The sequence below is a fragment of the Caballeronia eucalypticola genome (genome assembly GCF_047608185.1).
Lineage (GTDB): Bacteria > Pseudomonadota > Gammaproteobacteria > Burkholderiales > Burkholderiaceae > Caballeronia.
In genome coordinates, this window is sequence record NZ_JBLKRU010000009.1 from 115,344 (window position 1) to 173,014 (window position 57,671).

42 protein-coding genes are annotated in these 57,671 nt (G+C 59.8%); 22 read left to right on the plus strand and 20 right to left on the minus strand.

Annotation, left to right across the window (positions count from 1 at the left end; genetic code table 11):
• Nucleotides 1-205: 205 nt before the first annotated feature.
• Nucleotides 206-715 (plus strand): DUF1993 domain-containing protein, encoded by a 510-nt coding sequence (locus ACMX25_RS13240; protein WP_414950395.1) that lies wholly within the window; start codon nucleotides 206-208, stop codon nucleotides 713-715.
• Between the two features lie 99 nt (nucleotides 716-814).
• Here the strand turns inward: ACMX25_RS13240 and ACMX25_RS13245 are convergent, their stop codons facing one another.
• The 3 genes from ACMX25_RS13245 to ACMX25_RS13255 form a co-directional block, all read right to left on the minus strand.
• Nucleotides 815-2,539, minus strand: a complete 1,725-nt coding sequence (locus tag ACMX25_RS13245; RefSeq protein WP_414950396.1) for a methyl-accepting chemotaxis protein — start codon at nucleotides 2,537-2,539, stop codon at nucleotides 815-817.
• 411 nt (nucleotides 2,540-2,950) lie between these two features.
• Entirely contained in the window at nucleotides 2,951-3,262 is a 312-nt protein-coding gene (locus tag ACMX25_RS13250; protein WP_414950397.1) for an ArsR family transcriptional regulator, read from the minus strand.
• Between the two features lie 18 nt (nucleotides 3,263-3,280).
• The gene (locus ACMX25_RS13255; RefSeq protein WP_414950398.1) at nucleotides 3,281-4,720 is read right to left on the minus strand and encodes an aminotransferase-like domain-containing protein; all 1,440 of its coding nucleotides are present in this window, start codon (nucleotides 4,718-4,720) and stop codon (nucleotides 3,281-3,283) included.
• A 161-nt stretch (nucleotides 4,721-4,881) separates the two neighbouring features.
• Here ACMX25_RS13255 and ACMX25_RS13260 point away from each other — a divergent pair, with 161 nt between their 5' ends.
• From ACMX25_RS13260 to ACMX25_RS13280, 5 genes are all read left to right on the plus strand, one after another.
• Nucleotides 4,882-7,200, plus strand: a complete 2,319-nt coding sequence (locus ACMX25_RS13260) for an FdhF/YdeP family oxidoreductase (RefSeq protein ID WP_414950399.1) — start codon at nucleotides 4,882-4,884, stop codon at nucleotides 7,198-7,200.
• 748 nt (nucleotides 7,201-7,948) lie between these two features.
• Entirely contained in the window at nucleotides 7,949-8,143 is a 195-nt protein-coding gene (locus ACMX25_RS13265; protein WP_414950400.1) for a hypothetical protein, read from the plus strand.
• Nucleotides 8,144-8,280: 137 nt separating this feature from the next.
• Nucleotides 8,281-8,730 carry a hypothetical protein gene (locus ACMX25_RS13270; protein ID WP_414950401.1) on the plus strand — a complete coding sequence of 150 codons (450 nt, stop codon included), beginning with the start codon at nucleotides 8,281-8,283 and terminating at the stop codon, nucleotides 8,728-8,730.
• A gap of 76 nt (nucleotides 8,731-8,806) precedes the next feature.
• Nucleotides 8,807-9,841, plus strand: a complete 1,035-nt coding sequence (locus ACMX25_RS13275; protein ID WP_414950402.1) for a M14 family zinc carboxypeptidase — start codon at nucleotides 8,807-8,809, stop codon at nucleotides 9,839-9,841.
• Nucleotides 9,838-10,653, plus strand: a complete 816-nt coding sequence (locus ACMX25_RS13280) for an alpha/beta fold hydrolase (protein WP_414950403.1) — start codon at nucleotides 9,838-9,840, stop codon at nucleotides 10,651-10,653. The genes ACMX25_RS13275 and ACMX25_RS13280 overlap by 4 nt, the downstream gene beginning before the upstream one ends.
• Before the next feature lie 111 nt (nucleotides 10,654-10,764).
• Here ACMX25_RS13280 and ACMX25_RS13285 read toward each other — a convergent pair whose 3' ends face one another.
• The 3 genes from ACMX25_RS13285 to ACMX25_RS13295 all read right to left on the minus strand — a co-directional run bounded on the left by ACMX25_RS13285 (nucleotide 10,765) and on the right by ACMX25_RS13295 (nucleotide 15,187).
• The gene (locus tag ACMX25_RS13285; protein ID WP_414950404.1) at nucleotides 10,765-12,282 is read right to left on the minus strand and encodes an amino acid permease; all 1,518 of its coding nucleotides are present in this window, start codon (nucleotides 12,280-12,282) and stop codon (nucleotides 10,765-10,767) included.
• Nucleotides 12,283-12,451: 169 nt separating this feature from the next.
• A complete protein-coding gene (locus ACMX25_RS13290) occupies nucleotides 12,452-13,891 on the minus strand; it encodes a gamma-aminobutyraldehyde dehydrogenase (RefSeq protein WP_414950405.1) in 1,440 nt (479 codons plus the stop codon).
• A 378-nt stretch (nucleotides 13,892-14,269) separates the two neighbouring features.
• Entirely contained in the window at nucleotides 14,270-15,187 is a 918-nt protein-coding gene (locus tag ACMX25_RS13295) for a LysR substrate-binding domain-containing protein (protein ID WP_414950406.1), read from the minus strand.
• A 335-nt stretch (nucleotides 15,188-15,522) separates the two neighbouring features.
• On the opposite strand from ACMX25_RS13295, the gene ACMX25_RS13300 reads away from it, so the two are divergent.
• The 3 genes from ACMX25_RS13300 to ACMX25_RS13310 all read left to right on the plus strand — a co-directional run bounded on the left by ACMX25_RS13300 (nucleotide 15,523) and on the right by ACMX25_RS13310 (nucleotide 17,261).
• Nucleotides 15,523-15,816 carry a hypothetical protein gene (locus ACMX25_RS13300; protein ID WP_414950407.1) on the plus strand — a complete coding sequence of 98 codons (294 nt, stop codon included), beginning with the start codon at nucleotides 15,523-15,525 and terminating at the stop codon, nucleotides 15,814-15,816.
• A 264-nt stretch (nucleotides 15,817-16,080) separates the two neighbouring features.
• Nucleotides 16,081-16,263 (plus strand): hypothetical protein, encoded by a 183-nt coding sequence (locus ACMX25_RS13305; RefSeq protein WP_414950408.1) that lies wholly within the window; start codon nucleotides 16,081-16,083, stop codon nucleotides 16,261-16,263.
• Nucleotides 16,260-17,261: a ketopantoate reductase family protein gene (locus tag ACMX25_RS13310; RefSeq protein ID WP_414950409.1), complete on the plus strand. Its 1,002-nt coding sequence runs from the start codon at nucleotides 16,260-16,262 to the stop codon at nucleotides 17,259-17,261. The genes ACMX25_RS13305 and ACMX25_RS13310 overlap by 4 nt, the downstream gene beginning before the upstream one ends.
• A gap of 94 nt (nucleotides 17,262-17,355) precedes the next feature.
• On the opposite strand, the gene ACMX25_RS13315 is transcribed toward ACMX25_RS13310, so the two are convergent.
• The 5 genes from ACMX25_RS13315 to ACMX25_RS13335 all read right to left on the minus strand — a co-directional run bounded on the left by ACMX25_RS13315 (nucleotide 17,356) and on the right by ACMX25_RS13335 (nucleotide 22,948).
• Complete coding sequence (locus ACMX25_RS13315; protein WP_414950410.1) at nucleotides 17,356-18,768, minus strand: FAD-binding oxidoreductase; 1,413 nt, start codon at nucleotides 18,766-18,768, stop codon at nucleotides 17,356-17,358.
• Nucleotides 18,769-19,512, minus strand: coding sequence for a FadR/GntR family transcriptional regulator (locus ACMX25_RS13320; protein WP_414950411.1), 744 nt, complete (start codon nucleotides 19,510-19,512; stop codon nucleotides 18,769-18,771).
• A gap of 154 nt (nucleotides 19,513-19,666) precedes the next feature.
• A complete protein-coding gene (locus ACMX25_RS13325; protein ID WP_414950412.1) occupies nucleotides 19,667-20,275 on the minus strand; it encodes a septal ring lytic transglycosylase RlpA family protein in 609 nt (202 codons plus the stop codon).
• Nucleotides 20,276-20,449: 174 nt separating this feature from the next.
• A complete protein-coding gene (locus ACMX25_RS13330; RefSeq protein ID WP_414950483.1) occupies nucleotides 20,450-21,445 on the minus strand; it encodes a LacI family DNA-binding transcriptional regulator in 996 nt (331 codons plus the stop codon).
• Between the two features lie 105 nt (nucleotides 21,446-21,550).
• Nucleotides 21,551-22,948, minus strand: coding sequence for an MFS transporter (locus ACMX25_RS13335; RefSeq protein WP_414950413.1), 1,398 nt, complete (start codon nucleotides 22,946-22,948; stop codon nucleotides 21,551-21,553).
• A 425-nt stretch (nucleotides 22,949-23,373) separates the two neighbouring features.
• Here ACMX25_RS13335 and ACMX25_RS13340 point away from each other — a divergent pair, with 425 nt between their 5' ends.
• Together ACMX25_RS13340 and ACMX25_RS13345 are read left to right on the plus strand one after the other, a co-directional pair.
• Nucleotides 23,374-25,200 carry an IlvD/Edd family dehydratase gene (locus ACMX25_RS13340; RefSeq protein ID WP_414950414.1) on the plus strand — a complete coding sequence of 609 codons (1,827 nt, stop codon included), beginning with the start codon at nucleotides 23,374-23,376 and terminating at the stop codon, nucleotides 25,198-25,200.
• A gap of 45 nt (nucleotides 25,201-25,245) precedes the next feature.
• The gene (locus ACMX25_RS13345; protein ID WP_414950415.1) at nucleotides 25,246-26,424 is read left to right on the plus strand and encodes a fumarylacetoacetate hydrolase family protein; all 1,179 of its coding nucleotides are present in this window, start codon (nucleotides 25,246-25,248) and stop codon (nucleotides 26,422-26,424) included.
• 124 nt (nucleotides 26,425-26,548) lie between these two features.
• Here ACMX25_RS13345 and ACMX25_RS13350 read toward each other — a convergent pair whose 3' ends face one another.
• Nucleotides 26,549-26,872 carry an HU family DNA-binding protein gene (locus tag ACMX25_RS13350; protein WP_414950416.1) on the minus strand — a complete coding sequence of 108 codons (324 nt, stop codon included), beginning with the start codon at nucleotides 26,870-26,872 and terminating at the stop codon, nucleotides 26,549-26,551.
• Between the two features lie 297 nt (nucleotides 26,873-27,169).
• On the opposite strand from ACMX25_RS13350, the gene ACMX25_RS13355 reads away from it, so the two are divergent.
• Together ACMX25_RS13355 and ACMX25_RS13360 are read left to right on the plus strand one after the other, a co-directional pair.
• Nucleotides 27,170-28,549 carry an LLM class flavin-dependent oxidoreductase gene (locus ACMX25_RS13355; RefSeq protein ID WP_414950417.1) on the plus strand — a complete coding sequence of 460 codons (1,380 nt, stop codon included), beginning with the start codon at nucleotides 27,170-27,172 and terminating at the stop codon, nucleotides 28,547-28,549.
• A 240-nt stretch (nucleotides 28,550-28,789) separates the two neighbouring features.
• Complete coding sequence (locus tag ACMX25_RS13360; protein WP_414950418.1) at nucleotides 28,790-30,211, plus strand: FAD/NAD(P)-binding protein; 1,422 nt, start codon at nucleotides 28,790-28,792, stop codon at nucleotides 30,209-30,211.
• A gap of 38 nt (nucleotides 30,212-30,249) precedes the next feature.
• Here the strand turns inward: ACMX25_RS13360 and ACMX25_RS13365 are convergent, their stop codons facing one another.
• Nucleotides 30,250-31,038: a protein-L-isoaspartate O-methyltransferase family protein gene (locus tag ACMX25_RS13365; protein WP_414950419.1), complete on the minus strand. Its 789-nt coding sequence runs from the start codon at nucleotides 31,036-31,038 to the stop codon at nucleotides 30,250-30,252.
• 759 nt (nucleotides 31,039-31,797) lie between these two features.
• On the opposite strand from ACMX25_RS13365, the gene ACMX25_RS13370 reads away from it, so the two are divergent.
• Complete coding sequence (locus ACMX25_RS13370) at nucleotides 31,798-32,001, plus strand: cold-shock protein (protein WP_031356584.1); 204 nt, start codon at nucleotides 31,798-31,800, stop codon at nucleotides 31,999-32,001.
• 163 nt (nucleotides 32,002-32,164) lie between these two features.
• On the opposite strand, the gene ACMX25_RS13375 is transcribed toward ACMX25_RS13370, so the two are convergent.
• Nucleotides 32,165-33,463, minus strand: coding sequence for an acyl-CoA dehydrogenase family protein (locus ACMX25_RS13375; RefSeq protein WP_414950420.1), 1,299 nt, complete (start codon nucleotides 33,461-33,463; stop codon nucleotides 32,165-32,167).
• A gap of 233 nt (nucleotides 33,464-33,696) precedes the next feature.
• Between ACMX25_RS13375 and ACMX25_RS13380 the strand changes: the two genes are divergently transcribed.
• The 3 genes from ACMX25_RS13380 to ACMX25_RS13390 all read left to right on the plus strand — a co-directional run bounded on the left by ACMX25_RS13380 (nucleotide 33,697) and on the right by ACMX25_RS13390 (nucleotide 38,918).
• Complete coding sequence (locus ACMX25_RS13380; RefSeq protein WP_414950421.1) at nucleotides 33,697-35,049, plus strand: LLM class flavin-dependent oxidoreductase; 1,353 nt, start codon at nucleotides 33,697-33,699, stop codon at nucleotides 35,047-35,049.
• 39 nt (nucleotides 35,050-35,088) lie between these two features.
• Nucleotides 35,089-36,453 (plus strand): LLM class flavin-dependent oxidoreductase, encoded by a 1,365-nt coding sequence (locus ACMX25_RS13385; RefSeq protein WP_414950422.1) that lies wholly within the window; start codon nucleotides 35,089-35,091, stop codon nucleotides 36,451-36,453.
• Between the two features lie 98 nt (nucleotides 36,454-36,551).
• Complete coding sequence (locus ACMX25_RS13390) at nucleotides 36,552-38,918, plus strand: DNA polymerase II (protein WP_414950484.1); 2,367 nt, start codon at nucleotides 36,552-36,554, stop codon at nucleotides 38,916-38,918.
• A gap of 137 nt (nucleotides 38,919-39,055) precedes the next feature.
• Here the strand turns inward: ACMX25_RS13390 and ACMX25_RS13395 are convergent, their stop codons facing one another.
• Nucleotides 39,056-40,846: a ShlB/FhaC/HecB family hemolysin secretion/activation protein gene (locus tag ACMX25_RS13395; RefSeq protein ID WP_414950423.1), complete on the minus strand. Its 1,791-nt coding sequence runs from the start codon at nucleotides 40,844-40,846 to the stop codon at nucleotides 39,056-39,058.
• A complete protein-coding gene (locus ACMX25_RS13400) occupies nucleotides 40,843-41,112 on the minus strand; it encodes a hypothetical protein (RefSeq protein ID WP_414950424.1) in 270 nt (89 codons plus the stop codon). Before ACMX25_RS13400 ends, ACMX25_RS13395 begins: the two co-directional genes overlap by 4 nt.
• Nucleotides 41,113-41,388: 276 nt before the next feature.
• Here ACMX25_RS13400 and ACMX25_RS13405 point away from each other — a divergent pair, with 276 nt between their 5' ends.
• Nucleotides 41,389-41,682, plus strand: a complete 294-nt coding sequence (locus tag ACMX25_RS13405) for a hypothetical protein (RefSeq protein WP_414950425.1) — start codon at nucleotides 41,389-41,391, stop codon at nucleotides 41,680-41,682.
• 164 nt (nucleotides 41,683-41,846) lie between these two features.
• A complete protein-coding gene (locus tag ACMX25_RS13410; protein ID WP_414950485.1) occupies nucleotides 41,847-42,008 on the plus strand; it encodes a SymE family type I addiction module toxin in 162 nt (53 codons plus the stop codon).
• Between the two features lie 46 nt (nucleotides 42,009-42,054).
• On the opposite strand, the gene ACMX25_RS13415 is transcribed toward ACMX25_RS13410, so the two are convergent.
• Complete coding sequence (locus ACMX25_RS13415) at nucleotides 42,055-42,555, minus strand: hypothetical protein (RefSeq protein ID WP_414950426.1); 501 nt, start codon at nucleotides 42,553-42,555, stop codon at nucleotides 42,055-42,057.
• A 28-nt stretch (nucleotides 42,556-42,583) separates the two neighbouring features.
• Between ACMX25_RS13415 and ACMX25_RS13420 the strand changes: the two genes are divergently transcribed.
• Both ACMX25_RS13420 and ACMX25_RS13425 read left to right on the plus strand, forming a co-directional pair.
• Nucleotides 42,584-42,757, plus strand: a complete 174-nt coding sequence (locus ACMX25_RS13420; RefSeq protein WP_414950490.1) for a hypothetical protein — start codon at nucleotides 42,584-42,586, stop codon at nucleotides 42,755-42,757.
• A 148-nt stretch (nucleotides 42,758-42,905) separates the two neighbouring features.
• Nucleotides 42,906-43,085, plus strand: coding sequence for a SymE family type I addiction module toxin (locus ACMX25_RS13425; protein WP_414950486.1), 180 nt, complete (start codon nucleotides 42,906-42,908; stop codon nucleotides 43,083-43,085).
• Nucleotides 43,086-43,129: 44 nt separating this feature from the next.
• On the opposite strand, the gene ACMX25_RS13430 is transcribed toward ACMX25_RS13425, so the two are convergent.
• The 3 genes from ACMX25_RS13430 to ACMX25_RS13440 form a co-directional block, all read right to left on the minus strand.
• Nucleotides 43,130-43,396: a hypothetical protein gene (locus ACMX25_RS13430; RefSeq protein WP_414950427.1), complete on the minus strand. Its 267-nt coding sequence runs from the start codon at nucleotides 43,394-43,396 to the stop codon at nucleotides 43,130-43,132.
• On the minus strand, nucleotides 43,393-54,306 hold the full coding sequence (locus ACMX25_RS13435; protein ID WP_414950428.1) for a hemagglutinin repeat-containing protein: 10,914 nt from the start codon (nucleotides 54,304-54,306) through the stop codon (nucleotides 43,393-43,395). Before ACMX25_RS13435 ends, ACMX25_RS13430 begins: the two co-directional genes overlap by 4 nt.
• Before the next feature lie 321 nt (nucleotides 54,307-54,627).
• Nucleotides 54,628-55,980 carry an amidase gene (locus ACMX25_RS13440; RefSeq protein WP_414950429.1) on the minus strand — a complete coding sequence of 451 codons (1,353 nt, stop codon included), beginning with the start codon at nucleotides 55,978-55,980 and terminating at the stop codon, nucleotides 54,628-54,630.
• A 798-nt stretch (nucleotides 55,981-56,778) separates the two neighbouring features.
• Between ACMX25_RS13440 and ACMX25_RS13445 the strand changes: the two genes are divergently transcribed.
• Nucleotides 56,779-57,342 carry a lipid-binding SYLF domain-containing protein gene (locus ACMX25_RS13445; protein WP_414950430.1) on the plus strand — a complete coding sequence of 188 codons (564 nt, stop codon included), beginning with the start codon at nucleotides 56,779-56,781 and terminating at the stop codon, nucleotides 57,340-57,342.
• Nucleotides 57,343-57,671 lie beyond the last annotated feature (329 nt).

The following is a 57,671-nucleotide window of genomic DNA, read 5'->3' on the forward strand; positions in this document are numbered from 1 at the left end:
GTAAGGCCATGGTTCGCTTGCTCTACAGCGACCGCAAACCGCTTAGTGCGTGCGATGTTGGCAAACACCTGACTTTCTGGCTCAACTTGCTGGCTCAATCACCTGCCCAAGCCTGTCAAAGCTCAAGCCGCGACTCAGCACAGATAAAAACTAACCGGCGCGGCATGGTTCGCGCAGGCAACCCCCATCGACTGAAAGAGTAATCATGACCATCTCCATGTACAGCACGTCCGTCCCGGTTTTCAAGCAGATGCTGACCGCCCTGTCCGACGTGCTCAAGAAAGCGGAAACGCACGCGACAGAGAAGAACATTGACCCAAATGCGCTCCTCCAGGCACGTTTGTTCCCGGACATGTTCCCGCTGGTTCGCCAGGTCCAGATCGCCGCTGACTTCACCAAAGGCGTGACCTCGCGTCTGGCCGGCGTGGACGTGCCGTCGTGGGCCGATACCGAAGCGACGTTTGCCGATCTGCAGGCATTGGTGGCCAAGGCGCTGGCTTACATCGGCACGTTCGAGGCCGCGCAATTCGAAGGCAGTGAAAACAAGGAAATCGTGCTGCGTCCGGGTACGCCGAAAGAGAAGAAGCTGGCCGGCAGCGCCTATCTGCAACACTACGGCCTGCCCCAGTTCTTCTTTCACGTGACGACCGCGTATGCAATCCTGCGCCACAACGGTGTGGATATCGGCAAGCGCGACTACATGGGCGCTTATTAATCCAGCCCATTCGAATCGGGCCGCAGAACGGATTTAATACAGTCCGTTGCGGTCCGCCTGACCGCCAGTCGGCGGGTCAAAGATCGTAAGCTCAACCGCTCAGAAGGTCTGCCATTCCGGATCTTTGGCCACCACCGGCGCGACTCTCGCAGCAGCGGCCGGCCGTGTCGCGGCCTTGATTGTGGCCTTGATCGCGGGCTTGATCTTGCTTGCCGGACGACTCGTTGCCGGCGTTGCTCGGAAGGTCGTGACCGCTTGTGCAACCGGATCGGAAGCACTGATCCGGAACACCGAGACGAGCTCGCGCAAGGTGCTTGACTGTGCCGCCATCGACTGCGCGGCCGCGGACGCTTCTTCAACCAGCGCCGCGTTCTGCTGCGTCACCTCATCCATCTGCCCGACCGCCTGATTGACCTGCTCGATGCCGGTGTGCTGTTCACCCGACGCCGCGCTGATCTCACCCATCAGGTCCGTCACGCGCTTGACCGACTGAACCACTTCGCCCATCGTGCGCCCGGCTTCGTCAACCAGTTGCGAGCCGACATTCACCCGCTGCACCGACGCGCTGATCAGGTCCTTGATCTCCTTGGCCGCCGACGCGCTGCGCTGAGCCAGCGTCCGCACTTCGCCTGCCACCACGGCAAACCCGCGGCCCTGCTCACCGGCGCGCGCCGCCTCAACTGCCGCGTTCAGCGCAAGGATGTTCGTCTGGAATGCAATGCCTTCGATCACCGTGATGATCTGGGCCACCTGTTCCGAGCTGCTGGAAATTTCGCTCATCGTCTGGACCACGCGATTGACGACCTCGCCTCCGCGCACAGCCGTCTCCGACGCGTTGGCAGCCAGCGAATTACCTTGCAACGCATTTTCCGCATTCTGCTTAACCGTCGCGGTAAGTTGCTCCATGCTCGCAGCGGTTTCTTCGAGCGAAGCCGCCTGCTCTTCCGTGCGCTGGCTGAGATCCGTGTTGCCTGCCGCAATTTGCGCGGAACCGGTGGCGATGCTGTCGCTGCTGTTGCGCACGCGGCCCACTACATCGACTAGCCGCTCGTTCATGTGACGCATCGCGGCCAGCAAGAGACTGGTTTCGTCCTTCCCCGATACCTCGATATCCGCGGTCAGGTCACCCTTGGCGACGGTCTCGGCGATCACGACAGCGCGTCCGATCGGCGTGGTAATGGAGCGCGTGATCAGCCAGCCAATCGCGATACCCGCGAACACCGCGACAGCGATCAGCAAGCCCGTGCTCACAATGGCGCCGTCATAAGTCGATGCAGCGCGCGCAACCTCACCTTCCGCGCCGGTGCGGTTGAGTTCGATGTCGGTTTCGATCAGCTTGAGCATGTCCGTGAACGCGGCGCCCGCTTCGCCGCTCGAGAGCGCACGAGCGTCGCTGAATCCGGCGTCGCCTTTGTCGGCCAGGTCGAGCAACTTCGCGTCGATAGCCGCATAACGCGCCCACGCGGTTTTGATGTTATCGAAGAGTTGGCGTTCTTCAGGCGACGACACCAGCTTCTCGTATTTCGTGAACACTGCCTGAAGCTGGGCGACGGAGGCGTCGTGCGACACGCGCTGTTCCTGCTTTTCCTTTGGGTCGGCCGCGAGGATAGAACGCAATGTCGTGCGACGCACGTTGTTCGCATACGCCTGCATCTTGCCGGCAGCCTGGACGCTGGGTAGCCAGTCATTACCCAGCTCGAGCGTGCCGGAATAGATGTGCGACGCCTGCCAAAGGGTCAATCCGCCAACTGCGCATAACAACAGCAGAATGGCCGCGAAACCCGCGCCCAGCCGGGTGCCTATCTTGAAGTTACTCAAATTCATCTAATGCTCCATGTGATCAACGATGAACACGATTACGGAGCATTCGAGACTTCCTGAAACAACCTTTCAGTTTTTCATTTATGAAGTTAAAACGTATGAAGAATAACGCGCTTCTGTAAGCCGTTGAATCTAATCGGTAATGTCAGGCGTGAATCGGGGCGGCAGGCTCCCGGGATACTTGAGATTTCGGAAGAAATAACTTCTTCGGTTTCCACGAGCGGACAATATCGACGATTTCTACCCAAAAGCACCATTTCCGAGTGCTTCCTCCTTAATCGTCCGGCTCGGGAAATAATTCTATATTTCTTACAATAACTTGCCATTTACACTACATGAGTTGCGATAACTCGCGTGAAATTGCAACGGGTCGACAATTACCAACCAATAGCACCCATGAAGATGCACGATCGTTCAGGTTTCGTCGATCTCCGGTGGCGGTTGCGCAAATAATTGCGCGCAAAGTTCGCGGCCCGCTTCGCTTAATACGGCCGTGGGCGGATTCGCGGTGTTTGCGGCAATTTCACCATCCGCGCCGGCGTTTTCGGGCGGGGCCAGCAACGCTGCGTCGGACAGTGCAGTCAGGTGACGAATGAGGCTGCTCATCGGCACACCCGATTGCTTCGATAACTTCGCGAGCGACCATGCCCGCCCTGGCGTCTCCTGCGCCGCCCGCCACAATTGCGCGAGGATCGCGATTAGCGCCGGATCGATCTCGTCGTTCATATCTTTGTCCCCTACGATTTAATTTTTGATGCCTCTGATTTTTTCGCGCGCCATGCCCGCGACCAGTTCGCCCAGCGTCTTCACCGCCGCTTCCGTCTGCGCGTTCCAGGGATAACTGTAGTTGAGCCGGATGAAATGACGGAAGGCATCGCGCGATGAAAACATCGTGCCCGGCCCGATAGTGATCCCGAGTGCGAGCGCTGTTTCGTAGAGCTGCATCGAGTCGACATCATCAGGCAACTGGACCCACAGCACATACCCTCCCATGGGCGTGGACGTGTGCGTGCCGGCGGGAAAGAAACGCTTGACCATCGCGATCATGAGGCGCGCCTGCTGCCGGTACACCTTGCGCACATGCCGCAGATGACGGTCGTAACCGCCCTGCCGCAGATAGTCCGCCACCGCGACCTGCGGCACCGACGGCGTGGTCAGCGTGTTCAGGAACTTGAGCTTTTCCACCTCGCGGCGATAGCGGCCGGGCATCGCCCAGCCGATCCGGTACGACGCCGTAAGGCTCTTCGAAAACGACGCGCAGTGCAAGACCAAACCCTTTTTATCGAAGTTCTTGAGCGCGGACGGCCGTGCTTCGCCGTAGTACAACTCCTGGTACACATCGTTTTCGATCACCGGGATTTCGTGCGCGGCGAGCAGGTCGACGAGCCGCTCCTTGTTGGCATCGGACATCACGAAACCCAGCGGATTCTGGAAATTCGGCATCACCATGCAAGCGGCAATCTTATGTTCGCGGATGATGACCGCGAGGGCGTCGATGTCGATGCCTTCGGCCGGATGCGTCGGCACTTCGATTGCCCGCATGCCGAGGCGCTCGATGGCGTGGAGCATCGCGTAATACGTTGGCGATTCGACCGCGACGGTATCGCCCGGTTTTGCGACGGCTTGCAGGCTCAGGTTGATCGCCTCGGTGGCGCCGACGGTGATGATGATCTCGTCGGGATCCACGGGCACGCCGTTCTCCGCATAACGACGCGCAATCTGGCGGATCAGTTCGGGGTTGCCGGGCGGCAGGTCGTCCATCAGGTTCCAGCTTGAATGCCGCCGTGCAATGGCGTTCGCCAGCTGGTTGATGCGACGCCAGGGAAACAGCGACGGGTCCGGATAAGGCGACCCGAGCGGCGTGGCGTCCTGCGAACGGATGGAGCGGAGCGTGGACAGCACGAGGCGGCTGACATCGACTTTCGATGCAACCGGCGGTGGCTGCGACGCCGCCTGACTAACGGCTTGCGGAGCAGGCAGTTCGCGCACGAAATAGCCCGACTGCGGCCGGGTTTCCAGCACGCCCCGGCTTTCCAGCAACGCGTAGGCGTGCAGGACCGTCTTGATGCTGAGCCCATGTTGTGCACTCGCCTGACGCACCGACGGCACGCGTTCGCCCACCGCGAACACTCCGCGGCGCACGGCTTCCTCGATCTCGGCAGCCAGTTTTTCGTAAAGCGTCAAGGTTGATATATGAGCAAAGGAGTTGACCGGGCAGGCTTATAAGTCCGGCAGATACCCAACTGTACTCCTCGCCTATCTATTTTTCTGTATACCGCATTATTTTCGGAACACAGTAGCCTTGCCTCATTGGTGAAAACCCTCATGAATCTGCGGCAGGCATTGTGAAAAAAACCGAACCTCGCATTGAACCGTACACGCACCCCGCAGCCGGCTGGGGCGCGCTCAAGTATGTGGCCCTCAATCTCCTGAAGGAGAAGGTCTCGGGCGGAAATTACCGCACGCTGTTTGGCCAGAACCAGCCGGACGGCTTCGATTGCCCCGGCTGCGCGTGGCCGGATCGCGAGCACGCGTCCACATTCGAGTTCTGCGAAAACGGCGTGAAAGCCGTGGCTGCCGAGTCCACCAGCAAGCGCGTCACGCCGGCGTTCTTTGAAGAACATACCGTCGAACAGTTGATGGCGCAGTCGGACTACGAGCTGGAACAGCATGGCCGCCTGACCGATCCGCTGGTCTACGACGCCGCGCGCGACCGCTACGTGCCCATCGCGTGGGACGACGCGTTTGCGCTGATCGCGGACCATCTGAATCGCCTCGATAACCCCGATCGCGCCGCCTTCTATACCTCGGGCCGCGCGAGCAACGAAGCCGCGTTCCTGTACCAGTTGTTCGTGCGGATGTACGGCACCAACAACTTCCCCGACTGCTCGAACATGTGCCACGAAGCCACGAGCCGGGGTCTGCCGGGAACAGTGGGCGTGGGTAAGGGAACCGTCACGCTTGAGGATTTCGAACACGCCGATACCCTGCTGCTCTTCGGCCAGAATCCGGCGACGAACCATCCGCGGATGCTCGGAGAGCTGCGTGAGTGCGCGAAGCGCGGCGCCACGATTGTCTCGATCAATCCGCTGCGTGAACGCGGTCTCGAACGTTTCGCAAGCCCGCAGCATCCGGTGGAGATGCTTACCGGCGGCAGCACGAAGATCAGTTCGGTTTTCATCCGGCCGAAGATCGGCGGGGATTTTGCGTTGATCAAAGGCGTGGCGAAACGCGTGATCGAACTCGACGATGCCGCGCTTGAGCAAGGCTTGCCACGCGTGCTCGATCTTGAGTTCATCGCCGAGCACACGGTGGGTTTCGATGCCTTCGCCGAGGACCTGCGCGCCGAAAGCTGGGATGCGATCGTCGCGGAATCGGGCGTGCCGAAAGACGAAGTCCTGCAACTCGCCGATATCTACGCACGCGGCCGCGCGGTGATATCGACATGGGGCATGGGTCTGACGCAGCACAAGAACTCGGTGCCGACGGTGCAACTCCTGTCGAACCTGATGATGATGCGCGGGAACATCGGGCGGCTGGGTGCGGGACTGTGTCCGGTTCGCGGGCATTCGAATGTGCAGGGCGACCGCACGGTTGGCATCGAAGAGCAGCCGACGCAAGCGTTCCTCGACCGGCTTGGCGCCGCGTACGACTTCGAGCCGCCGCGCGAACATGGGTACGACGTGGTCGGTTCCATTGAAGCGATGCTTGCCGGCAAGCTGAAAGTATTCATCGGGCTGGGCGGCAATTTTTCGATTGCGACGCCCGATACGCCGCGTGTATGGGAAGCCATGCGTTCGTGCGATTTAACTGTGCATATCACGACCAAGCTGAATCGCAGCCACTTGATTCATGGCCGCGATGCGCTGATCCTGCCGACGATGGGCCGTACGGAAATCGATATGCAGAACGGCGTGGCGCAAGGCGTGAGCGTGGAGGATTCCATGAGCATGGTGCACATTTCGTATGGCATGAACCGCCCTGCTTCGCCGAACTTGTTGTCGGAGATTGCGATTGTCGCGCGCATGGCGCTGGCCACGCTCGGCAGCGCGAAGGTGGACTGGCTCGCGCACGCGAACGACTATGCTTTGATTCGCGATGGCATCGAAAAAGTCATCCCGGGGTTCGAGAATTACAACGAGCGGCTCAAGCATCCGGGCGGGTTTCATCTGGGCGTGGCATCGCGTGACCGCGTGTGGATTACGCCGAGCGGCAAGGCGCAATTTTTGGTGCACGGCATTGAATTCGATACCCCGATTCATCGGGCGCGCACTGTTCATGGCGAACGGTTGATGACGCTTATGACCACCCGTTCACACGATCAGTACAACACGACAATCTATGGTCTCGATGACCGTTATCGTGGGGTATATGGGCAGCGGCGCGTGTTGTTCGCGAATCAGCTGGACATCGAGATGCTGGGTTTTGAAGCAGGTCAACGGGTCGATATCACTAGCGTTTGGGACGATGGTATTACGCGGCGAGCGGATAGCTTTTTGCTGGTCGCTTATGACATTCCGCGGGGATGTCTCGGCGCTTATTATCCGGAGACGAATCCGCTTGTGCCACTGGCAAGTGTTGCCGATGGCGCGGGCACGCCTACGTCAAAGTCTATTCCGGTTTTGTTGTGTGCAGCGGCAGAGGAGCAGCTTGTGGCTGCTTGATTGGCCTGGGGTTGGCGGTCAGGGGTGGTGCCGGGTTGCACGGGTTATGCGTTAGCGGTCGGAGTCAATGCCGGGTTGCTGCTTTCCAGGTCTTTGCGCGTTCGGTGTTAGCTGATTTCTTTATCACTATTAGCCACTGCGCGTGGCGGCGCGTCATTTCTTTTTCCAAAGCGAAAAAGAAACGAAGCAAAGAAAACGCTTTCACCGCTCTACCCTAAGTGTCCACAGCGTGCAGTTTTGATTCATGGGTACCCCAAAAGCACGGTGCTCGCCAGAGCTTAGGATGTTTGAACCCCTCCTTCTCGCGAATCCTGACAGTAACACGCTTCGCCCCGTACACTCTCGGGCAAGCACCCATGTTCCACGGACCAGCACGGCCTCACGTGCTTTTGAGATTTCATTTCTTTATAGCCTGATTGAGTAGTCCTCGCCGCCAGGCGAGGTGTGGCCGGCTTTGCGGATCAGGGCTTGAAGTGTATTTACTGCTTCAGTTTTTTGCGAACGGGCTGGTGGCTTGCAGTCATTTTTTCGGGCACGGCCTCACGTATTTTGGAGGCCTTGTTCCCTGAGCGGTTTCGCAGCATGTTTCGGCATGCGACCAATTCGGTGGTTGGTTCTAGGCGGATAGCGCGGGGTGTCCCTTGGGCAGGTTCAATCACTGGTGGCGAAGCGTGTGGGTATCCGTGTTCGGAGAAGGAGGGTTTCACACATCCGTGGCTCTTGCGAGCACCGTTCTTTTGGGGCACCCATGAATCAAAACTGCACGCTGTGGACACTTAGGGTAGTGCTGTTAAAAGCGCTTTCTTTGCTTCGTTTCTTTGTCGCTTTGGACAAAGAAATGACGCGCCGCCACGCGCAGTGGCTAATAGTGATAAAGAGAAAATCCAACATAAAACGCGCGAATGCTGGAAAGCAGCAACCCGGCATTGACCCTGACCGCTAACGCAGAAACCCGTTCAACTCGGCAATAAATCCGACCACTAACCTCCAAAACCCCAAGACCAAGCCCCCGTCCACCGGCGCGAGCAATCAACTCAAAAGAGTATATACTGTTTATACTTTTACCCAATTGGAGACTCCATGCCCGGACCCGCTACGAAGGCCCCTAGCAAGAAGGCTTTTCATTTCCCCAAGACCGCGGAAACGGCGTCTGCCGAGCCGACGGTAAGCAAACGCAAATCAATCGCCAAAGCAGTGGTCGAGGCAGCAAAGGAAAGTGAAGGTAAAGCGGTGCAAGCGCCCGCTAAATCGAAGGCTAAAGCAGCGCCCGTTGTGTCCGCCGCAGCCGAAGAGAAAGTGAAGCGGGCGAAAAAAGAAAAGGTCATTCGTGACAGCTTTACAATGCCCAAGTCCGATTACGACAAAATCGGCCTGCTGAAGCAAAAATGCCTCGCTAATGGCGTCCACGTCAAAAAAGGCGAGCTCTTGCGGGCGGGATTGCTCATACTTGAGCGCGCTAATATCGAACAACTCACTGCGGCTGTCGCCGCTGTCGAGACAGTCAAAACAGGAAGGCCAGGCAAGTCCTGAGCGTACCAGCCATCCTGAAGCGGCCATTTTTGTATTTCCGGCCGCGTCAGGATGCATCCAAAAACAGGTCGTGGGCATGAGACCATTAAGCGTAGCCTCTGCAAGCTTTGCAGAGTTCGATGACCTCAATGCCATCCTCGCGGCCGGCCACGCGCGCTTCGAAACGCGCACGGTGGGCGAAGTTCGCGCCGGCGCACAGTCCTTCCCAATCCTTACCGCCGCGATCGGATCGAACGATCCCGAAGCGCCCGCCATCGGCTTTTTTGGCGGCGTGCACGGCCTTGAGCGCATCGGTACGCAATTGATCCTCGACTACATGCGTGCGCTGCTACGGCGTCTCGAATGGGACGAGCTGCTGCACGAACAATTGCGTTCGGTACGGCTTGTTTTCATGCCGATCGTGAATCCAGGCGGCATGTGGGCACAAACGCGCTCGAATCCCAATGGCGTCGACCTGATGCGCAATGCCCCCCAAAGCGCTGAAGGACGCGTCCCCTTCCTTGCCGGCGGCCAGCGGATAGGTTCATGGTTGCCGTGGTATCGCGGTCCGGCCCAAGGTTCTCTGGAACTCGAGAGCGCCGCCTTGCTCAATGTCGTGAAGCAGGAGTTGATGACACGCCCGCTCAGCCTTGCACTCGACTGTCACTCAGGTTACGGCTGGGGCGACAGCATCTGGTTCCCTTACGCGCGAACCCGGCAGCAAATGCCCCATCTCCCCGAGATGTACCAGCTCAAGACCATGTTCGAGCAGGCGTATCCGCATCACGGTTACGCGTTTGAACCGCAGAGTCACCAATATTTGCTTCACGGCGACCTCTGGGACTGCGCCTACGACCAGACGCCGGCGCCAAACGTGTTCCTGCCAATGACCCTCGAACTGGGCTCATGGCGCTGGATCCGGAAAAATCCCAGCCAGATCTTTTCCCGCCTCGGCATGTTCAATCCGGTCAAGGCGCATCGCGTCGAACGGGTCTTGCGTCGTCACGCCAACTTCCTGGATTTCCTGACACGCGCGGCGTTTGCATCGAATAGATGGTTGCCCAAGGGCGACGTGCGAAAACAGATCCTCGAACGCGCCGTGGAACACTGGCAGCGCAAATCCCCACAATGAGCACGTGGATCCTGTTGCGCGGACTGACACGCGAAGGCCGTCACTGGGGCTCGTTTCCGGAGCAACTGCGCCTTGAAACAGGTTTCAATGGCGATGCCGACAACATCGTGCTGCTCGACCTGCCCGGAAACGGCCGTGAGAACGCGCTGAGCGCCCCGCTCGATGTAGAAGACATGGTGAAGTTCGTCCGGGCGCGGGCGGCCGATGCGGGGTTGCTGCCGCCGTATCGGCTGGTTGCCATGTCGCTGGGCGGCATGGTCGCGACCGGCTGGGCGCAGCGTCATCCGGAAGAGATCGAACGGCTGGTGCTGATCAACACCAGCATGCGGCCGTTCAGCGCCATGACCGAACGGCTTCGGCCCGAGGTTTGGCCCGCGCTCGTGCGCGCCGCTGCTTCATGGGCTGATCCTACGAAGTGCGAAACGATCATCCACGACCTGACGTGCAACCGGATGGACACTCAGGCTGATGACATCGCCGAGTGGATTGCGATCAGGCAAAGCGCCCCCGTGAGCGCTGCGAACGGTATGCGTCAACTGTGGGCCGCGGCACATTTTCGCGCCGATAGTCACGCGCCCGCTTGCCCTGCGCTGCTGCTCTCATCGAGGGCGGATCGGCTGGTCAATCCGGTTTGCTCCAAGCGCATAGCAACTCGTTGGGGTGTTGCCCACGCGGTGCACGCTTGGGCTGGCCACGATTTGCCTCACGACGATCCGGTCTGGACGAGCAAGGCGATTGCCGACTGGTTGCGCCACTTGCAAAGTCACGAAGATGAACCGCCGCTTGTGTCCGGTGGACAAGCAATTCTCTAGTCGACCTCAACCGCTTGAACATGGACTGATGTCTTCCCATGCTCACGCGGCTGATCGGTCCAGTGCGAACGATCTCTTATGATCGACCGCACCTATTAGTACGCATACCTATCAAGTATTCACGACTTCCACTTCCGCCGTCATCTCGCTCTTGACAGCCGGCGGCCCGGCAAACCGCGTTCTCACACCAAATCCATACCAGAACACGGCCATGACCGCGATGAGCAGCAAGCTGATGTAAAGCACCTTTTCATTAGGCGGCTGAATCCCGACATAAACAAGCACGGCCCCGCCGAGCACGGCCAGCGTCGCGATAGGCTTCGACCACATGCCCAGGTTGAACGGACCCTTGCGCACCCAGGTCTTGCCTTCGGCGTTCAACCCGGCCGCGACCGGCATGACATACGACACGTACAAGAACACCGCGCTGCCCGTCGAGAGCACGGCGAACGCGTCGCCGTACAAGGTCGCTGCAATCGCAAGAAGTGCCGATACCCAGATCGCGGCGCCCGGTGTGCGATGCGTATTGTTGACCTTCTTAAGCCAGTTCGACGCAGGCAGCCCACCGTCGCGCGCGAATGCATACATCATCCGTGAACATGACGTGAGGCAAGCCAGACCGCACAAATAGTTCGACAAGAAAATGCCGATACCAAGCGATATCCGCAACCACGCCGGCAAGGTACTGAGCAGCGCATTGAAGAACCCGCCGCCTTGCTTCACGCCTTCCTTGATGTCCGGCATCACGAGCAGGAACGCACAAACCATGATGTAGCCGAACAACGCCGACCAGAGCACGGCGCGCAGCATGCCCTTCGGTACATTGCGCGCCGCATCCTGGGTTTCCTCCGAGGTGTGCGCGGAAGCATCGAAACCGGTGATGGTGTAGATGGTCAGCAAAAGGCCCGACAAGAACGCCGCCAGCATGCCTTGCTTGGGCCACGCGCCGCCATCGAAACCGGTGAAGTTGCTGAAGTCGATAAGCCGCCCGAAGTCGAACGGCGTCTTCGAAAACCCGAGCAACGCCAGTGTCAGGAGCAGCGCGATAGCGAAGATCAGGTAGCCCGAAAGATCGGTCAGGATCGTCGTGATCCGGATACCGCTATGGTTGAGCCACGCCTGAGTCAACGTCACCGCCGCGATGAACGCAGTCTGGTGCCAGAACGTGAGCGAGTCGGGATTGATGCCGAACAGCGGCGCGATCAGCGTCTTGAAGAACGGATCGTAGACGCCGAAATTCACCGATGCCACCACGAAGATCAACCCAAGCAGGTTGAACCACGCAGTCGCCCATCCCCAGCCCTTGTTGCCGAGAATCGAACTCCAGTGATACAGGCCGCCAGCCGTCGGATAAGACGATGCAATCTGCGCCATTGAAGCGGCAACGACCATCGCAAAGAGCGCGCCGACCGGCCAGCCAATGCCGATGGACGCACCGCCCGTCGCGCTCAATGCCTGCGGAAACGCGGTAATGCCCCCTGCCAGGATGCAGATGATCGAGAACGATATGGCGAAGTTCGAGAAGCCGCTCATGCGGCGCGCCAGTTCCTGGGTATAACCCATGCTCTTGAGTTGCCGCGCGTCGTGGTCCAGCGCGGCGGAGGCGTCGGGCAGATTGACTGGTTCCATGTTTTTCCTCTTGCTCAGTTTGACTTCAAAGGGTTGAAGAACGTCGAAGGGACTGCTAAGGGACAAGACGCCCGACTAAAAACGGGAACGGCTGGAACGCAAGAAAAACATCTTCTACAAAGGGCTTGCTGCAAATTTCCGGATCGCTGCGACGCTTTATGCAGGCGTGCTACTCAAACTTCGCCATCACGTGGCGCGCGCAGGTGTAGTCCTCAAGCGCGTAGACCGACATGTCTTTGCCATACCCTGAGCGCTTCATGCCGCCATGGGGCATTTCGCTCACAAGCATGAAATGAGTGTTGATCCAGGTGCAGCCGTAGTGCAGTTCGGCGGCCACCTTGAACGCACGGCTTACATCGCCTGTCCACACGGAACTCGCAAGCCCGAAGTCGGAGTCGTTGGCCCACGCAATGGCCTGGGCGGTATCGTCGAAACGGGTCACCGACACCACCGGCCCGAACACCTCGCGCCGCACGATCTCATCGGTCTGCAGCGCGCCCGCAATCACTGTCGGTTCGTAGAAAAATCCGCGCGACGCACCCGCCTTGCCGCCTGCGGTGACTTCGATATGACGTTGACTCGCGGCCCGCTCCACGAAGCTCGCCACGCGGCTTCGCTGGCGCTCGGAGATCAGCGGACCCATCTCCACGCCATCCATATGCTGCTCACCCACGCGGATCGTGCTCACCGCGCTGGAGAGATCGGCCACCAGCTTCTCGTAGATCTTCGGCCCCGCATACACCCGGCACGCGGCAGTGCAGTCCTGCCCCGCGTTGTAGTAGCCAAAGGTGCGCAGGCCCGCGACGACCTGCTCCAGATCGGCGTCGTCGAATACGATCACCGGCGCCTTGCCGCCCAGTTCCAGATGCGTGCGCTTGACCGTGCGCGACGCCGCTTCGAGAATCTTCTGCCCCGTCGATACATCGCCGGTAATCGAAATCATGCGCACGTCCGGCTGCGCAATCAGCGGTGCGCCCACCGTGTCGCCACGCCCGGTCACCACGTTGATCACCCCCGGCGGAAAGATCGCGGCCATGAGTTCAGCGAGCTTGAGCGTAGTGAGCGGCGTCTGCTCGGACGGCTTGAGGACAACCGTGTTACCCGCTGCCACCGCCGGCGCGATCTTCCACGCGGCCATCATCAACGGGTAGTTCCAAGGCGCAATCGATGCCACCACGCCGAGCGGATCGCGCCGCACCATGCTGGTAAAGCCCGGCAAATATTCGCCCGCAAGCTGCCCATGCTGCGTGCGGCAAGCGCCCGCAAAAAAACGAAACACGTCCGCCACCGCGGGGATCTCGTCATTGAGCGCGCCGAGATACGGCTTGCCGCAATTGAGCGACTCGAGCCGCGCGAACTCGGTTGCCCGCGCCTCGATCGCATCGGCGAGTTTGAGCAGCAGGTTCGCGCGATCCTTCGGCACGGTCTTCGCCCACGCGGGAAACGCGCGGCTCGCAGCCGCAACGGCCGCCTGAACCTGATCCAGCGATGCCTCGGCAATCCGTGCGATGACGTCGCCCGTCGCGGGGTTCAGGACATCCTCTACATTCCCGGCCCCGGGTACAAATTCGCCACCGATCAGAAGGCTGGTTTGCAGGGTCTGTTCCATAGGTCTGGCTCTCTCTTGTTGGAAGAAGAATGCGAGGCATCCGGCGCTGCGTTCCTGATTACGCTTGGCGCCAAGCGTCGAGGCATGCAGCGATTTTAGGGTTGCGATTTTTTTGGCCGCCAGCCAGCATCACAGATAGGAGCTATCGATAAATCCGAACGGGAGACGTATTTACGCGGATTTACGCTGTACTGACACAGCTAAGGCGGAAACCAAATAAGCAGGCTGCAAAGGTCATAACGTGAATCCGGGCTTCCATCTCACCGCGAAAGCCGCACGTACGCTCTGTGACGCCCATATGACCGCGCAAGGGTGCCTCTTTTGGAAATCCCCTCAGCTTTCTGCAAAACAGAACGTGACAAGTGCGATATCGGAAATTTAGATAGAAATTTTCGCGTGTCCACGCGTATGTTCACGCGCGACGACCAGGAAATTCTGGGCCGTCTCCGACTGCGTGAGTCCGCGACGCCATGCAACGCCAATATCGATCTTCGGCATTTCTTCCATGATGTTGCGCACCTCGAGCCGGTCACCATCGAGCGACCACGGGCGGTAAAGCACATCGGGCAGAATCGCGAGACCCGCGCCGGTTGCAACAAGACTACGCACCGCCTCCACCGAGGCCGTGCGCATCACCACGTTCGGCTTGAACCCGGATGCACGCCAGTAAGTATTGGTGTTGTCCTCGAGTTCATCGACCTTGAGCATGATCATTGCCTCGTCGGCAATCTCACGCAGGGAGATGCTGCCAAGCCCGCGCAACGCATGGTTTGCCGGCAGCCACAAACGCCAAGCGGCCGTGATCAGCGACTCGGTTTCAATCGCCTGCGTGTTCTCTATGTTCGATACGATCAGCACGGCCACGTCGAGTTCACCATTCACCAGCAGATGTTCGATGTAGTCGCGCTGATCCTCGATCACGTTGACCTCCACCTTCGGAAACACGCGGCGAAAATGATCGAGCAGATACGGCAGGAAGTAGCCCGTCATCATGGTCGTGACGCCAATGTTCAACCGCCCGGTCATGGTGTCGGGCCGCGACGACATCGCCTGCTGAGCATTGCGCACCGCAGCGAGGATCTGATGCGCGTGACGCAGGAACTGGTGCCCCGCATGCGTGAGGACCATGCCGCGGGCGTGGCGTACGAAGAGCTGCGCGCCGACTTCGGTTTCAAGACCCTTGATGGCGTCGGTGATGACCGATTGCGAGATGTTGAGCGACTGGGTCGCGCCCGTCACCGATTCGGCTTCAGCGACAGCGATGAAATAGCGAACGCTTCTGAGTGACAGACTCATGGAACTCCGGCGTCGGGTCGATAGGTTGACGGGTAGTCAAGCCGCGACTATAGCTGAGCCGATAAAACCATGGTCTTTCGATGCCTGGCGTCTGCGTGTTACCGATTCGGGAACAAGAGATGCGTCTGGTTTAGCCGCCTGATGAGCCGCCTGAAACCAACGGGACAAACAATCGCCATGGCCGCTCGGAAGGCTTAGTCTGCGTAATGACGCTAAAGTCTCCCGCCCGCATGCCGATAGCATAGAGAAGACTTTCGGGGAGTACATCCGAACCGCGTTCGGCGTGCTGCAAACCGGACATTTACGCCCCTATAGCATCATCATTTCACTTTCATATGCTGCGAAAAAACAGAACGCTAACACTCGCGGCAATCGTGCTGGGCGTGTTTGCATCGGACGTCTCGCCTACTGAGCTGGCCACACTGTCGGTCAGTCTGGTCGTGCAGGAAAGCTGCATGATCCAGTCGGCGCCCGACCTCGCTGACGTTTCGAAGCCCAGCGTATCGTGCTTGCATGGTCAGCCCTACGACATCGCGCTCACGACGCTCGATCCCTCTCTTCCCGCCTCCGCACTGCACTACACCGTTCGCAACGGCAAGCAGTCCGCAGTGTGGATGGTGGGCTTCTAAGCGCCCGTTCGAGCGACCTTCCAATCCCTAAAACGGGCTTCCGTCACGCGGTTTTAAAAGCTTGGGAATGCCACAGAAAACCGGCTTTTCCGCAATAGCGTACGCCCCGCCATCTGTTCGCCAGGTTTAGTAGTGCGCAGCCCGAAACGGTGCGTTTAAATGACAAGCGCAATGCATGGCTAAACCAATCCCGGCGCGTAAATCACGCTGCTCATTCAAGATGCGCCGGCAAATCATCAATCGGTGGAAGACGCACATTGCGTCATGCATACTCATGCAAACGCCGGGCTTCCGGTAGCTTGCATGCAGGGCGGTTTGCCGTACACCAGCGTCTACCCTGCCCAAATTGCACAACATGGTTGCGTATCATCCGTTCGAGGGTATGACGGTCCACGCACTTATTCGAAGTGTCGATCGCATCGACGCTTCGTCAGGGGAAAAATTTGAATCAACGAGCCATCAAAATTACCGTGGTCGGCGGAGGCGCCATTGGCGGTATCGTGGCCGCACGGCTGGCGCGCACCGGCGTTGCAGTGAACCTCCTGGTGCGCGGACCGCATCTTGACGCCATACAGCGCAATGGCTTGACTGTCATCGAGGGCGACGACCAGTATGTGGTCACTGTCAACGCGACTGACCAGCCTGGCACGCTCGGCGCGCAGGACCTGTTGTTCATCTGCCTGAAGGGACCGGCGCTGATACAGGCCGCACAATCACTGGCGCCACTGGTGAACGACGGCACGCATATTGTCTCGGTCATGAACGGGGTGCCTTGGTGGTTCCTCAACGCGTTTGGCGGTCCGCTTGAAGGGCAACGGCTCGAATCGGTGGATCCGGCGGGCGTCGTGTCGGCTGCGTTGCCGCCATCGCAAGTTTCCGGTTGCGTCGTGCATCTTTCGTCTTCAATAGCCGCGCCTGGCGTGGTTAAAAAGGGCAATGGCAACCAGTTGATTGTCGGACCCGCCTCGACGGGCGTCACGGATCAAGCAGCGCACGCCATTGAACTACTGCGGCTTGCTCAATTCGACGTATCCACATCTAGCGAGATTCGCAGCGATATCTGGGCGAAGCTGTGGGGCAATATGACGATGAACCCGATCAGCGCCCTCACCCGTTCGACCGCCGACGTGATTCTCGACGACCCGTTGACGGCGCAGCTTGTCGTCTCGATCATGGAAGAGGCGCGGCGGATTGGGGAAGAGATCGGGATCGAGCTGAACATAACGACCCAGGCACGCAACGCCCAAACGCGCAAGCTGGGTGCGTTCAAGACGTCGATGCTTCAGGACGTGGAAGCGGGCCGTCAGCTGGAGATTGAAGCTATTTTGGGCGCGCCTCATGAACTGGCGGAGAAGGCTGGAATTGCAGTGCCGTTTCTTAGCGTGCTGTATGGGCTCGCCGGACAGTTGAATGCCAACCTGGCCGGCAACGGGCCGGCGCGCTAAGGGTACGCAGGCGTTGTAGGAGCGCTCAGGTCAGCGCCAGGCAAGTAATGCTTTTCGGCGGGCGCTCGCGTGGATACCGGGCGCCCGTGCCTTATCAGAAGATCTTGCCCGGATTCATGATGCCGTGCGGATCGAAGACCTTGCGAATCTCGCGCATAAGCCGGATTTCCAGCGGATCTTTATAGCGGCTGAAATACTCGCGCTTGAGTTGGCCAATACCATGTTCGGCGCTGATGCTGCCTCCGTAGCGTGCCACTTCGTCCAACACTTCCGCCGTCAATCCGTCTCCGTGAAGCTTGAAGAAATCGCGCGGCTCACCCACCGGACGTGAGAGATTGTAGTGAAGATTGCCGTCGCCGAAATGGCCGAACACGATCAGGCGTACACCCGCGTGATGTTTATCGATGCGCTCGCCCGCCGAGGCAAGAAACGCGGGTATGGATGCTATCGGTAGCGAGACGTCATGCTTCACATGCGGACCATCGGCACGCTGCGCCTCGGAGATTTCCTCACGCAGCCGCCACATGCTGTTCACTTGCGCAATTGATTCGGATACCGCAGCATCCACGCATAACTCACGTTCAAGCGCCTCGCCAATCACCGTCTCCACGAGCTCGCGCAACGCGGCTTCATCAACGGTATCGGCGAGTTCAATCAGCACGTAAGCCGGATGACGTTCGGTGAAGGGCGCACGCATGCCATCGACTTGTTCAAGCACCATGTCCAGGCATTCGGCCGTAAAAAATTCGAACGCCTGCATGCGTGGGCCACCGCGTTCGAACAGGAGTTCGAAAAGATCGAGTGCCTGTTGCGACGAGTACACGGCCGCCAGCACGACCACCCGCACGTCGTTGCGCGGATAAAGCCGCAATGCCGCCGCCGTGATAATGCCCAATGTCCCTTCCGCGCCGATCAGCAATTGCTTCAGGTCGTAACCGGTGTTGTCCTTGCGCAGGGTGCGCAGGCCGTGAAAAATCTCGCCGTTCGGCAAGACCGCTTCCACCCCGAGCACCAGTTCCCGCGTCATGCCATAGCGCACGACATTCACGCCGCCCGCATTCGTCGACAAATTGCCGCCCAACTGGCACGAATCTTCAGCGGCAAGGCTGAGCGGCAGCAGGCGGTGTTCATCGGCCGCGACTCGCCGCAGGTTGCCAAGGATGCAACCGGCTTCGGCGACCATCGTGTTGCCGATCGTATCGATACTGCGAACGGCGTGCATCCGGTCAAGGCTCAGGATCACGTTCGCGGGGCTGGCGTCGGGCGTGGCGCCGCCGCACAAGCCCGTGTTGCCCCCGCGCGGTACAACCGGCACGCGCGCCTCCGAGCAGAGCGTGAGAGCTGCTGCAACGTCTTCGGTGCTCGACGGGCGCACGACCGCTTGAGCGTGGCCGGCGTACATGCCGCGCCAGTCCGACAGCCACGGCGCGATGTCGTCGGGAGCCGTGATGACAGCGTCGGGTCCAAGCTTGTCGATCAGTCGTTGAGGGAAAGAGGTGTCGGTCATTTATTCGTTCGTCAATATGCTTAGGGATGCGACGCTATTGAGCGCGTCGCGGCCGGGAATCGCGAGGTTCAGGCGGACGGCGGCGTTCTGCAGATGCGCGGTCGCGGCACTACGCGCAGCTACCGGATCGCCGGCACAAATCGCTTCGAATACGCGGACGTGTTCACGATGCACTTCGTCAGGCAGGCGCTGACGCGCCAGCGAATGGGTGCGTGCCGTCTGCACCGCCTGGCGGATCTGCAGATTGAGGTACTGGAGCAGATCGACGTAGTAGCGGTTGTGCGTGGCATCGGCGATCGCTACATGGAAAGCAATGTCCAGCTCAACCGCGTGGTCCGGCGTGTAGAGGTTATCGGCGAGCGATTTGAGAATGGCCGCCAGTGCATCGATGTCGGCTTCAGTCCGGCGCACAGCCGCCAGCGCTGCTGCAGCGCTCTCCAGATCGAGCCGCAACTCGTAGACATCCGCAAGGTCCGCCCGATCCGCGCCGACCGCGTGGGGGACGCGAAAACCGCCGGTTTCCGTGCGCGCCTTCACCGTACAACCCGCGCCCTGACGGCTGTCGATCAGGCCATTCGAGCGCAGGCGCTCCGTGACCTCACGGATCACCGACTGGCTGACGCCGAAGCGCGCGGCCAAATCCTTGCCGGACGGAAGCTTGGTGCCGACCGGGTAAACCCCATTTCGAATATCCCCAGTCATTTGCTGAGCGACTTGCTGGGTAAGGGTTAGCGCTTTTGTCACGAGGGGTCCGGGCTTCAGCTGAGCATTTTCAAGTTATCGGGTTTGCATGTTATATGAAAACTTTGGACGCGTGAATAGCGTGGCCTACCGGATACCGCCACGCCAATGCCCCAATACCGGGGTGACCATCCTCCTATGAAGCAGGTTCACCAACTCAGTGAGACTGGCTATCCGCTGCGCCCGTGCCGGGCTTCACGCTACCGTCGGGCTGCGGAACTTCGATCGGTTTGACTTCGACGGGGGCGGTGCCATTTTCTTTCAGACCGAGTTTATCGGCGGTCTTGGGCGATACGTCGACAATGCGGTTCTTCACGTAGGGGCCCCTATCCCTGATTTCAACCGTATCGGTTTTGCCGTTTTCCAGATTCGTGACCTGGGCTTTGGTGCCAAGCGGCAGAGTCTTGCTCGCGGCGACATTGGACTGCGGATTCATGGGCGTACCGTCAGCCATCTTTTTTGAATAGAACTTCTGGCCGTAGTACGAGGCCTTGCCCTTGCGTGTTCTGCCGGAACGGTCAAGTCCGGTACGGTGGGTTGCCTTCGCACTCGCCTGCGAGGCCTGGGCGGACTCAGGCTCTTGCGCCGGGAAAGCGATGCTCAGCCAGCACGATAAAAGCACAGACAGAAGTGTTCGAAGCTTGCGTATTCGATCGCGGCCTAAACGGGTGTAAACCGGCACCCGGTGCGTTTCCAAACACGCCCACTCCGCTTCTCGAAGAAGGCCCAATCGCTTGTTCTGTGTGGTATGAAGATTACTTTTCATTTACCACTCCTCTTCAACTGGTCAAAGCAGTGAGCCTTTGATTCAGCGAGAGTAACACTCGAATCAGGATGTCTCCAGGGTATCAGGAGCTCGTAACGCTACCTTGAAAGAGTCTGCAGTATGGAGGGATGAAAACACCGGGCGTGCCGTACTTCCATCTGAACAAATCCGTGCTCAGGTGCTCTCCCTCACAACCAATTGAAATGCTACGCGCCGCTTCTCCGAGAGCCCTCCCAATCCGTTCTTGCGCGCAGCGGCCGCGGCCAATAACATCTCGCCGGCCATCCGCCCGATCGCATGCGGATCGACTGCCACCGTCGAAATGCTCGGATAGCAATACCGCGACACTTCGAAATCCCCGAACCCGGCGACCGCCATTTTCTTGGGCACAGGAATCCCGCGCCGATGACATTCCATCAGCGCGCCGAACGCCGACATATCGCTCACGCACATCACGGCGTCGGTATCGGGCCATGCCTCGATCAAGCGCGAAAACGCCTCGCCGCCATGACTCAAGGTCACGGGTGAAGCACCATGCTGAATCACTCGCGGCTCGCCCAGTCCGAACAACTTCAAGCCCTTTCGATAACCCGTCTGCCGATCCAGGCCGCGACGGTCGAGCCGGGTCGCGCCGCCAATAAATCCGATCCGCCGATACCCGCGTTCATGAAGATGCCGCATCATTTCGCATGCGGCATCGATATTCGAAAATCCCACCGCCTGCTGGATCGGCGTGCGTGGTACGTCCCACGTTTCGACGACCGGAACCTTCGAACGCTTGAGCATCGCTCGCGTAGCGACGGTGTGAAACGACCCGGTCAGCATCACGCCTTCCGGCCGATGCGCGAGCATCACGCGCAGAAGCTGCTCTTCCTGTTTCGGGTCGTAGTCGGTATCGCCGAGCAGGAGTTGCAGACCTTGCGCCGTCACTGCCGCGTTCAGGCTATGGACGGTGTCCGCGAAATTCGAACTTGACATGGACGGCACCAGCGCCACGATGAACGGCGAACGCCCGGACGACAGCGTCCCCGCCGATGCATCCGGCACATACCCCAGTTGCTCGATCACCGCGAGCACGCGCTCGCGCATGGCGACGGATACATCGCGGTCGGCGAGCACGCGTGACACGGTCATTTTCGACACGCCGGCCTCGCGCGCGACGTCCGCCATCGTCGGCATAAACTCTGACATTGACTCGCCTGGTCTCGTTGAATAACGCTCGCATGATACAGCGCGAGCCGGCGCGGACTGCACCGCGAGAGTGGCTCGAATGCTCTAGCTGCCCTTGCCCACGGCGTCGTTGAGCAAGGTCAGATCACGCTCACGTGTCTCGGTAGAGAGGAACGTGCCAACCAGCGTCAATACACAGAGAACCGCCATGTAGACGCCCATCACCCAGAACGCGCCGCCCGACAAACCGATCAGATAGACACCAAGCAAAGGCGCAATGCCACCCGATAAAACCGCGCCCAGTTCGCGCGCAAGCGCCACGCCTGAATAGCGATAACGATTGCCGAAGAGCTCGGTGAAGTGCGCACACTGCGCGCCGAGCATGCTGTTCGCCCCGAACGCCAGACCACCTACCATCGAGACGGTGACCCAGACCGGATCGCCCGTACTGATCATCCACCACGAAGGCACCGACCAGAGCAGCAGGAAAATCGCACCGCCGCGATAAACCGTGAGGCGTCCGATGCGGTCTGACAGCGCACCAAACATCGGCGTGGTGACAATACTCACGATGCTCGCAATCAACGCCCCGGTCGTACCGATCGCGGCCAACTGACCGCGCGGCACGCCGATTTTCGTGGCGACAAAACCGCCGAGGAACGCAATCACGATCGTGTTGTAGATGGTCGAACCGCCCTGCTCGGCAAAGCGCATCAGCGTGGCGGCAAGCAAAGGCCGGCGCGCGGTGGCAATGACGGTTTTCATCGGAGAACGAATCACTTCCCGCGAAGCTTCCAGCTTCGCGAACACCGGGCTTTCACGCAAGCGCAGACGAATCCAGATTGCAACGCCGATCAATACGACGCTACCGAGAAACGGCACACGCCATCCCCACGAAAGCATCGCTTCTTCGCCAAGCAGTTTTTGCATGGTGCTGAACGTGAACGTCGCAAGCGCCAACCCGGCGAACACGCCGACGAACGGCAACGCCGCGAAGAAGCCTCGCCGCTTGATCGGCGAAACTTCAGCCATCAGCGTGGATGCACCGGCTTGCTCGGCACCGGCGCCAAAACCTTGTGCAAGCCGCAACACGACGAGCAGCACCGCGCCCCATGACCCGGCCGGCAAGCAGCCGATCAGCGTCGTCGATGCACCCATGATCGCAATAGTCACGAGCAGCACGAACTTGCGCCCTTTCCGGTCACCGATTGATCCGAAAAACAAGCCCCCGAAAGGGCGCGCGAGAAACCCCGCGCCATAAGTAGCGAAGCTCGCCATCAAACCCGCAGTCGCGCCAAGCGATGGGAAAAAGATATGACCGAAGACGAGCGCGGACGCGAGACCGTAGATTGCAAAGTCGTAGTATTCGAGCGCACTGCCCACCGCACCGGTGAGCGTTGCGCGTTGCAACTGGCGTGCTGAGACGGGTGGCGTTGCGGTATCGGCGTGTTCGTTGCCCGACGGTACCGGATCGCCTGCGAGCGTTGACGGATGAGAATTCACTTCTGTCTCCTGATTATTGGGCTTGCGCCTTTTTATGCATCTGCGTCCAATCTGACGTCGGCGGTACTCGCTCTTCGCGTCTCTTTTATTCTGGACATACCGGTATGCGTTTGATACTGTTACCGGTAACAACTGAGAATCAATTTAGCATGAGGAGTGACCATGCGCAAGCGAACACCGCCTCAGCAATGCGACACTCGATGTATTCTCAAATGATCCAGCGCCATGCTGCAAACGCACATATTCAAGGCGGTGGTAGAAACCCGTACGGCAATAGCCGACGTCGTTCGAGACAATCGAAAAGCTGCTTATCCAACTGCTTATCCAACTGCTTACCCAATACACGCAATTCGCGCAATACCAGACACTGACACGCGCTAAGCCGCCCAGCCGTCCCCAAAAAATAACCTGAGACATTGACGCTTATGACCTCATCGAATCCCACCCACACTCAAACCACCCACACCACCGACGACACCGCAACACCGCGTCTGCGCAGCCGCCGCTGGTTCGACGATCCCTCCAATCCCGGCATGACCGCGCTCTATCTCGAGCGCTACATGAATTACGGCATCACGCGCGAAGAGCTGCAGTCAGGCAAGCCGATCATCGGCATCGCGCAAACGGGTTCGGATCTCGCGCCCTGCAACCGGCATCATCTTGAGCTTGCGACCCGCGTACGCGACGGCATCCGCGACGCCGGAGGCATTCCGCTTGAATTCCCCGTTCACCCGATCCAGGAAACCGGCAAGCGCCCTACCGCTGCGCTCGATCGCAACCTCGCGTATCTCGGTCTCGTTGAAATCCTGCACGGCTATCCGATCGACGGCGTCGTCCTCACCACCGGCTGCGACAAGACCACGCCCGCGTGCCTGATGGCAGCCGCGACGGTCAACATTCCCGCCATCGTGCTGTCGGGCGGACCCATGCTCGACGGCTGGTATCACGGCAAGCTTGCGGGCTCCGGCACGGTCATCTGGGACGCGCGCAAACGCCTCTCTGCCGGCGAGATCGACTACCCCGGTTTCATGGACATGGTGGCTTCTTCAGCGCCCTCGGTCGGGCATTGCAACACCATGGGCACAGCGCTCTCCATGAACTCGCTTGCTGAAGCGCTCGGCATGTCGCTACCCGGTTGCGCAGCGATTCCCGGGCCGCATCGCGAACGTGGGTGGATGGCGTATGCGACCGGCAAGCGTATCGTCGGCATGGTGGCGGAGAATCTGCGTCCGTCGGACATCATGACCCAAGGCGCATTCGAGAACGCCGTGGTCGCCGCGGCCGCGCTCGGTGCCTCATCGAATTGCCCGATTCACATGATCGCGATCGCGCGTCACATGGGTGTCGATCACACGCTAGAAGACTGGCAGCGTCTTGGTCCCGAAGTCCCGTTGCTGGTTGACTGCCAGCCCGCCGGACGTTTCCTTGGCGAGGCATTTCACCGGGCAGGCGGCGTGCCGGCTGTGATGAAGGAACTGCTCGGTGCGGGCCGCCTGAACGCAGACGTACGCACGGTCACGGGCCGTACGCTGGGCGAGGACTTGGCCACTGTTCCCACGCCCGATCGCGAAGTGATTCGCGCGTATGGGAATCCGTTGAAAGAGTCGGCCGGATATGTCGTGCTGTCGGGCAACCTCTTCGATAGCGCCGTCATGAAGGTCAGCGTAATCGACGAGGCGTTCCGCAAGCGCTTCCTCGCCGACCCGGACCATCCCGACGTGTTCGAGGGCAAGGTCGTCGTGTTCGAAGGCCCGGAGGACTATCACGCGCGCATTGAAGACCCGGAAACCGGCGTCGATGAGCGCTCGATTCTCGTAATCCGCAACTGTGGTCCGGTCGGGTTCCCAGGTGGCGCGGAAGTGGTGAACATGCAGCCGCCGGCTGCGTTGCTCAAACGGGGTATCGATACCCTGCCGACGCTTGGCGATGGCCGTCAGAGCGGAACGTCGGCGAGTCCGTCCATTCTCAACGTGTCACCGGAAGCGGCCGTTGGCGGCGGCCTTGCATTGCTGGTATCGGGCGACAAGATCCGTATCGACCTGAAGACGCGCAAGGTCGACCTGATGATCCCCGACGCTGAACTTGCCCAACGCCGCGCCGCATGGAAGCCGCCCGTGCTGAAGAACATGACGCCATGGGAAGAGATCTACCGGAGCATGGTCGGACAGCAAGGCAGCGGCGCATGCCTCGAACCGGCCACGCTTTACCTGAACATTGTCGAGACGCGCGGCGAATCGCGGCACAACCACTAGGGCACGCGTACGCCTGCCGTTCAGACATCTCTGGAGACACACAACATGCCTTACGCTTACCTCCCCTCCGACCTTGACGACGCGCTGCTGGTCGGCCGCGTCTGGCGGCCTGCGCCTGTCAACGGACCCTCGGTGATCGTCGTGCGGCGCGGCGAAGTCGTCGACATCACTTCGACAGTCGCCACCACCGCCGATCTTTTCGATCGCGACGATGCCGTGGAGATCGCGCGCCACGCTCCAGGGGAGTCACTTGGCTCAGTCGATGCGCTGATAAACGCGTCGCTCGATTCGTCCCCCGGCGCAGTGCATTTGCTGGCGCCGTGCGATGTGCAGGCGATCAAGGCGTGCGGCGTGACGTTCGCGGTAAGCCTGCTCGAACGTGTGATCGAGGAACACGCGGGCGGCGACGCAAGCAAGGCGCAGGAAACCCGCGCGATGATCAACGAGTTGATCGGTGCGGATCTGTCGAAGATAAAACCCGGTTCCGAAGCGGCGGCAAAATTGAAGGCTGAACTCGAGCGCCGCGGTGCGTGGTCGCAATACATGGAAGTTGGAATTGGTCCGGATGCCGAAGTATTTTCGAAATCACAACCTATGTCCTCGGTTGGATTCGGTGCGGACGTGGGTTTGTATCCGACATCGAAGTGGAACAACCCCGAGCCGGAAATCGTGCTGGCGGTAAACAGCGCGGGCGAAATAGTGGGCGCAACGCTCGGCAACGACGTGAACCTGCGCGACATCGAAGGCCGCTCCGCTTTGCTGCTCGGCAAGGCGAAGGACAACAACGGTTCATGCTCGATCGGGCCGTTCGTGCGGCTGTTCGACGGCACGTTCACGCTCGACGCCGTGCGCGAGGCGAGCGTGTCGCTGCGCATTGAAGGCGCGGACGATGGTTTTGTGCTGGACGGCGTCAGCCACATGCGCGAGATCAGCCGCGATCCGGCGGACCTGGTTGCGCAGACGCATGGCGCGCACCATCAGTATCCGGACGGTTTCATGTTGTTTCTCGGCACCATGTTTTCGCCGATCAAGGATCGCGACACACCGGGTGGCGGCTTCACGCATCATCTGGGCGACGTGGTGACTATCTCGACGCCATCGCTGGGCGCGATCGTCAACACCGTGCGGTTATCGACGGAAATTACGCCATGGACGTTCGGGGTACGTGCGCTCTATCGCAACCTGGCGGCGCGCGGCGTGCTTGGCAGCATGCGCGTTTCCTGAGCGGGTTCGACGCGGCGCATTCTTCTGATAACGACTGGAAAAAGATCAGAAGAAAATAAGCGCCGCTCGATTGCGTCCTTGTCCGCAAACCCACGCAAACCCGGCAAGGACGCGTTCGTCAATCTTACTGATTGACGAGGTCTTTGAACGCTTTGCCAGCGGTAAACTTGACCGTCTTTGCGGCTGCGATCTGGATGGTGTCGCCAGTCTTGGGATTGCGGCCCGTGCGCGCAGCGCGTGCGCCGGTGCTGAACGTGCCGAAACCGACGAACTGAACGCTGTCGCCGCTAACAACGGCTTGCGTGACGGTCGAGATGAATGCATCGATAGCTTCAGCAGCTGCTGCCTTGCTCGTACCAGTGGCGGACGCCACGGCGTCAACGAGTTCTTGCTTGTTCATTTCTGTTTTCTCAAAGATGGGTACAACGCACTGCCCATGCGAGTGCATGGTGGAAGCGTCACCTTACCGGACGCGCCCGTTAGAGGCAAATCCGTTTTCTTGCGAATAGACCGCGGGTTTGTTTCGGGTTTGCTCCCGGTTTATCCTCTTCAACGCCAGAGATACCGCTCTTCGAGACTCCATATGGAATGCAAATGCCGATTCAATAGTTTGCAAGGCACCCAAGCCATGCAACCATTCCCGCTGCCTTTATCGGCGAAACGCTGCTAAAACCGCTTCATATAAGCGGTTTTGTGGTCTTCGTTCGCTTTCCTTCTCTCGCCCCACCCTTCGCGTGCCACTCCCATGAGCAAGAAAAAGATCCTCCTGAACGCGTTCAACATGAACTGTGTTGGCCATATCAACCATGGTTTGTGGACGCATCCGCGCGACCAGTCGCAAGATTACCGAAAGCTTTCATACTGGACGGATCTCGCAAAATTGCTTGAACGCGGACTGTTCGACGGACTTTTTATTGCGGATATCGTGGGGGCGTATGACGTTTATCAGGCGTCGGTCGACCTGACGCTGAAGGAATCCATACAGTTACCCGTCAACGATCCCCTGATGCTGGTTTCCGCCATGGCAGCCGTCACACAGCATCTTGGTTTCGGCGTCACGGTGAACCTCACTTACGAAGCCCCCTATCTTCTGGCACGACGCTTTTCCACGCTCGATCACCTGACAGAGGGACGGATCGGCTGGAACATCGTGACCGGTTATCTCGACAGCGCCGCGCGCGCGATGGGTCTCACCGAGCAGATTGCCCACGACGAACGCTACGACCGCGCCGATGAATATCTCGATGTCACGTACAAGCTTTGGGAAGGCAGTTGGGAAGACGACGCCGTCGTGCGCGATCGCAGCACGCGCGTGTTCGCCAATCCGGAAAAGATCCATAAGGTCCAGCATCACGGCCGCTACTACGACGTAGAGGGTTATCACTTGTCCGAGCCTTCGCCGCAACGCACGCCCGTGCTGTTCCAGGCGGGTTCATCGGGACGCGGGCAGGCGTTTGCGATTCGTCATGCCGAGTGCGTGTTCGTATCGAGTCAGAGCAAGGAAAGTACGCGCAAACTCGTCGATGCATTACGCAAGCAAGCGGCCGAGGCCGGCCGCGACCCGGCAAGTCTCAAGGTCTTCATGGGCGTCACGGTGGTGGTGGGGCGCACCACGGCTGAAGCCGAGGAAAAGTTCGCCGAGTACGCAAGCTATGCAAGCGCCGAAGCGGGATTGGCGCATTTTGCGGCGGGCAGCGGTATCGATTATTCGAAGTTCGATCTGGATGACGAACTCGCGCCGCCGGGCGGTCACAAGAGCCGCGGCATAGAGTCGTCGGTGCAACGCGTGACGGACGGACAGTCCGGCTGGACCGTGCGGCGCCTGCTCGATCAATTGAAACTCGGCGGGCGGTTCACGACTATCGTCGGCGATCCGGTTCAGGTGGCTGATGCGCTGGAATCGTGGATGGACGAAGCCGGCGTCGACGGTTTTAATCTGACGCGTACCGTGACGCCTGAAAGTTACGAGGACTTTATCGACCTCGTGATTCCCGAGCTGCAGGCACGCGGTGTGTACAAGACCGCTTACGCCGATGGCACCCTGCGCGAGAAGTTGTTCAATCGCGGCGCGAAGCTGCCGGATGAACATACGGGCGCATCGTTCCGACGGACTGGCGTGGAGTAAAACTGACCATACGGTGTTGTCGGTCATTCATGCTGCCAGTGAACCGGGCTGTGTGCTCCCTGCCAATGATTAGCCATCCGATACAAGCCGGCAACGTCTTTTTGGGCCGTCACGAGCCTTGTAGCGGATCGCTTAGCCCTCGGTTTCAATCGCACCAATCCTCACATGCTTAGAGAATTTCCAGCTTTACGCGCCATCCACCGCGCTTACTGACTGAGGTATCCTCGACGCTCCAGCATCATGAGCACGCTCTTGAACACATCCGGACATACCCCGTTGAACATCGTCGTGATCGGTGGCGGCTTCACCGGCATCGCATTCATCATTCACGCCATTCGTGCCTGCCCCGCTGACGTCGATCTCGACTTCACTATTGTGGAACCGTCGGCGGAACTCGGCCGGGGCATCGCCTATGGAACGTCTGAGCCGCTGCATCGGATCAACGTACCAACAGACCGGATGAGCCTGTTCGCGGGCGACTCCACGCATGCCACGCGCTGGCTCCAGGCGCACGACGCAATCGACGCCGGCAGCAGCGACGGCCAAGGCAGCTACTACGTATCGCGCGCACGATACGGCGAGTACGTCGCCGCGACCCTGGCCGATGTCGTGGCCGAGGCCGCCTCGCATGTGCGCGTGACGCATCGGCGAGCAACCGCCACGGGCGTGCGCAAGTCGGAATCAGGTTATACGGTCACGCTGGACGATGGCTCGCGTCTGGACGCGCATCGCGTTGCGCTGTGTTTTGGCCATACGCCCTCAAAACCGCCGGGGGTCATCGACGAGCAGGCTTCGCACGATCCCAGGCTGGTCTCCAATCCGTGGGCGCCCGACGCGTTGCGAGCGATCCCGCAGGACGCGTCCGTGCTGCTGGTCGGCACCGGCCTGACGATGGCGGACGTGGCCGTCACGCTGATCGAGCGCGGGCATTCCGGACGCATCAGCGCAATTTCCCGCCGGGGTTTACGCGCCCAGCCGCATGGTCTTTTCTCCGATGCCGCCGATTTCCTCGATAACGCCGCTCCACCCGCCAGCGCCCGTGAACTCGTGCGCAAGCTCAGGCAGAGGATCGCGCGCGACGAGGCCCGCATCGGCTGGCAACCCGCCGCCGACGCCCTGCGTTTCGATCTTCCGCGGATCTGGAACGCGCTGCCCGCTCGCGAACAACGCCGCGTCGTGAAACGGCTGCTGGCGTTCTGGGACGTCCATCGCTTTCGCATCGCGCCGCAAATTCATACGGCGATTGAGCGGGCGATTGAACGCGGTCAGATGAGCGTTATTACGGCGGGTATCGTGGGAATCAGTCGTACGGCAGAGCGGTTCAGCGCCAAGCTGCGATATCCAGGCGGCACGCATCAAGAGCATTCATTCGACGCGGTTGTTTTCTGTACGGGACCCGCACGCGATATCGACCGGAATCCGCTCGTGAAGTCGCTCCTGGAGAACGGGCTCGCTCGGCTGGACGCGGTGCGGATCGGACTCGATACCGATCTTCGCAGCCAGCTCAGGAATGCAGAGGGCGACGTGTCGCCAGGCTTGCTGGCTTTCGGCCCGATGACACGCGGAAGCTTCGGCGAAATGACCGGCGCTCCTGACATCGCCCGGCATCTCGAACGGGTGCTCAAGGATGGCAGCTTGCTGGCGTATACATCGGCGCGTTGACCCGCGCTCATGCCTACATGCCTACATGCCTACATGGATCAGCCTAACGCCGCCGAAGAAAACCAGACATGCTGGTAAGCCGCCACTGCGGTCTCATCCGGTAGACGCTCGGACGTCAGCCACGCCGACCTGACGGACCATGCCGCGTGGACATCGGGCGGTGGCACGAACAAATCCGCAGTCGTTGCCCCGCCAACGCAAGCGATGAACCACGAGTTCATGAGCGGTTTCGCCTCAAAACCCCTGTCGGTCCGAGTGACCAGCAGGGTTAGTCCCACGTTATCTGACGGTCGCCAAGGGAAGATCAAACGCCCTTGCGGACGCAACGCGGCAAGCCAGGCGATCGGCGGCGCCAAGACGCCTGCATTCACATAAATCACGTCCGACGCCGGCAAAGGCAACTTCGTCGCGTCGCCTTGCGTCACGGTCACGCACTCGAATGCGCGCAAGTTCTTGCGGGCCTTTTCGGCCAGATCCGGATCGATTTCGAACGCCTCTACCCGACCGCCAGGGAGCGCGAGCACGGAGAGGATCGCGGTGTAATAACCGGAACCCGCGCCGACATGGCACACCACGTCGCCCCGTTGCGGCGCAACCGCGCCGAGCCATGCAGCGTGAAGGAATGGCTCGCCGTTATTGATTCCCTTGGATGCATCGAGCGCGACCAGGGCATTCTGGTAGAGATGGACGGGGTCGGCGCTGGGAGTCTCGACGTACTCGTTGTTGATCATAAGCTTCCACGGACCCGGCGGCAGGAATACCTCACGAGGCACGAGTTCGAACACGCGCTCGAGCCTCGGATCATCGGACTTGCTCGCGGCTGCCATGGATCTGGCGTAATGCTCCCTTGCTTCCGTAAGACTTGTCTTTTCCTTGCGATTCACAACAACCCCTTATCCGCAGATGGTTTGGAAGCGGGGTTTTCGTGGTGCATAAGCATGACCGGCTTCGCTGACGTGAGCTATCGTGGCCGATGCCCTGGTCCGGCGTCAAGATGCCCTAACCGACCAAGCTCACGAATCCGCAAGCCGCTTGATAACGCAGAGCAATTGCGTTTTTTAGCTACGGCAAGCAGACGTAATTACACTGATATGGCCCACTGTTTCGGTAAAGTCGTCCGAGCGTGGCGCTGCGGCCGAATTCCTGCCGGATAAAATTACTTCCAGACGAACGCGCTCAATTTACCCGCAGCTGAATGAACGGGATTACGTATTCCTTAAGTGCATTTCCGCCATATCCGGCACCGCACATCCGGCCAATTGGGAGATTCCCGATGTCCAGACAAACACTGCGTAAGCAATAAATAGCGCTTCCAGCGCCCATTATTTGGGCTGGCGCCCCCCAGTTGAGCGACTGCATTTCCTAACTTGTATGCAATGCAGCTTTTCCGGTTTGGAAATCTTCAATAATTATTGGCACGGCGTACAATTGATTCGCCATAATTCCAAAAGCGCATAGCGCCGCAGCGATTTTTGTTACGGACGCGCTCATGGACTTAGAGAAGTCTTGTCACAACAATGCAATGCGACGCGGCTCGGCGCTCTGGTTTTATTCTCACTCGTTAGCTCTAAATTTTGGATACGCTCATGGCAACCGGTACGGTCAAATGGTTCAACGATGCAAAAGGCTTCGGCTTCATCACACCCGATGACGGCGGCGAAGATCTGTTCGCACACTTTTCGGAAATCAAGGCAGAAGGCTTCAAAAGCCTTCAAGAAAATCAGAAGGTAACGTTTGAGGTAAAGCAAGGGCCCAAGGGCAAGCAGGCATCGAATATCGTGCCGGCATAAGTTTGATCCGGCCGTCACGGCGGCCGGTTTTCATCCGTCACGCGGATGATGCCGGGGCGCGGTCATCCATGGCCGCGCCCCGTAGTAAGTTTGTGCGTGTCATTACACGTAACGCGTCAATGGTAATCGACGCCTGACGGCCTCGATCTCCATTCGCTCTGTCTTATCTGCCAGTCCTGGCAAATGCATCGTCCTGTACCGCCGATTTCCCTCCATGCACCGCGTTTGATTTAAAAGCGGCAGCGGCTGTATCGGCAGCGGAATGAGAAAGACTGAATCGTTCCTCGGGCGCCGTCCCATTCAAATGGTAATTGCCGACTGCTGCCTCACGCTGGATCGCCGGATTATGCGAGGCAATCACGCGTGCATTGCGCCAGTGGCGATCGAGCCGGCGCGCCTCGCTCGTCGCCGACGCTCCGCCCACTTCGAATAGCAGCGTGGCGGCTTCGAGCACTTGCTCGAGTACGATTTGCTGTGCCTGATAAGCCTGGATATCGACGGCAATGTAATCTTCCGTCGTCGCCACGCCCGCAATACGCGCTCGATGCACCCGCTCAAGCGCCGCTGCGACCGACTCGACCAGCGCTTCAGCCGAATACGCCAGACTCGCGAGGCGCCCCACTACGCGATGCACCAGCGGATTGTCGCGCGGGCTCGACTGCCCCGCTACGCCGAACGTGCGCGTACGGCCCTGAACGAACGCGACACCATCGCGCAATACCGCGCGCGCAATGCCGGCGAGCGTCGCCAGATGCACGGTCTGATAGAACGCGGTCAGCAGGGAATTGCGGCGCGGTTCGGAGGCTTTGTAGCGCGACAAAATCTGATCGACAGGCACGCGTACGTTGTCAAAACGCGTTGTACCGCTAGCGGTCAGACGCTGGCCGAACCCGTCCCAGTCGTCGGTGCGCGCTACACCCGGCGCATCGCTTCGGACCAGCACGTGGAGATCGGTCTGCGCATCGTGCGCGGCCACGTTGATCCATTCCGAATAAAGCGTACCCGTGCTGTAATACTTCTCGCCGTTCAGCAGGACAAAGCCGGCATCGGCATCCGGCGCAAGGGTAACGCTGTTGTGCGTGGAGCCGGTGCGCTCCGACGTAGCCGCGCCAATCGTCTCGCCTTTCGCAATACGGCCCAGCCAGCGCTCACGCGTTGCGTCATCGCCAGTTTCAAGTTGCTGTTCGATAAAACCGGTATGCGCGCGAATGATTTGCGGCAGGTTCGAATCGGCTTCGCCCAGACGCGTCAGGAGACGGAAATACTGCGGCAAGGAAACGCCGCTGCCGCCATATTCGCGCGGGACTCTCAATGCAGTAAAGCCGCTGTCTTTCAAACTCTGGACAGCATCGCGAGCGAGTTCACGGCCCTGCTCACGTTCTATGGTCCCTTTACCGATGTGCTCGAATATCTCCGCGAAACGCGCGTAAAGCGCAGCGTCCGCCGGTGCTGACGTCGTCATTCACTTCTCCACAATTTGAACAGGTACGAACGATGAGGATAAGTGCCGCGTCAATCCGCCGACAACGAACGATAGGTGCTAACCATATGCACTTACCGGGTTTCTCAAGGCTCGTTCTCGATTGCTTTAGTGCTCTGACATATATCGATCAGCGGATTTATTCGTCGCTTTGCGTGGCTGCCCGGTCAAGAATCCAGAGTTAACTAATGTCAGTTATTAAGCGCTAGAGCAAGATGACCCAACCTCTCAACACTCCGCCACGACAACTTCACCTCAACGTCAATATCCTGCATTCGGGTTTCGTTCCGTCCGCGTGGCGGCTGGCCGATGCTGACCCTCAGGCGTTCATCGACGTTCGTCACTACATGCGGGTCGCGCAAATTGCAGAGGCGGCCGGTTTCGACGCTGTTTTCCTCGCGGACAACGCCTCGATCGCCGACCAGATCGACTTTCGCCCGATCACCGCGCTCGAGCCGACCATCCTGCTTGCCAGCATCGCCGCGGCGACATCGCATATCGGCGTAATCGGCACGGCCTCCACGAGTTACAACGAGCCGTACAACATCGCGCGACGTTTCGCCACGCTCGACCACGTCAGCGGCGGGCGTGCCGGCTGGAACGTGGTGACCACTGCAGACCTGGGCTCGGCGCGCAATTTCGGGCGCGATACGGTCCCCGATCATGCCGAGCGCTACGCCCGTGCCGCAGAATTCACCAGCGTCGTGAAGGCGCTCTGGGATAGCTGGGAGGACGGCGCGATCATCGGCGATAAAACGAGCGGACTATTCGTCGATACCGACCGGGTTCATCCCGTCCAGCATCGAGGCACGCATTTCTCCGTGCAAGGTCCGTTGAACGTGCCGCGTTCACCGCAAGGACATCCGGTGCTGGTGCAAGCCGGCGCGTCCGGCGATGGCCGCGAGCTCGCGGCGCGCCATGCCGAGGCGGTGTTCTCGGCCTCACAATCGTTCGACGAATCTCTAGCCTATGGGCGCGATCTGAAGGCGCGGGCGGCGGCGTATGGACGCGGTCCTGACGCCGTGAAGGTACTGGCGGGACTCACGACGATCATCGGCGCCACGGAGTCCGAAGCATTGCGTCGACGGGATGAACTCGTCGACCTGATCCCGTGGAGCTATAGCGTCACCCGGCTGGCCGGCACCCTCGGCGTCACGCCGGATCGCCTCAAACTGGACGAACAACTGCCCGACAACCTGAGCTTGCCCGGCCAGGGCAACGGCAACCATACGTTCTTTCACGCCACGCTGGCACAAGCGCGGCAGCACGGCTACACCGTGCGCCAGCTTATCCGGGCGCTTGTCGGAGGCGGGGGACATCGCGTGATCGTGGGAACGCCCGAGCAGATCGCTGACGACATCGAACGCTGGTTCAAAGCGGGTGCCGCCGATGGCTTCAACCTCATGCCCGATACCTTGCCGGGTGGCTTGCAGGACTTCGCCGACGGCGTGGTTCCAATCCTTCGCCAGCGCGGCATCTTTCGCACAAGCTACGAAGGCACGACGTTGCGCGAGCATCTTGGTTTGGCGCGCCCCGACAACCAGCGCTTATGGCGCAAAAGTGCCTGACGCTTTCCCCCTTCACGAAGCAACCTGACCCCACACACCATGGCCAAGCGAACCGGACAACTGCGCCTAGGCGCCTTTCTTTATCCCGCGGGACACCACATTGCCGCGTGGCGGCACCCCGATGCCCAGGCGGACGCCGGCGTCAATTTCCGGCACTACGTGCAGCTTGCTCAAGCGGCGCAAGCAGCGAAATTCGATCTTCTGTTTCTCGCCGATGGCGTAGGCACACGAGGCGATAACCTCGACTTCCTGAGCCGCACGGCGCATAGCTATATCGCTCAGTTCGAGCCCATTACATTGCTGTCGGCACTAGCCGCCTTGACTGAGAACATCGGTCTGGTCGGGACCGCATCGACGAGTTTCAACGAGCCGTATCACATCGCCCGCAAGTTCGCGTCGCTCGACCATATCAGCGGCGGCCGGGCGGGATGGAACCTCGTGACTTCATCGAACGAGCACGAAGCGAAGAACTTCAATCGCGACAAGCATTTTGATCATGGCGAGCGCTATGAACGGGCAACCGAGTTCGCGGAAGTTGTCGACCATCTCTGGGATAGTTGGGAGGACGATGCATTCCTGCGCGACAAAGAGCAAGGCCGTTTCTTCGATCCCGCCAAGCGTCATGTCGTCGATCACAAGGGACGATTTTTCCAGGTCAAAGGTCCATTGAACGTTGCGCGATCGCCGCAGGGTCAGCCGGTGGTCGTGCAAGCGGGTTCATCGGAAGCGGGCCGCGCACTGGCCGCCCGTACCGCCGAGGTTATCTTCACGGCGCAGCAAACGCTTCAGGACGCGATCGATTTTTACGCCGATGTCAAAAGCCGCCTCGAACAGCATGGACGTCATCCGGATGAACTGAAGATCATGCCGGGCGTCATGCCCATTGTCGGGCGCACGGAAAGCGAGGCTCGCGAGAAGTTCGAGCATCTGCAATCGCTGATTGATCCGGCGGTGGGCCTAGCGCTGGTCTCGGGTCTGACGGGTGGTTTTGACTTGTCAGGTTATCCACTCGATGGCCCGATTCCCGAGCTGCCGGAAACGAACGCGAGCAAGAGCCGTCAGCTGCTTACGCTTGAATTGGCACGGCGTGAAAACCTGACGATTCGACAGCTTTATCTGCGCGTGGCGGGCGCACGCGGACATTGGCAACTGGCCGGCACGCCCGGGCAGATCGCGGATCAACTCGAAGAACGCTTCGTCAACTATGGCGCCGACGGCTACAACATCATGCCCGCGGTTTTGCCGGGCAGCCTGACGGATTTCATCGAACTCGTGTTGCCGGAATTGCGCCGCCGCGGACTGTTTCGCACGGAGTATGAGGGCAGCACGCTGCGCGCGAATCTGGGCCTTGCGCGGCCTGCTAACCGGTACTCGGTGGAGAAGGCCAGCGCGGTGGCCGCCTGAGCGGACGAGGTCGGCCAGCGCTGCGTAAACAGACGACCTCACACGGAACTCGCGTACCCACTAAAATCCTTGGAAAGGACATTTTTCAAGGTGGGTATCTGGCTGAGCATCAACAAGGTTTTATCCTGACCCGCCATTGGCGGGACACCGCCGATGGAACGGAGGTCGACTTCTGGCTGGCGACGGACGACGGTCCCCGTCACCTGCGGCTGCGCCCGCAGGATTCGGTCGCGTTCATTCCGGCCGAACAACGGGAGCGCGCCGAAACCGTTTTGCAGCGCGAGAAGCAGGTGGAATTGCGCCCGCTGGATCTGGTTGATTTCAGCCATCGACCGGTCTTGGGCCTGTACTGCAAGCAGTATCGACAATTGACGGGGATGGAGAGGCGTCTGAAGCAGGGCGGCGTCGACGTGTACGAAGCCGATGTCTTTCCGCCGGACCGCTACATGATGGAGCGCTTCATCACGGCGCCCGTCCTGTTCACCGGCCAGTCTCATGATGACGGGCCGCTTCTGAACAGCGAGTTGAAACCCGCATCGGGTTATCGGCCGACATTGAAACTGGTGTCGCTCGACATAGAAACCAGTGCCAAGACGGAGCTATATTCCATCGCGCTCGAAGGCTGCGGCGAGCGTCAGGTTTATATGCTGGGACCACCCAATGGCGATAGCAGCGGCATTGACTTCAAGCTTGAATACTGCGAAAGCCGCCCTCTCCTGCTGGAGAAACTCAACGAGTGGCTTGAGCGGCATGATCCCGATGCGATCATCGGCTGGAACCTGGTTCAGTTCGATCTGCGCGTATTGCAGGAACACTCGCAGCTTTACCAGATTCCGCTGCGGCTGGGTCGCGGCGGGAGCGTGATGGAATGGCGTCAGCATGGGATCACTCAAAACCATTTCTTCGCGGGTGCAGCGGGACGATTGCTGATCGATGGCATTGAAGCGCTCAGGTCGGCAACATGGAGCTTCCCTTCATTCAGCCTCGAGTATGTCGCGCAGACCGTGCTCGGCGAAGGTAAGGCCATCGATAACCCGTACCAGCGGATGGACGAAATCCAGCGTCGCTTCGATGAGGACAAGCCCGCTCTCGCGCGCTACAACCTGAAGGATTGCGAGCTGGTGACGCGGGTCTTTGCGAAGACGGAGCTGCTGCCGTTTTTGCTCGAACGCGCCACGGTCACGGGTCTGCCCGCTGATCGAAGCGGCGGATCGGTGGCCGCTTTTACGCACTTGTATATGCCGCGGATGCATCGACAAGGTTTCGTCGCACCGAATCTCGGCGATGTCGCCGGCGCGGCAAGCCCCGGCGGATTCGTGATGAATTCACGCCCCGGTCTTTATGATTCCGTGCTGGTGCTCGACTATAAAAGCCTGTATCCATCCATTATTCGTACCTTCCTGATTGATCCCGTCGGGCTGGTGGATGGATTAAAACATCCTGATGATCAGCACTCCATACCGGGTTTTCTCGGCGCGCGATTCTCACGCACGCGCCACAGTTTGCCGGCCATCGTTGATCAGGTCTGGAAAGGACGCGAGGAAGCGAAGCGCGAGCACAACAAGCCGCTCTCGCAAGCTTTGAAGATCATCATGAACGCGTTTTATGGCGTATTGGGTTCAACGGGATGCCGCTTCTTCGACCCTCGCCTTGCGTCGTCGATCACCATGCGCGGCCATGAAATCATGCGCAAGACGCGTGAGCTGATTGAAGCTGAAGGATATGAAGTGATTTATGGCGATACGGATTCAACGTTCGTGTGGCTGAAGCACGCTCGCACCGAGGAAGAAGCGGCGCGGATTGGCGGGCTGCTCGTCGAGCATGTGAATGCGTGGTGGCGGGATCATGTGCGGGAACGCTTCGGTCTGGAGAGCGCGCTGGAGTTGCAACTCGAACGGCACTATAAGCGGTTTTTCATGCCCACCATTCGCGGCGCGGAAGAAGGCAGCAAGAAGCGTTATGCAGGTCTTAGCATGCTGCCTGATGGTAGCGAAGAAGTGGTCTACAAGGGACTTGAAACAGTTCGCAGCGACTGGACGCCGCTCGCGCAGCAGTTCCAGCGCGAACTCTATTTGCGGATATTCAAGGGTGAACCGTATCAGGATTATGTACGCGACTATGTGCGTCGTACGCTAAGCGGCGAATTTGACGAACTGCTTGTGTATAGAAAACGCCTTCGCCGGCCGCTGGATGCTTATGAGCGCAACGTGCCGCCGCATGTGCGTGCGGCTCGCATGGCCGATGAATTCAACCGCGAGCGTGGGCGGCCGTTGCAGTATCAACGTGGCGGCTGGATCAGCTATGTGATGACCAGCGCGGGACCGGAACCGCTTGAAACCTTGCGGGCTGCGATTGACTACGATCACTATTTGACGAAGCAGTTGCAGCCTATCGCCGATGCTATCTTGCCGCTTCTGCAAAGCGACTTCCAGGCGTTGATGTCTGGTCAGCATGAGTTGTTTTAGCTGAGAAGATATCCACAGAAATTGTTGGCAAGGCTGTGGACAAATCACGCCCTGCGACTAACAGCGCTGCGGCGCCGGTTTGCTGTCTCGCAGCTGGCCACGGCGCTTGCAGGGATGATTGGGCATGACACATTTCTTCAGAATTGCGCGGTCGCCTGCACCCCGACCGTTACGCGTGCGGTCGGAAACGCGCTGGGTTTGAAAATCGGTGTACCGATGAACAGGTCATAAGAGAGTCCAAAAAAGCGCGACGGCAGACCGCCCCGGATGCCGATCACGGCACCCGCCAGTTGCGTCCCTGCCAGGGACGCCGTATTCGGTCCGAACACGCGCCCGTAGTCGATCCCCGCGTATAGCGTCTGTCCTGTCTGCAAAACGGGCCACTGCAGTTCGTTGCGCCAGTAAAAGCCTCGCTCGGCGGCGAGCATGGTTTCACCGTCAAAGCCGCGCACCGTGTATCGGCTGCCGATGGTCAGATCGTCCAGATAGAACAACGTGTCGTTGGTGAACTGCGCGTGAATCGTCGTCACGTAGCGGAATGTTTGTTTAGCAACAGCGAACGGCACCGAGAGGTTACCGTCCAGCACGAGCATCCTGTAGAGATACGTTGGATACTTTCGAGGGCTGCCGTCGCCTGTGGAGGAATACAGGTCTGGGTCGGGGTCGCCCGTTGCGCCAAAGCCGTGAATGCCCTGGCGGTAAGCAAGCGTGCCGTCGAATTGCGCCGCGCCGAAGTAATGGCGGTCCGTCAAACCCGCTTCGATGAACGTGTTGTTGCGGTCCTGGATCGGGATCGTTGTGTCGGCGATGAAGCTCTCGCCGAAACGTCTGGATAGCTGGAACTCCACGCCGAACACATCGCTTTGGCTGCGGCTCAGCACGCGCGCGAGCCTGAGCGCGGCGGTCTGCGAATTGCCGCTCGACACATACGTTTCGTTGACGCCTGCGATCTGCTGGTAGTAAGTGTTGGTGTTGCCCGAGAGCGTCGCCGTCCAGTAACCCCATGGAACGGAGTACGAACCATTGAATCCATGCGAGCCGAGCGATTTGTTGCCGAACGATAAGTCCTGGTTCGCGCCGAGCGTGAGCACGTCGTTCAGGCCAAGCGGATCGTCGATGCCAAGGCTCACGTTACCCTGCCATTTACCGGTTGCGTCCGTTCCAGAGTTATCGACGGATGCGACGAAGCTCAACGGTTTTGAACGCTTGACGGTCACGACGACATCGCTTTCCCCCGGTGTATCGGTCGGTTCGATTTTCATGTCCACGTCTTGCGATGCGACACGCTTCATCTGCTCCAGACCCTGCTCAAGATCGCGCAAGTCCAGCAGATCGCCGGCGCGGGCGGGGAATGCGGATTTCAAGGTGCCGCGTGTGTTGGGATCGGCGAAACGGATCTGTCGCACGACGCCGGGGACGAGGGCGAATGCGAGCGTGCCTTTCGAAAGGTCCTGTTCAGGCAACAGGACGCGCGTGGTCACGTAGCCGCGCGAAAGGATCGTTTGCTGCAACGCCTTCGCGAGTATGTCGATACCTGCCTTGCCAATGCATTGACCCTGGTAGTAGTCGAGCCATTCGCGCGCGAAGGCGAATGGGTCGAGCGATAGCGCCGAAGCGCCCTTACTGCGCACGGCATCCGATAGCGTTGCGGGCACATCGAGCGCGAACGTAGCGATGCGAAAGCACGGCTCTTCCTTTGGCAAGAGCGGGAAACCTTCGAACGTTGGCAGGGTGGAGCGGACCGCCGGCGCTTGCACGGTTGCATCACGCTGCTGTGCGTCGCGTTGCTGCTGGATTTGCTGGTTCTGCTCGGTGTTGGCACGGGCTGCTGCGGCTTCGTCGGCTGGCGTTGGTGCGTGTTGTGCGTTCGATGCGAGCGATACCAGGGCTGTGAGCGGCAGCGCCGCCAGCCTCTTTCGAATTTTCATTGTGTCGTCACTCGACTTATCTGGATATCACTAACGCTCGGCGTGCCTGCGGATAGGTTTTTCTTTGACGGGTCTGCGTCGCTCGAAGCCATCATGTCCTTGAGATCCGCATTGCCCTTGACGCTGATGTTGTAGCCACCGTCACCAGTTTGAATTCCGGCTTGTTCGATCTGGCCTGTGTTGCTGCCGCTGGTGTTGGCGTTGTTCCCGCTCCGGCACATTGGAAATCGACCGCTCAAGCTTTGGTGGTGAGCGTCGCTTGTCATCGTGTTCCGAACGATCGCGATGTCCGAGTCACGCGCGTCCGAGATGCCCACCGTTGGCGAATGACATTTCTTCCCGATGCAACAACCACTGGCAAACGGCTTTCGCCTGATGCGGATCTGTACTCGCAATCTTTCCCCCGACACGTTTTCGTTTTGAGGCGCGAGTTTGCCAGAAGTGCGCGCTCGTCCATCTCATTAACATCGCAGACCGAAGCAACTTGATCTCGGTAGGCACGCGGGGGCTGGGTTGACGGCCATCGGTTCTCGACGCTATCTGTGCTGCAAATCCGCAGCTATGAAGGCGGCAACTCACAACCAACCTTAGATGTGATCCGCAGGCTAACAACTGCGCTCAGCGTAAGTTCTGATGCGTTAGTTTTTTTTGATCAGGACGAGCGAGGGCCAGATGATGTGTTGCGCTACCAATTCGAAACCGTTTCACGCATGTCCGAGGACGAGCAACATTTTGTGCGTGGAGTGCTTGATGCTTTGATCATCAAGAATCAGGTAGCGGGGGCTATGGCGCGTGTGGTCGACAACGAGAAGCCCGCACGCAAGCCGCGCAAGTAGACAGCTAAAGGGGAGAACGCGGACGGAAACAAAGCGCGGGCGGTGAGTGCTACCAACACTCACCGCTGACCACCACCAACTCACTCAAGGAGTTGACTATGGCCGACGCCAATCTTAAATCGAGCTCGTCCGTCACCGAACGCTTTATGGCCTGTGAGAGTGCCATGAGATGGACCGATATCCCGACGTACTTGGCCTCGCCCAGGCAACGGCCTATTCCGAGGATTCGGCTTATGGGGCACTGGCTCGAACAGGCTGGGTTCAAACCCGATAGCCGCGTATGCGTTCACGTTGAAGACGGCAAGTTGATCATTACCCCCGCTTGAACCACACGCTACAAACAACGAACCCGGCTACGGCCGGGTTCGTTGTTTAGGTTGGCTTTTCGCCGTTCGCAATGTCCTTCAGTGCGGAGCCTGCCTCACCATAGGCATCAATCGCCCCGCTCGCAGCCGCCATGCCGTGCAATGCCGCTGCGCGATCATCCTCGCTGCGACTCGCGCCGCGCGCCTGGTCAACCGTGTTCGAGAGCGCGTCGAGCACCGGCGCCTTGATCGCGAGGGTAAAGCCGCTCTTGCTGACTTCATGCGTCTCGTCATGATGGGCCGTACTGGCGGCTGCATCGATAGTCACATTCGCCCCCGTACCGGTGATGTTTTGCGCGGCGATCAAGTCGCTGCCGGTGACGCGCAAGTCCGCGCCCGCTGACAGGTTCACGCTTGCGTTGGTACTGCCAATAAGGCTGCCGTTCTGCAGCACGGTACTGTCGTGCGCCGTGTCTTTCTGGTCTACCTTGCCATACGAGATACCCATCCCGCCCGAGCTGCCTAAACCCGACTTCTTCTCTTCGTGGAATGTGCTGCTCTCGCTCATATCTTGCGTGGTGTTGATGGTGAGATTGTTGACCGCCGCGAGCGTCACATCGCGCGGCCCCTCCGAGGACCTGCGTTTGCAGTTCGAAGCCGTTAGCCAGTTTTCACCCGAAGAGAAGCAGACCGTGCGCGAATTGCTCGAAGGCTTGATCCTCAAGCACGAGGCACGCCGATGGAGCGCTCGCACAGCGCAGAAGTCGTAACCGATTTGAAGAAGCAGAAGGACCGCTAAAGAAGCGCGGGCGATGAGTGCGTCAACACTCACCGCCCGCTGACCACCACCAGTTCACTGGAGAACTGACCATGGCTGACGCCAATCTTAAATCAAGCTCGACCTTTACCGAACGCTTTATGGCCTGCGAGAGCGCCACGCGGTGGACCGACTACCCGCAGCATCGGACACCGCCCAGGCAACGGCCTATCCCGCGGATTCGGCTTATAGGCAGATGGCTCGAGCAAGCTGGTTTTAAACCCCAAAGCCGCGTTTGTGTTCATGTCGAAGAGGGCAGGCTCATTATTACGCCAGCTTGAACGACTCCAGAAACAACAAACCCAGCGCAAGGCTGGGTTTGTTGTCAGTGCTCTTTGATTTCAGCAGAAGCTTGACGCTCACGCTCTTGCTTTCTCAGCTTCATGATTTCCTTTATTAGTTGATACGTGATCCCAGCAAACACAATCACGTAAAGCGGCATTCCCGCCAACGCCGGTCTCCAGCCTGCACCATGCGCAATAGAAATAACGAGCGCTAAAGCAACGATGCCGGTCGCGCCTAAATATGCCACCAGTGCTCGCTGAATCAGCCTTTTATACTGCTGAGTAGTCTCGCTTGAGATTGCCTTCATTTTCTAGCGCCGCCTTGAGTCACAGCATTCTGTATCGGCCCTGCCGCGCCCTGAATCATATTGTTGAGGAAGTTACCAAGTGAGCCAGGGAACATTAGCTTTACCAGACTACCTGATGCAGCAGCACCAGTACCAAACCCGCCAGAAAGGTCTGGATTGCTCTGGTGCGTGACTGCGGCGGTCCCAAATGCCCCAACGCCAGCAACTCCAGCGTTGTATCCAATAGCCGCAATTTTCCCCGCCATCCCCATGCCTGCAATAGCCTTGTCCGCAATGGCAAACGGGTAGGTCGCACCACCGATTACGCCGGCAATATACGAACTCGTAAAATCGGGCTTGTCTTTTGAGAGTCCCGTCGAGTAACTATACGTACTACCCGCATAATCGAGTCCTCCAGCCAATACCGCAGCGGCCACCGCTTCCGGCCCGATCAGCGCAAGTGCCGCAGCGGGTGCTCCATAGGCGCCGATCGTCTGCAGGTTTGCCGACGCCGCATCCGCATTCATACCCTGCGCGAGAATCGCCGCGTTCAGCGTCGCATCGCTGCACTGCGAACCCGCCGGGCAGACTTGCGCAACCAGATCCGTCGGCTTCTTCTCGTTCGTGTCCTCGTGAGCCGTCCGGTTATACAAGTCCACATCACCCGCTTCGAACGCACCAGCGTTTCCAGCAAGGTATCCCGCGCCGGTGGCAACCGCATTCGCGACGATGTTACCCAGCGCCTTGTCCATCTCCGCGTTTCCGGTTGGACTCGCCCCCGCTATCGCGTCACTCAGGCCGTTCAACTTCCCCGCTGCGAGCGACGCCGCGCCTGCGCCCACCGCGCCCGCCACCGCCGTTCCTGCGCCACCTCCCAGACCTGCGACCACGGCTGCGCCCGCCGCTTGCATCTCGGCTCTGGAACTGCCGCCGTCGCGCCACGAATCCATGCCGGCCTGATCGCCGTTGACTTCTGCCTCTTTGTACTTCGACTGTGCATAGTCGCCGATGCGCTGCGCCACCGCCTGACCTGCGGCCGCCGCCGCGGACATCATGTCGGCCTGTTTATCCAGAAGGTTGTTCACGTCCGGTGTCTTCGCGACCGTGCCATTCGTGTTCGATGTATCGCGGCTCAGCGTGGCCACATCTTGCGTCTGGTTCGCCGAATCCGTGACGTTGATCGTGCCAGCGCTGATTGCGCTCTTCGTGGTTGCACCGTCGCTGCCGCTGTCGTGCTGACTCAAAGACGGCGTAATACCCCCCGAGTTCGGCACCGAGGACGGTCCTGTCACCTTGTCAGGCAACCCCAGTGACGCGCCCGCCGAGAAGCCGCTGCTTTTTGCATCGTAGCTCGAACTGTTCGCGATATCGGAGACGGAGAGCGTGCCGGTGGTGAGCGTGTTCTTCCAGGCATCAGCATCGCTTGTAATCACTGCGCCCTTCAAGTCCGTGTTCCCCTTGACGTTAATGTTGAACCCACCGTCACCAGCCTGAATCCCCGCCTGCTCGTTCACCCCCGCATAACTGCCGCTGGCATTCGCATTGGTGTGGCTGAAGCTCGCACTGCCACCGCCTTGGCTGATCGCAAATCCCCCGCCCGTGCTCTCCTGGTGCGCCGCGCTTGTCATCGTGTCCTGAACCGACCTGATGTTCAAATCACCGCCCACATCCGCATTCACCTGCCGGCCACTCACATTCGCGCCAATGATATTCGTGTCGCCACCCGACACGATCGTCACCTTGTTCGCCGCCGTCACATGCGTGTTGTTCTGCATGGCGGCATCGCTGTTGCCATCGCCGTGTGCTTTGGACATCGATGCATCCACGCCAAAGCCCTGCGAGCCATACGAGATCCCCACGCTCGCGCTGCTCGATTCGTTGCTGCTGCGCGTCGAATCGGTATCGGTCGTGTTGATGAGATTGACCTGATTGCTGGCCGCCAGGATCACGTCGCTCGCGTTCAGATTCGATCCCGCAATCGTCATGTTGCCGCTTCCCGGCGTGCCGTTGCCCGTCGCCACGAATGCGGCCGTGCCGCCCGCAGTGACGTTCGAACCCCGGTTCGTTACGGAATCCTCTATAAACGTGTTCTTGCTGTGGCTGCTGCCATAGCTGAGTTCAATTTTACCTTCCGGCTTTTCGCCGTTCGCAATGTCCTTCAGTGCGGAGCCTGCCTCACCATAGGCATCAATCGCCCCGCTCGCAGCCGCCATGCCGTGCAATGCCGCTGCGCGATCATCCTCGCTGCGACTCGCGCCGCGCGCCTGGTCAACCGTGTTCGAGAGCGCGTCGAGCACCGGCGCCTTGATCGCGAGGGTAAAGCCGCTCTTGCTGACTTCATGCGTCTCGTCATGATGGGCCGTACTGGCGGCTGCATCGATAGTCACATTCGCCCCCGTACCGGTGATGTTTTGCGCGGCGATCAAGTCGCTGCCGGTGACGCGCAAGTCCGCGCCCGCTGACAGGTTCACGCTTGCGTTGGTACTGCCAATAAGGCTGCCGTTCTGCAGCACGGTACTGTCGTGCGCCGTGTCTTTCTGGTCTACCTTGCCATACGAGATACCCATCCCGCCCGAGCTGCCTAAACCCGACTTCTTCTCTTCGTGGAATGTGCTGCTCTCGCTCATATCTTGCGTGGTGTTGATGGTGAGGTTGTTGACCGCCGCGAGCGTCACATCGTGCGTGGCCGCGATTGTCGAACCGCTGATCGTCATGTCGTGACCGGCCGCGCCCGTGACCGTATCGCCCGATACGGTTGAGCCGTTGGCAATCACCTGACGCGAACTGGCTGCGTCGTTCGTCGTTTCTTTCGAGAGGAAACCCGAGTGCTGGTTATGCGACCAGCTCTGTGCATCGTGGGTTTCGCTCACGCTGCCAATCGTCACATCGCCCGTCGATATCAGTCTGACACCGCCCGCATCCGCCGTCACCGCCGAGCCAAGAACCGCCAGGTTGCCGCTGCCGTTCTGACCCGCTGCAAGCGTAACGTTGCCGCCCGCGCCGACGTTTGAACCCTGCACCGCTTCGTCGTAACTTGAACTGATGTGCTGCGCCTGCTTGCCGCCCATCGACTGCTCGCTGTGGGTTTGCGTATCCCTCGCCGCCGTGACCGTCAGGTTGCCGCCGGCGATCAGCGTCGCATCGTTGGTCGCGCTCACCGTTGCATGAGTGAGCGTTGTGTCGCGTCCCGACACCGTCGCAAGACTGCCGCCTGCGACGATGGCGCTGCCCAGGTTCTGCGTCACAGCGTTGTGACTGCCATTCAGCGCGTCGCGCGTTTGCACGTCTCGCGTGGCGATGAGCGTGGTCGTGCCAAGATTCAGATCGCGTCCGGCTGCAACGGCTGCATCGCCTCCGGTCTGGATCAGCGCGCCATTCAGGTTCACGTCGCGGCCCGCGATGACCGCCGCGTTGCCCGTTGCCGAGATCGTGCCGATGGCATCGATTCCTGCGCCCGTCACGCGGCCCGTAATCGAATTCGAGCCAAAGTCTTTCGCTATTCCGTAGGATTGCGTTTCATTAATGACATCGCGTCCGGCCTGCACGACCACATCGCCGCCACCGATGCGACCGTTCGTGTTCCGCACGTCCTGCACCGCGACCACTGCCGTCATGCCGCTGCTGCCGATCACACCGCTATTGACCACGTTATTGCCGATGATCGTTGTCGCGAGACTGCTTGTTACGTGGCCGCTATTGGTCACGTCGCCGGTGGCGTTCAGGTTCACTGCGTTGCCCGCAACCAGCGCGCCGCTGTGCGTGAGATCCACGGTGCTCGACTGCGCAAGATACACCTGTGGCACCAGCACCGTCTGATGCGAGCCGTCGGGCAGCGTCACGTCCTGCGACACGAGCCATACCATGTCGGTGGTCAGTTGCTGCATTTGTGAAGACGTCAGCGCGATGCCAGGCGCCAGCCCAAATTCCTTTGCGTACGCGACGCCGCTATTCATCAGCGCCGTGTATTCATCGAGATTGCTGGCGTAGCCCGTGAGGAACGTGCGCCCGGTCAGTTGCGTGACCTGGTTGCGCACGAGGGTCTGTTCATACATGCCGTCGCCCAGGCGCTTTTCGGTCTTCGATGGATCAAGGCCAAGCTGCCCCAGCATGTAGTCGCTGCTGATGAAGTTCGAATACTGCGTGAAACGCGGATCGGTGGCGATGAGGTAGCTTGCCTCGGGCGCCGTGTTGTAGGTGTAGAGGCCACTCACCGGCAGCTTCAGGTTCGGGATGCCGCCGCTCGCCCCGCCAACTGTCTGCGGATTGCGGCTCTGGCCGCTCACACTATTGGCCTGCGCGCCGCTCACGCTGCCGCTCTGGCCGCCTTGGCCGCCTTGGCCGCTCACGCTGCTGGCCGTTGTCCCGCTCACGCCCGAACTGCCGCTCTGGCCTCCTACAGTGCCGGTCTCCGTGCCACTCACGCCCGTGCTGCTGCCCTTGCCGCTGATTCCGCCAAGCTGCGTGCCGTCCGCGCTGCCACCCGTCACCCCCGAGCCGTTCACGGTCTGCCCCTGGCGATTGACCGAGTTGATGCTGATAGTCTGCGCATCGGTCTGCACCGTCTGGTTCGACGTGGCAATTGCGGGCAAGGCATCGACGGTCGTGGCCGTCTGCGAGATACCGTCGGGCACATTGGCCAGGTATTCATTGTCGCCCCCAGTCTTTTGGTGCCAGTACCAATCGGACGAGGCGGTATTGATGGTCGTCTGCTGCAACACGGTGCCTGTGTCGTTCACGCTGCCGCCAGTGGCACGGCGCACCAGATCGCCGCCTGCGGCCATTGTGGACGACTGGTTATTGATGCTGCCATTGTCCGCGTTGATACGAATGGCGCCCTGCGCCTGGATCGTTGCCGCGTTGCCCGCGCTTATAAGCTGGTCAGTGATCGTCGTAGTCTGGGTCGTATGACTCATTTCCACGTAGTCGTGGTTGTCTTTACCCAGGGACTCATCCAATCTGACCTGATCGGGCCGGATGTTCTTGTTCGGGTCGAAGTCCGGCCAGAAGGTGATGGAGTACGTGTCGTTGCCGTTGTCCGTGATGCCGCTGTACCACTGGGTTGCGTTGTTGGTGATCGTGCGCGTGGACGTTTCGCCGCCGGCCAACGCCGAGTAAATATCGGTCAGCGGTACAGTGAGCGAGAAGCTTTGCGCGGCCGGATCCAGGTTCGTCACCTGCGATTTCGGGACCTTGACGGTGATCGGGTGCATCAGATGTCCAATCACGCCCGTGCCAATTGCTCCATCTTTCCAGCGCCATTCGGGATAGAGCGTGCTGTAGTAATACCCCATGCTGCCCGTGGGCAGGCCCGCGCTCCACAGCGTCAGCGTGGTCGTGCCTGCGTCCTGCGGCGTGCCCGCCTCGGTGACTGCACCGGTACGCACGTTGCTGAGCGTGCGCGCGGCGATATCGATGTCGCCTTCCGCCTCGATGCTCGCCGCGCTGTTCGTGAGCGTGCCAGTCTGGCTCGCGAGCATGCCGGACGCGTCGCGCGTGCCGTCTTTCGCGATCTCCAGATTGCCCAGGCTGTAGATCAACGCGCCATCGGCGTTCGTGACCGAATCTTGTGCGTAGAGGTGGACGCTGTTCGCTCCTGCTATGACTGCTGTGGAGCTGGTATTCGTGATGTCGGCGGCATTCACCGTCACGTCGTTGCCAATGATCGCGCCGGTGTTCACGAGCGTCGCGCTGTTAGTTGTCACCGTATCGCCTTCGATGCGGCCAGCGTTCGTGAGCGTACCGGAGGCATTCACGGTGGTTGACGACGAATTGATATCGCCATCTGCCGTGTTCACCACGCTCGCGCCGCTTGCAGTCAGCGCACCGTTCGCCGCCAGCGTGCCGGTGTTGGTCAACGTGCCTGTCGCACTCACGCTCATACTGCCGTCAGCGTGCAGGTTATTGCCCGCGTCGTTGGTGTAGTCGCCCGCGACGGCAAGCGCCAGATCGCGCCCCGCGATCATGTCGCCATTGCCCGATACGGCTGCGCCCACAGCAACGTCCCGGTTAGCGCGGATTGCGCCGCCCAAGTTCGACAGCGATGCAACATTCACCGATAAGTCCAGACCGCTGAGCATCGCGCCGGCGTCATTGATGACAACAGCGTTCGCTTGGTTCAGGTTCAGCGCGGTGGCGCCAAAGAGCGTACCGCTCGCGTTATTTACGCGCTGAGTGATGTTCAGATTCGCCGCGCCGCCCGCGACGAGGTTCGCGCCCGCATCGTTCTCAAGCGTCTGCGCGTTCACCGTCAGGTCACCGTTACCGCCAAGCGTGCCGTTTGTGTTTGCAATATCGGATGCGCTGGTCATGGTCGCGCCATCGCCCGCGTTGGTCAGCTTGCCGCCTGAATTATCGATTCGCGCAGCGCTCACGTCTGCCGTGCCATGCGCACCGTTGGCGCTGATCGTGCCTTGCGCGTTCGTGATCGTGCCGCCTGCCACGATGCTCAGATCGCCCGAAGTCTGCAGCGAGCCGCGCATGGTGTCGATGTCGCCTTGCGTTGATACAGCCAGACCATTGCCGCCGTACAGCGAACCGTCGCGATTGACGATGCCCGAGGCCGCATTGATGCGTGCCGCCTGCATCGCGAGAAGCGCACCGGACGTGTTGTCGAGGCTTGCACTTGTGAGCGCGAGTGCGCCGTTGGTTTGTGCGCTGCCGCCGACGTTCGATACCGCGCCAGCCGAGTTGACAGAAAGCGTGCCGGTGCCGGCATGCTGGATCGTGCCGCGATCGTTGGCAATCGATTGCGCGGACAGACTCAAGCTGTTTGCGTTGGTCGCGAGTGTGCCGCCGGTGTTATCCAGCGCGCCGCCTATTTGTATCGATTGATCGGCAGTGCCGTATTGGGTGAGCTTGCCGTCGCGATTAAGCAGATCACCCGAGACGGAGAGGGCAAGCGCATCGCCGTTGATATCGCCACCAGTGTTATCAATCGATGTTGCCGAGATCACAGTGGCCGCACCCGAGAGCGTGCCGTCTATATTGTTCAACGCACCAGAGCTCGCCGTGGTAAGCGCGCCGCCGGCCGTGATCGTGCCCGCATGGTTGTCGATGCTTTGTGCCCGCAGCCAGGCATCGCCCGCTGCGGTGAGTGTCCCCTGATTCGACAGCGTTCCCGCACTGACGTCAAGCGCGCCATTTGTACCAATCGTCCCGGCCGTGCCGTTCAGAAGCGCGCCGGTGACAGTGACACTCAGTCCGTCGCCATTGAGCGAGACGATACGGCCTGCGGTGTTGTCGAGCGTCGCGCCGCTCAACGTCGCGCGATGCGCGGCCTGCATCGTGCCCCACTGATTGTCTATCGCGCCCTGGGACTGGAGGGTGAGCGCGCCGTTGCTCAGCACGTTACCCGATGCGTTCGACACAGCGCCCGCTGCGTTCACGGCGAGCGTGCCGGTGCCTGCATGCTGGATCGTGCCGTGATCGTTGGCGAGATTTTGCGCGTCGAGCGTCAGGTTCTTGGCGTTCGTCGCGAGCGTCCCGTTGGTGTTATCGAGCGTGCCGCCGGCTTGGATCGTCTGATTGGCGGTGCTGTATTGCGTGAGCGTGCCGCCTTGATTAGCGACGTCGCCGGTTGCCGAAACGGTGAGCGTGTCACCGTCGATATTCCCATTGGTATTATCAATCGATGCGGCTGAGAGGGTCGTGGCAGAGCCCGACAATGTGCCATCCGAATTGTTCAGTACACCGGTTGATGTGACATTGAGCGCGTTTCCCGCCGTGATCGTGCCCGCATGATTATCGATGCTTCGCGCACGCACTGTGGCATTGCCCGCACCGGTGAGTTTCCCTTGATTTGCGAGCGTGCCCGCACTCACATCAAGCGTACCGTTCGTGCCAATCGTTCCCGCCGCGCCGTTCACAAGCGTGTCTGTGACCGCGACACGCAAGCCATCGCCATTGAGAGACGCGATACGCCCGCCCGTATTGTTCAGCCATGCGGCCGTTACGTCCGCGCGTTTCGATGCCTGGATCGCACCTCGCGTATTGTTCAACCCGCCAGCGGCGTGTGCGGCGAGCGCGCCGTTTGTCACCACGTTGCCCGCAACGTTCGAGAGCGCGCCGTTCACGTTCATCGCCAACGTGCCTGTACCCGCGTGCTGAATGTTGCCTTTATCGTTTGTGACGGCTTGGCCGCTGATACGTAAATTGTTCGCGTTCGATGCAATCGTGCCGCCGGTGTTATCCAGCGCGCCGCCTGCCTGAATCGTCTGGTCGGCGGTGCCGAACTGCGTGAACGTGCCGCCCTGATTGGCGATGTAGCCGGTCGCCGAAACTGCGAGAGCATCGCCCTCAATGTCACCGTTCGTATTGTCGATTGATGAACCGGAGACGGTCGTGGTCGAGCCTGACAGCGTGCCGCTCCGGTTGTTTAGCGCGCCGGGCGAGGCGACATTGAGCGTCCCGCCTGCCGTGATCGTGCCCGCGTAGTTATCGATGCTTTGCGCGCGCACCGTGGCATCGCCCGCAGCAGTGAGTTTCCCTTGATTCGATAAAGTGCCCGCACTGACACCCAGCGTGCCATTCGTGCCAATCGTTCCGGCCGTGCCGTTCAGGAGCGTGCCGGTGACCGTGGCATTCAAGCCCTCGCTATTAAGCGAGACAATACGTCCACCCGTGTTATCCAGCGACGCGGCATTGATGTCTGCGCGCCGCGACGCCTGTATTGCACCTTGAGCATTGTTTAGACTGCCAGCGGCTTGTATGGCAAGCGCGCCGTTCGTCACCACATTGCCCGCAACGTTCGACAACGGGCCGTTCGTGTTCGTCGAAAGCGACCCTGTACCGGCGTGCTGGATGTTGCCTTTATCGTTTGTGACGGTTTGCCCGCTGATGTGCAGAACGTTCGCGTTCGATGCAATCGTGCCGCCCGTATTATCCAGCGCGCCGCTTGCCTGAATCGTCTGATCGGTCGCGGCGAACTGCGTGAGTCTGCCGCTACGATTAATCAGATCGCCCGAGGCCGAGAGGACAAGCGTATCGCCTTCAATGTCGCCGCTCGTGTTGTCAATCGATGCACCGGAGACGGTCGTGGTCGAACCTGACAGCGTGCCGCTCCGGTTGTTCAGCGCGCCGGGCGAGGCGACATTGAGCGCGCCGCCGGCAGTGATCGTGCCCGCGTGATTGTCGATGTTTTGCGCGCGCACCCATGCTTCGCCCGCAGCACTGAGTTGCCCTTGATTCGCGAGTGTGCCCGCGTTGAGATTCAGCGCGCCGTTCGTGCCGATGGTGCCAGTCGTCCCATTGTTTAGCGTGCCGCGTGCGGCGATGTTCAGCCCGTCGCCATTGAGCGAGACCATACGCCCGGCTGTGTTATCCAGCGAACCGGCGTCGAGCGTCATCGCGCCTGCGGCCTGCATCGTACCGCCTTGATTTACCAAGTCACCTGCTGCCGTCGCGTCAAGCGCACCGCCTGAAATGATCTGACCACTACGGTTCGATATGCTCGCCGCTGTCACCTGAACCAACCCGCCCGACATCTTGCCGCTGTCGTTGACGAGTGTGCCCTCTGCATTCGCGATAAGCGCGCCGCCTGCGGTCGTATTCGCCCTCGACACGTTCAGGTCGCCGTTGATTGCAGCAAGCGCCAGCGTGCCGATCGCCGAGGTATTGCTACCGGCCAGATTCACCGACGCACCACGGATGGTCGTGTTACCGCCGCCTTCGTTTTGCACGGTTGCGGTGAGCGCGCCACTGGCGATCACCGACAGGTCGCCCGCATTGGCAATCGTGCCGTCGCTGTTCACGCCCGCACCAAGCGTCCCATTCGATGCCACGGTTGCCGCATTGACCTTGGTGTTTTGCTGCGCGGCCAGCACGCCATTATTAGTTAAGACTCCGATGGTATTTGCGGAGACGTTATGCTGCGCGTAAGTCGTGCCGCTGTTATCGATGCCGTCGCGCGCAGACACGTTAAGGTTGGCGCTCGCGTTGGTCTGTCCGGCGAGCACCAGTTTGCCCTGCGTAGTGAGCGTCAGGTCGCCTGCCTGCGCCGCAAGCACGCCCTTGTTCGACACGCCCACACCATTCTCGGTGCCCACCAGCACGATGCGGTTTGCGTACATGCCACCGAGATTGCTCACATCGATAGACACGCCCGGTGCCGCACCTGTGCCTGCAATCGACGTCGCATTGAGCGTGCCGTAATCTATGCTGTTCGCACCCGTCACGACGTTCAGGTTTTTTGCATAGATCGCCGCGTTCGCCTGCACGGCGCGCGCGAGCAGATCGACCTGATCGGTATCGCCTGCGTTCAGTCCAGCGCCCTGAATGCTGATGTTGCCGCCCGTCACGTTGAGACCTGAAAGCGAGCCATCGGCGGCAAAGTTCGGCGTGCCGGTCGTGAGGATCGCACGCGACGTGTTGATGAAACCGCCGCCGTTCACGCTGATGCCCGAGCCGTTCGCGATCACCACTTCGGCGCGTCGCCCCGCGACTTCGACACGCCCATTGATCTGGCTCGCCGCGCTGCTGTTGACCTGATTGACGATCACGCGCGCAGACTGCCCGGGCCCAAAATTCGGATTGCCGTTAATCAAACCCGCCTGCTGCGTCTGCACGATGGCCGGCGAGTTGTTCAGGATGGCGCCCTTGGGCTGCACGTCGAACCTGTTGTAGGTATTCATCGAGACGCCGGCGCCCGATGGCCGGTTGATGTTCACCTGATCCAGACCGTTTTGCGTCTGGATGACGGACGGTGCGTTGGCACCTCCCGATATGATCTGCGCACTTGACCACGAAGGCAGCGCGCCAAGTAATGCGAGCGCCGAGAAAACGATCTGCCGCAGCGTAAAAATCAAACCCTGTGATTCTTTGTTGCGTACTGAAGTCTGTCCTGCTTCCTTACCTGTCGCCGTGGCGGTTTCCTCGACGGCAATCAGCATGTTTCTCAGTCGACTGAATACCAGTCGATATTTATTCTTGTTCATCTGGACTCGTTTGTAATGCTATTTTTTGACGAGCAACAAAATAGCGTCAGACGAACCAGACAGGTTAAAACCAACCATCAGCCGGATCTGAAAACAACGGTTTCGATGAAATCGGATCTTTCTTATAGGGAATTTTGGAGCACAGAGGTGGGTGAAACGGGCGAAAAAGCCCGGATGTTGGTGAGACTTGTGCGTCCCGGATCGCCTTATCCACAGCTTTTGTTGGCAAGGCTGTGGACAAGTCCTGGGGAGTTGCAGCAACGTGTTGATTTGGTTGGGACTTGTTCCCTTGCTTCGTTATGAACGGAGCAAGGCCGCCTCTCAAACCCCCAGCGCAGTTTCCACCGCACCCGCCAGCGCAAGAATCGCTTCATCCTGCCCGTGAAATCCACCGATACTGAATCCCACCGGCGCATCTCCGTCCCGATGGCAAGGCACTGACACCGCGCAACCATCGAGGAAATTCACCACGCTTGGATTGCGCAGCACCAGCGCGTTGGCTGCGGCAAACACGGCGTCATCGGCTTCGAGCGCGGCAATGGCAGGCGGCGCGATGGGCACGGTCGGCATGACGAATGCATCGAAACCGGCGAAGAACTGCCGAGCGGCCGTGATGGTCGTGCGCCGGGCCGCGAGCAGATCGATGTAATCCGCCGCCGATGCCGCCTCGCCAAGTCTGATCCGAGCCAGCACGCGCCGGTCGTACGCATCCGCGTGAGTGCCCAGCCGCGAGCGATGAGCGGCAAACGCTTCGATGGGCGAGAAGCCGAACGTATTGATCGCAGGCAGCGAATCGAGCGGCGCGAAACGGACCTCGGTGAGCAAGGCGCCGGCGCGAGCAAGCTTGTCCAACGCCGCTTCATAAGTTCGTGCGATTTCCGGCTCAATACCGTCCATCACATAGTTGCGCAACACGGCGAACCGCGCGCCCGCAAGCGGCCTGCTTGCATCGAAAGACACCCCAGAGAGCACGCCATCCATCATCGCGCAGCACGCGACACTCGACGCAATCGCGCCGACGACATCGAGCGTAGGCGACAGCGGTACAACGCCTTCAGTCGGCACACGTCCTGCGCTCGGTTTAAAACCCGTGAGCCCGCAAAACGCAGCGGGAATCCGCAGTGATCCGCCCGTGTCGCTGCCAAGGCCCGCTGCCGCCAAACCGTCGGTCACGGAGGCTGCCGCTCCCGACGATGATCCGCCCGCCACATGTCGTTCGTTGCGGCGCCACGGCGATGCAGGCGTGCCGTAGTGAGGGTTGAGACCCAGCCCCGAAAATGCAAACTCGCTCATGTTCGTGCGCCCGATCAGCACTGCCCCAGCGCGCCTTAGCCGGGCGACCGCGGGTGCATCGTTGCGAGCGGGCGCAGCATCGGCGAGAACGCGGGAACCGGCGCGGGTCGGCTGGCCTTGTATATCGAAGAGATCTTTTATCGATACCGGCACACCGGCCAATGGCGAAAGACGCGTGCCGGCGCGGCGCAATGCATCGAGGGCATCGGCCTGTCGGCGAGCGCCATCGACGTCAACAAAGCAGAACGCGTTGCCACCGTCGCCGCCATCGGCAGCAATGCGCTCCAGCGCGGTTTCGGTGAGTTCGCGAGAGGTCGTGGTGCCTGCGTCGAGCATGGCGGCGAGATCGGCGAGCGGTGTCTTGGGAGCGAAGCGAGTCATGATGATATCCAGTAAGAGTCAGGCAATCGTCGGCAACGATGCCATCGAGTATTGATCTTTCAGAGTGCGTCCGAGCACTGGATCGTGAAGATCGAGTTCGACGACATCGCCGCTATCGCGCCGCCGTCAGTGGCCTTGAACCGATGCACGGAGCGAATCCGGGACTCGCGACGCGCTCCTGTCTTGCGGTCGTGATGCCCTCATCAACTGTTCTTTAGCGAAGGTGGATTCGTAATAGGAACAGTGTCACGAAGAACGGATACTTCGGTCCAACAAGAAAACACATTCGGTTCCAACAAGTTTCTCTATGACTTCTTTTCCGGCGGCGTGCTCTTGCGTCCTGGCTTGGGTGGATTGAACGCCGGCGACGAGGTTCGGGCCAACTTTTCGGTTGAACTATTCGATATATAAAAATAGAAACACTGAAACGAATTGCAATATTAAATCCATTATTTATTTAATATTCGATTCTTTGCCAAACGCCAATGCTTGATATAAGCTCCCACTCCATTAGACGCTCGACTTTATAAGCACGATACCGGCCAAACCTTTCCCAGGTGAACTCACCGATCGTCAAGGTCCTCTTGCGCCCCATGAAATCATGGTCGCGGATGATTTTCGCGATAAATGCGCGAATCGCCTTCACATATGTTTATAACCGTCTGCATTGCCACCACTTTCATAAATACTTGAACTACAAACATTAAAAATTTAATTGTTTCAAATAACGGCAGATGGCTTTTTATCTACTCAAGTTATCCCGCCCGATACAACCGATCTGCGAGCGGAGTTGAACTCATGACCAAATGCATCAGACTCGTCCTGGCTAACCTGCTGTTGCTGCTTGTAACCTCCTGCTCGACTTCGCAAATACCGCCGTCCAACGCGGTCGACCCGGACCTGGAAGCAAAGGCGCGCGCAGCGCTTCAACATTTGTACGTCACCACGCCGAATGCGAAGTTGCTACAGTCCCGTGCAAAGGCGGTGCTCGTATTTCCGGAGATACTCAAGGCGGGTTTGATCGTCGGGGCCGAGGAGGGAAATGGCGTGATGTTTGGCTCGGATGGCAAAGTGATGGGCTACTACAACGCAACGTCCGTTTCGTATGGGCTGCAGGCAGGCGCGCAATCGTTTCAGGAAGCCATGTTTCTCACGACCGATTCCGCAATCAACTATTTGCAGACCAGCGGCGGATGGTCGATCGGTGCGGGTCCGAGCGTGGTTGTCGTGGATACCGGCGCGGCGGGATCATTGACATCGACCACGCTGCAATCGGACGTCTATGCGTTCATTTATGGTCAGCAAGGGCTGATGGCCGGGGTGGGAATCCAAGGTCAGAAAATTTCGAAGCTTAGTCCGTAAGGGGTGGGTTGCGCGGGTGATTTCCTGCAGATAATGCATGCGCCAGCTCATATCGGCACCACTTCACCAGCGACAACCTTAACTGTTTAAGGTCTGGTTATCGAGCCGACGTTCCCTGCTCACTGCTCTCCGATCGCCGAGTTAATGTCCTCAATCGATGCCGGCTTCGCAAGCTTGCGGACACTTCCTTTGAGCGCGGTCACTGAGCGAATTGCGGGAACGATTTCATAGTGCCCGGTTCCTCCGTTGAAGATGAATTCGATGCGGTCCCTGCACTCAACCCGAGTTGGTCGCGTACGGCCAGAGGAATCGCACCTGCCTTTAGATGT

Excerpts from the sequence above, each read along its gene's own strand:
- ACMX25_RS13240 (WP_414950395.1), top strand. The coding sequence starts at position 206 with ATGACCATCTCCATGTACAGCACGTCCGTCCCGGTTTTCAAGCAGATG.
- ACMX25_RS13245 (WP_414950396.1), bottom strand. The coding sequence starts at position 2,539 with ATGAATTTGAGTAACTTCAAGATAGGCACCCGGCTGGGCGCGGGTTTC.
- ACMX25_RS13250 (WP_414950397.1), bottom strand. The coding sequence starts at position 3,262 with ATGAACGACGAGATCGATCCGGCGCTAATCGCGATCCTCGCGCAATTG.
- ACMX25_RS13265 (WP_414950400.1), top strand. The coding sequence starts at position 7,949 with ATGAATCAAAACTGCACGCTGTGGACACTTAGGGTAGTGCTGTTAAAA.
- ACMX25_RS13270 (WP_414950401.1), top strand. The coding sequence starts at position 8,281 with ATGCCCGGACCCGCTACGAAGGCCCCTAGCAAGAAGGCTTTTCATTTC.
- ACMX25_RS13275 (WP_414950402.1), top strand. The coding sequence starts at position 8,807 with ATGAGACCATTAAGCGTAGCCTCTGCAAGCTTTGCAGAGTTCGATGAC.
- ACMX25_RS13280 (WP_414950403.1), top strand. The coding sequence starts at position 9,838 with ATGAGCACGTGGATCCTGTTGCGCGGACTGACACGCGAAGGCCGTCAC.
- ACMX25_RS13285 (WP_414950404.1), bottom strand. The coding sequence starts at position 12,282 with ATGGAACCAGTCAATCTGCCCGACGCCTCCGCCGCGCTGGACCACGAC.
- ACMX25_RS13290 (WP_414950405.1), bottom strand. The coding sequence starts at position 13,891 with ATGGAACAGACCCTGCAAACCAGCCTTCTGATCGGTGGCGAATTTGTA.
- ACMX25_RS13295 (WP_414950406.1), bottom strand. The coding sequence starts at position 15,187 with ATGAGTCTGTCACTCAGAAGCGTTCGCTATTTCATCGCTGTCGCTGAA.
- ACMX25_RS13300 (WP_414950407.1), top strand. The coding sequence starts at position 15,523 with ATGCTGCGAAAAAACAGAACGCTAACACTCGCGGCAATCGTGCTGGGC.
- ACMX25_RS13305 (WP_414950408.1), top strand. The coding sequence starts at position 16,081 with ATGCATACTCATGCAAACGCCGGGCTTCCGGTAGCTTGCATGCAGGGC.
- ACMX25_RS13315 (WP_414950410.1), bottom strand. The coding sequence starts at position 18,768 with ATGACCGACACCTCTTTCCCTCAACGACTGATCGACAAGCTTGGACCC.
- ACMX25_RS13325 (WP_414950412.1), bottom strand. The coding sequence starts at position 20,275 with ATGAAAAGTAATCTTCATACCACACAGAACAAGCGATTGGGCCTTCTT.
- ACMX25_RS13330 (WP_414950483.1), bottom strand. The coding sequence starts at position 21,445 with ATGGCGGACGTCGCGCGCGAGGCCGGCGTGTCGAAAATGACCGTGTCA.
- ACMX25_RS13340 (WP_414950414.1), top strand. The coding sequence starts at position 23,374 with ATGACCTCATCGAATCCCACCCACACTCAAACCACCCACACCACCGAC.
- ACMX25_RS13345 (WP_414950415.1), top strand. The coding sequence starts at position 25,246 with ATGCCTTACGCTTACCTCCCCTCCGACCTTGACGACGCGCTGCTGGTC.
- ACMX25_RS13350 (WP_414950416.1), bottom strand. The coding sequence starts at position 26,872 with ATGCACTCGCATGGGCAGTGCGTTGTACCCATCTTTGAGAAAACAGAA.
- ACMX25_RS13355 (WP_414950417.1), top strand. The coding sequence starts at position 27,170 with ATGAGCAAGAAAAAGATCCTCCTGAACGCGTTCAACATGAACTGTGTT.
- ACMX25_RS13360 (WP_414950418.1), top strand. The coding sequence starts at position 28,790 with ATGAGCACGCTCTTGAACACATCCGGACATACCCCGTTGAACATCGTC.
- ACMX25_RS13365 (WP_414950419.1), bottom strand. The coding sequence starts at position 31,038 with ATGGCAGCCGCGAGCAAGTCCGATGATCCGAGGCTCGAGCGCGTGTTC.
- ACMX25_RS13370 (WP_031356584.1), top strand. The coding sequence starts at position 31,798 with ATGGCAACCGGTACGGTCAAATGGTTCAACGATGCAAAAGGCTTCGGC.
- ACMX25_RS13375 (WP_414950420.1), bottom strand. The coding sequence starts at position 33,463 with ATGACGACGTCAGCACCGGCGGACGCTGCGCTTTACGCGCGTTTCGCG.
- ACMX25_RS13380 (WP_414950421.1), top strand. The coding sequence starts at position 33,697 with ATGACCCAACCTCTCAACACTCCGCCACGACAACTTCACCTCAACGTC.
- ACMX25_RS13385 (WP_414950422.1), top strand. The coding sequence starts at position 35,089 with ATGGCCAAGCGAACCGGACAACTGCGCCTAGGCGCCTTTCTTTATCCC.
- ACMX25_RS13395 (WP_414950423.1), bottom strand. The coding sequence starts at position 40,846 with ATGAAAATTCGAAAGAGGCTGGCGGCGCTGCCGCTCACAGCCCTGGTA.
- ACMX25_RS13400 (WP_414950424.1), bottom strand. The coding sequence starts at position 41,112 with ATGACAAGCGACGCTCACCACCAAAGCTTGAGCGGTCGATTTCCAATG.
- ACMX25_RS13410 (WP_414950485.1), top strand. The coding sequence starts at position 41,847 with ATGAGATGGACCGATATCCCGACGTACTTGGCCTCGCCCAGGCAACGG.
- ACMX25_RS13415 (WP_414950426.1), bottom strand. The coding sequence starts at position 42,555 with ATGAGCGAGAGCAGCACATTCCACGAAGAGAAGAAGTCGGGTTTAGGC.
- ACMX25_RS13425 (WP_414950486.1), top strand. The coding sequence starts at position 42,906 with ATGGCCTGCGAGAGCGCCACGCGGTGGACCGACTACCCGCAGCATCGG.
- ACMX25_RS13430 (WP_414950427.1), bottom strand. The coding sequence starts at position 43,396 with ATGAAGGCAATCTCAAGCGAGACTACTCAGCAGTATAAAAGGCTGATT.
- ACMX25_RS13435 (WP_414950428.1), bottom strand. The coding sequence starts at position 54,306 with ATGAACAAGAATAAATATCGACTGGTATTCAGTCGACTGAGAAACATG.
- ACMX25_RS13440 (WP_414950429.1), bottom strand. The coding sequence starts at position 55,980 with ATGACTCGCTTCGCTCCCAAGACACCGCTCGCCGATCTCGCCGCCATG.
- ACMX25_RS13445 (WP_414950430.1), top strand. The coding sequence starts at position 56,779 with ATGACCAAATGCATCAGACTCGTCCTGGCTAACCTGCTGTTGCTGCTT.